This is a genomic window from Pseudomonas cremoricolorata DSM 17059 = NBRC 16634 (assembly GCF_000425745.1).
GTDB classification, from domain to species: domain Bacteria; phylum Pseudomonadota; class Gammaproteobacteria; order Pseudomonadales; family Pseudomonadaceae; genus Aquipseudomonas; species Aquipseudomonas cremoricolorata.
In genome coordinates, this window is the sequence record NZ_AUEA01000011.1 from 1 (window position 1) to 55,335 (window position 55,335).

Consider the following 55,335-nt stretch of genomic DNA (forward strand, 5'->3'; position numbering starts at 1 on the left):
GCAGTGAAACGATGCATCGCCGATGGTAGTGTGGGGTTTCCCCATGTGAGAGTAGGTCATCGTCAAGATTCATTTCGCAAAACCCCTATCTGCGCATGCAGGTAGGGGTTTTGTCTTTTCTGGGCTCGTCACCCTGCCGGTCGATACTGCAGGGCCTCGGCCAGATGCGACTTGGCAATAGCGCCTGCGCCGTCCAAATCAGCCAACGTGCGTGCGACCTTGAGCAGGCGATGGGCAGCGCGCAGCGACAGATTGAGACGTTCGCAGGCGTTTTCCAGCCAAGCCTGATCGGCGGTATCCAGCAGGCAGTGAGCATGCAGGCCCTGCATATCGAGAAAGGCGTTGGCACAGCCCTGACGGCGCTGCTGCAACTCCCGCGCTGCGGCAACTACCTCAGCGATGCGCGCGCTGGGTTCGCCACTGGGGGCATTGCTGAGGGTGGTGCTTTCGCGGGCGACGGTCAGGTGCAGGTCGATGCGGTCAAGCAAAGGTCCTGACAGCTTGTTGCGATAGCGCTGGACCTGCTCGCTGCTGCAACGGCACTGGGCGGATGGGTCGCCCAGGTAGCCACAGGGGCAGGGATTCATCGCCGCGACCAATTGGAAGCGAGCGGGGAAGCGGACCCTGTCTCGCGCCCGGGCGATGACGATCTCACCGGACTCCAGTGGCTCGCGCAATACCTCAAGCACGCGTCGTTCGAACTCCGGCAATTCATCCAGAAACAGCACGCCATGATGGGCCAGTGTAATTTCCCCCGGTTGCGGCCGGCTGCCACCGCCCACCAAGGCCGGCCCGGAAGCGGAATGGTGCGGGTGACGAAACGGGCGCTGTGGCCAACTGTTCAGTGGCCCATGGCCGCTAACCGAACGGATGGCCGCCACTTCCAGCGCCTCGTGTTCATCCAGGGCCGGCAGCAGACCGGGCAAGCGGCTGGCGAGCAGCGTCTTGCCGGTACCAGGAGGGCCGGTGAATAGCAGGTTGTGTGCGCCGGCGGCAGCGATCATCAACGCGCGCTTGGCGGCGATCTGACCCTGTACGTCGCTCAGGTCCGGATAGGGCTGGGGATTGAGGATCAGGCCGTTGGCTGCGTACGGGGCGAGTGGCGTCTGGCCGCTGAGATGGCCCACCAGCTCCAGCAGATGCCCTACCGCATACACTGCCAGGCCACTCGCCAGGCTGGCCTCTTCGGCGTTTTCCCGGGGTACCACCAGCGCCCGCCCTGCGTCACGCGCAGCCAGTGCTGCCGGCAGCACCCCTTGCACGGCACGCAATGCCCCCGACAGCGCTAGTTCGCCGAGGCACTCCAGCTCGCTGAGCGGCGCTGTTGGAACCTGACCGCTGGCAGCCAGAATACCCAAGGCGATCGCCAGGTCGTAGCGGCCGCCGTCCTTGGGCAGGTCGGCCGGTGCCAGGCTTTGGGTGATGCGGCGTGCCGGGTAGTCGAGTCCGGAGTTGACGATGGCGCTGCGTACGCGGTCTTTGCTTTCCTTGACGGTGGTTTCAGGCAAGCCGACCAAAGTGAGGGTGGGAAGGCCATTGGCCAGATGGGTTTCAACGCTGACCGCCGGCGCTTGCACGCCGACCTGGGCGCGACTGTGGACCAGAGCTAGGGCCATGAGCACTCCATTGTCTTGAACAGGACGCCGCTTCCTGCGGCAGGGCAAGCATAGTGGGCGGTGGTGATCGAGCTGGAGGAAAGTGCGACGAGGTTTTGCCGCTGGCAGGGCGCGGGATGTCGTAAGCCAGAATCGGTTGGTCCGTTCATGGCCCACGACGTTCATGTGTGGCGCAATGGGGCAATTCTGAAAGCGTTCGTTTGTAGAGGGCGTAGTCGTTGTGATGCCTGGGTGCTTCTATTTATCTTCAGTTACCTGCTTCCTAACCTTGTTAGCTGATGGCTTGTCGGATTTCAGGTTAAGCCACCGGATGGCTCTCCAATACAGCCAGGCTGTCAGCATCAGCAAGCAGGCACCACCCAGGGTGGGTATCAGCAGAAATGACCAGCTAGGCTGGATCATGAAAACAATCACGGGATTGCCCCCAGCGGGAGGATGAACAGTGCGAGTGACGACCATCAGAACGGTCGCCAAAGCACCCGCGAATGCCATGGGCAACAGGCCAGGCCCGAGGACCTTCAGGCAGACCAGCGCAACCAGCGATGTCAGTACGTGCCCGCCAACCACATTGCGTACTTGAGAAAATGGCCCTTCAGGGTATGCGAACAGCAAAACACCACTTGCTCCGAAGGAGCCAATCAACCACGGCTGCTTGGTACTGAGGGCGATAGCGCCTAAGCCTGAAAGCCCGATGAAGGCACCGAGCCCTATCCACAGCAGGGCTAAGGCCCTGCTGTGCTTGGTGGGGCCAGGTATCTGGCCCGCTTTTGTTGTCGAGGATGTCATTGCTTGAAGCGTTCTGCTTCTTCTGAGCCTTTGGTCGCGTTACCCGCGCTGTAGGAGTGCGCGCCGACCCCGGCCAGTTCGCCGCCCTGGACGATCAGATATTCGTCGCGGATTGGCCGGTTCTCGAAGTAGCACTCGAGAATTTCACGGGTGCCGGCGGCATATCGTGCTTGGGCTGACAGGCTTGTACCGGAGATGTGAGGGGTCATGCCATGGTGAGGCATGCCACGCCACGGATGGTCTGCAGGGGCTGGCTGTGGGAACCAGACGTCGCCGCCATACCCTGCCAGTTGTCCACTTTCCAGTGCAGCAGCGATGGCGTCGCGGTCGCAAAGCTTGCCCCGTGCGGTGTTGATCAGATAAGCGCCTCGCTTGAATTGCTTGAGCGATTCGCGGTTGATCATATGCTCCGTTTCCGGATGCAGCGGGCAGTTCAACGTCACCACATCGCAGACTTTGGCCAGGCTTTCCAGGCTGCTGTGATAGGTCAGGTTGAGTTCCTTCTCGACTGCTTCAGGCAGGCGATGGCGATCCATGTAGTGCAGATGCATATCGAAAGGCTTGAGCAAGCGCAGTACGCGCAGGCCGATACGGCCGGCAGCGACCGTGCCGACGTGCATGCCCTCGACATCATAGGAACGGGCAACGCAGTCGGCGATGTTCCAGCCGCCCTTGAGCACCCATTGATGGGATGGCAGGTAGTTGCGCACCAGCGCCAATGTGGTCATTACGACGTGCTCGGCAACGCTGTTGCTATTGCAGTAGGTGACTTCGGCAACCGTGATGTTGCGTTCCATCGCTGCTTGCAGATCCGTGTGGTCCGAGCCGATGCCGGCGGTGACGATCATCTTCAGCTTCGGCGCCTTGTCCATGCGCTCGGCGGTCATGTAGGCAGGCCAGAACGGCTGCGAGATGACAATTTCGGCGTCGTGCAGTTCGCGATCCAGGACGCTGTCGGCACCGTCCTTGCTGGACGTCACGACTAACTCGTGGCCGTTGGCTTCCAGGTATTTGCGCAGGCCGAGCTCACCGGAAACACTGCCCAGCAGAGTGCCTGGCTGGAAGTCGATGGCCTTCGGGGTAGGCAGGGTCTGGCCATCGGGGTATTGGTCCAGATGAGGCAGGTCATCGCGAGCGTAGCTCTGAGGTTGGCCGGTGACCGGGTCGTCGTACAGTACGCAAACAATCTTTGCCATTGAAGCCTCCTGATTATTGGAATGGGTGTTGAGTCGTTACTGACGCGCACCCTGGCAGGTCTTGCTGCCTGCCAAAAATACTCAGGGAGGATGGGGGGATGAGGCCAATCGCTTGTTCCGATCATGAGATCAGGCAAACCGATCAGCAGCGCAGAAAGCTGTCCACGCGATGTTGCAAGTCCAGAGAGGTGAATAACGTCAGCGCGGACCTCAGCAGCGGAGGCTGTGGATCACGATGCAGCGTCACCAGTCCGATTTCCCGCTGCAGTTCCGGGACGATTGGGATAGCGACGATCTCTCCTCGCATCTCTGCCAGCACCAGTGCACTGTGGGGTACCACGCTGTAGAGGCCGGAACAGCGGACATGGCCGTAGAGCACCATCATTGAATCGGTCTCCACCCGTGGCGTCGGCTGCACGCCGGCCCTGGTGAACGCCTCGTCTATGCCTTGGCGGCACTGCATGTTGCGCGTCAACAGGCATAGCGGAAGCCGAGCCACCTCCTCCCAACTCAGCGCCGACCGGCCTTGCAGACCAGTATCGTCGCGGGCAATCAGCACGTAGCGCTCGGTGAACAGCGGATAGGTATCAAAGGACTTCAAGCGCCCATCGGATAAATACGTCATGCCGATATCGAGCTGGAAATTGCTGATGCTTTGGAGGATTTGTGATGTGGCCAGTGTGTACACCTCAAGGTTCATGCGCGAAAAGTTGGCGAGGCACGTGTCGGTCATCAATGGCACCATCGATAGAACCGTTGGGATCGCCCCAAGGCGAAGTGTCCCCTCTGGTCCAGACTCGCGGTCACTCGCTTCCTGACGCAGGGCTGCGCAGTCGTCAAGGATGCGACGGGCCCACACCAGTACCTTCTGGCCATCGGCTGTGAACCCTTCGAAGCGCCGACTGCGCTGTACGACAGTCACGCCGAGGTCTTGCTCCAGCGAGCGGATAGCCTCGGAAAGTGCGGGCTGCGACACATTGCACTTCTCTGCAGCCCGGCCGAAGTGTTGCTCTCGAGAAAGCGTCACCAAGTAGGTAAGTTGGCGCAAAAGCATAGCTGGGCACTCCTGTTTTTATTCGAATATGGTCGATTGCGGGGACGGGCTGCAGGTGCTTGGGGCAAGAAAACTCACGTAGATTTCATCGACCGTTAAGTATTAAACGATACAGCGGTCAGCGCACCAAAGCCCTCGCCCTTGGCGCCACTCATGGACAGAAACGATCTCATCGAGCCAATCCACAAATTTCAGTGCGCCTGCTGTCTTGGGCCAGGTACGTAATCCTGAAACTTCCAGGCGCCGTCCTTTCACGCTGAGATCGTTTAGGGTGACCCGCGATCGACGCAGAGTAATTGCGCGACGGCGAGGCATAAGGGGGTTTTTGGACGAAGCTTGAATCGCGGTCGGCCTATGGTCACTGTTGGCTGCGCAGGGTTGAGTGTGACCAGGGCGGCGGACACCGCCCCGGTACGGCCTCTAGTGAAGGCTGGTCAGAACCACTGGCCGAAGCGGCGGATGTACAGGGTCTTCATGCCTTGAGCGACCATGCAGTAGCCGAGCAGCGTCGCCACCAGCCAAGGGAAGTATTCCCACGGCAGCGGCACCAGACCGACCATCGCACCCAGCGGCGAGAAGGGAATGTAGATGCCCAGGCACATCACCACGCCGGTGGCGAGGATCACTGGCCAGGCTGCAGTGCTCTGGAAGAACGGCACTTTGCGCGTGCGCAACATGTGCACCACCAGGGTTTGCGACAACAGACCCTCGATGAACCAGCCGGACTGGAACAGCGCCTGCATTTCCACACTGTTGGCCGCGAACACGAACCACATCAGGGCGAAGGTGGTGATGTCGAAGATCGACGAGGTTGGTCCAATCCACAGCATGAAGCGCCCGATGTTGCTCGAATCCCACTTGCGCGGCTGGCTGAGGAACTCTTTGTCCAGCTTGTCCCACGGCAGCGACAGCTGAGAGAAGTCGTACATCAGGTTTTGCAGCAGCAGGTGCAGCGCCAGCATTGGCATGAAGGGAATGAAGGCGCTCGCCACCAGCACCGAAAAGACGTTGCCGAAGTTGGAACTGGCGGTCATGCACAGGTACTTCATGATATTGCCGAAGGTTTCCCGGCCTTTCAGCACGCCCTGCTCGAGCACCAGCAAGTCTTTTTCGAGCAAGATGATGTCGGCCGATTCCTTGGCGATATCGGTGCCGCTGTCCACCGAAATGCCCACGTCGGCGTCGCGCAGCGCCGGCGCATCGTTGATGCCGTCGCCGAGAAAGCCCACGGTGTGGCCGTTGTTCTGCAGTGCCTTGACCACCCGGGATTTTTGCAACGGCGTGAGCTTGGCGAACAGCGTGCGTTGTTCGACCACCTGCTTGAGCTCGGCCTCACCCAGCGAGTCGATATCGTGGCCCAGGATCGGTTGGCCGGGCTCCAGGCCCACTTGCCTGCAGATGGTGCTGGCGACCTGTGGGTTGTCGCCGGTCAGCACCTTCACCGTCACGCCCTGCTCGCGCAGCGCGGCGATCGCCTGGCCGGCAGAGGCCTTGGGTGGATCGAGGAAGGTCAACAGACCGCGAATGACCAGCTCGCGCTCATCTTCGACCGTGTACTGGCGTTTGCATCGCGTGCCATTGACGATGCGCGTGGCAAGCAGCAGCACGCGCAGGCCTCGTTCGTTGTAGGCGCTCGCCTGCGCCAGCAGCGCCTGGCGACGGTCTTCATCCAGGGGTAAGGCGCCACCGGCGTACTCCACGTGCGTGGCGACTGCGAGCATTTCCTCCACCGCGCCCTTGCTCACCAGCAGGTGCTGGCCATTGCCGTTGTCGAGCACCACCGAGAGCCTGCGACGGACGAAGTCGAACGGCAGTTCATCGACCTTGGCGTAGGCATAGGGAGGTTGGAAGCCCGCGGTGTTGGTGGCGCAGGCAACGATCGCCTGGTCCATCAGGTTGCGCACGCCGCTTTGATGATGGCTGTTGAGCCAGGCCAGTTCGAGCAGGTGAGGGGCGCGCTGGCCATCGAGGTCGACATGGTCGGCGAGCACGATGCGGTCTTCGGTCAGGGTGCCGGTCTTGTCGGTGCACAGCACGTTCATCGAGCCGAGGTTCTGAATAGCATTCAGGCGCTTGACCACAACCTTCTGCCTGGCCATGGCCACTGCGCCCTTGGCCAGGTTGGCACTGACGATCATCGGCAGCATTTCCGGTGTCAGGCCGACGGCCACCGCGAGCGCGAAGAGGAAGGCGTCACCCCAGTCGCCCTTGACCAGCCCGTTGATCATGAACACCACCGGCACCATGACCAGCATGAAGCGAATCAGCAGGGCGCTGACGCTGTTCACGCCACGGTCGAAGGCGGTCTGGCTGCGGCTGCCGGATATCGACTTGGCCAGCGAGCCGAAATAGGTACGCGAGCCGGTCGCTACCACCACCGCGCGGGCCCTGCCGCTGACCACGTTGGTGCCCATGAAGCAGGTGTTGGGCAGGTCGAGCAGGTCCTGGGTGGGTTCAGCGCTGTCAGCCGCACATTTTTGCGCGACGTCGCCCAGGGTGTCGTACTTTTCCACCGGCAGCGCTTCACCGGTGAGCACTGCCTGGCTGATGAACAGATCACGCGACTCGATCAGGCGCACATCGGCAGGGATCATGTCTCCAGCCGAGAGCTGCACGATGTCGCCGGCGACCAGTTCGCTCATCGCCACTTCGCGCATGCGCGGCGCGTCACCACGCTTTTCCCGGCGTATCACGCTGGCGGTGCTGCGCACCATGGCCTTGAGTGCTTCGGCAGCCTTGTTCGAGCGGTATTCCTGCCAGAACCGCAACAGCCCGCTGAGGTTGACCATGGTCATGATGATGATGACCTTGGTCAGGTCGGCCTCTTCGAGGTCGCCGGCTCTGACTGGCAGCCAGTAGTCAGTGATGAAGCTGATGACGGCGAGGGTCAGCAGGATGTAGATGAAGGGATTGTTCAGTGCCTTGAGAAACTGCATGGGCGCAGAAGGCGGCTTGTCGTGGGCGACCTCATTGCGTCCGTCGCGCTCCAGCCGTTTGCCGGCCTCGCGTTCGGTCAGGCCGTGCTCAGCGGTATCGAGGTTGGCGAACGTGACTTGCAGTCCATTACGCGCCTCACGGGCGGCGCGCATGGACAGTGTTTGGGTGGTGTTGCGGTCTTTGATGGTCATGGCAAATGCTCCTGCCGCAGGAGGCGGCACCTCGCCGGACGGGGTCGATGGGACGAACCGAGCCGGGATGTCGCTGGGAGGTTCTGATGAGGTGAAGTTCGGCGTTGCTTGGATCGCTACCCAGAGCCGAGATCGAGCGGGCAACGAACTTTCTACTCGGAAGCTCCATGGATATGTTCCTTGCAGTAATGAATAAGTAATAGAAGTCTGCACCCGCCCTGATATAAGCGTGTGTGACAGTTGAAGACGTTTTGATAAATGAAAGTCTGGGCAGCGCGCAGGCGCCGCCGCGTCAACATCGACGGGAAAGGATCAGATCGTTTGCTTTGGCAGATTGCAGAGTGCAGGCATACAGCGCTGATGCACGGGCTGCATGACTGAGCGAATGAACGAGGGAATGCTGCATGGCTTGCCTCCAACCGGCCTGGAACCGGCAGGGGCAAGCCACGACGTGGCCTTAGGCGCGGACGTGGCTCGCCCGATTCGGGTATCGGGCAGGATGCTGTTCGGGTGCCTGACCATCGCGGTGGGCGCGGGCCAGGCAGCGTCTAATATAGGTGTCCATTAATGTCTGGAATGAACTCTTGAAATGATGAAAAGGTGCTCGGCTACGAGAGCGAACGAACTTTAGTTAACAGGAGTATGGGCGTCAATTGGCGCGAGGCACTTTAATTAAATTTAATGTGCATTTCACGTCTGAAAGATATGTAGGAATTTTTACCGAGTAGAACTTCAGGTGCAGTTCGACCTGGCGCACAGGGCATGCGCCAGGCTCGATGGATCAGCTCTCGGGCGTTGCCGGATTGATCCGCGCATCCAGTTCGGCGACCTGCTGCTCCAGTGCTTCGAGGCGGGCGCGGGTGCGTGCGAGCACCACCATCTGGCTGTCGAACTCTTCGCGGCTGACCAGATCGAGCTTGCTGAACGCACCCTGCATCAGCGTTCGGAACTGGCTTTCGATTTCGCCACGAGGCAGTGAGCTGTCGTTGCTGAACAGGCGCGACGCCTGATCGCTCAGGGCATCGAGGAAGGCTTTGGGCGCGAGCATGATGGGCTGTCCGTCCAGTGATTGAGGGTCGGCGAGTGTAGCACGGGGGGCACAGGCGCCAGCGCTGCACGTTTTTTGCGCACAGGAGCGATCGGCTGTGCACTGAAAGTGTGCGCAGGCACGGTGATGGCACCCAGCCAAGTATCCCCGTGCGCCGCCAGGGCCTCTGCCGCCTGGGCTCGCGGGAGTTGGCAAGGAATCTGCTAAGACTCTTGCAAGCCATGCACTGAGGCGGTCCGTTGCGGCCAGGCAGTGCGCAGGTCGCTAGGCACCGGGAGGGACGGCGCTGACGATGCGTTACAAAGCCAGGCGCTGCGCTTAGACTTGAGACGGGTTTGTTTTCCTGGGGCAAGTCCACAACATCGGGAGAAAGTTTCATGAAGCTAGTCACTGCCATCATCAAGCCGTTCAAGCTGGACGACGTGCGCGAGTCGCTGTCGGAAATCGGCGTGCAGGGCATCACGGTCACTGAAGTCAAAGGCTTTGGCCGGCAAAAGGGCCATACCGAGTTGTACCGCGGCGCGGAGTACGTGGTCGATTTCCTGCCCAAGGTCAAGATCGACGTCGCCATCGACGACAAAGACCTCGACCGGGTCATCGAGGCAATCACCAAGGCGGCCAACACCGGCAAGATCGGTGACGGCAAGATTTTCGTAGTCAATCTGGAGCAAGCGATTCGCATCCGTACCGGCGAAACCGATACCGATGCGATCTGACACCGCTTAAGCCTCACCAAACCCCAACGCCCCAGGAGAAAACAACATGACTCTGCGTCAGATCGCAGGGCTCGGCGCCCTATTGCCCCTCGTAATGCCAGGCCTGGCCCTGGCGGACGAAGCTGCCCCCGTGCTCAACTCCGGCGATACCGCCTGGATGCTGACGGCCACCGCCCTGGTGCTGTTCATGACCATCCCCGGCCTGGCCCTGTTCTACGGTGGCATGGTGCGTTCCAAGAACGTGCTGTCGGTGATGATGCAGTGCTTCGCCATCACCGGTCTGATGAGCATTCTGTGGATGGTCTACGGCTACAGCCTGGCGTTCGACACGACCGGCATGGAGCAAGGTGTAACCAACCTGCATTCCTTCGTTGGCGGCCTCTCCAAGGCGTTCCTCAGCGGCGTCACGCCGGCCAGCCTGACCTCGGCCACGGCGCTGTTCCCTGAGGCGGTGTTCATCACCTTCCAGATGACCTTCGCCATCATCACCCCGGCGCTGATCGTCGGTGCCTTCGCCGAGCGCATGAAGTTCTCTGCCATGCTGATCTTCATGGCGATCTGGTTCACCCTGGTGTACGCGCCAATCGCGCACATGGTGTGGAGCGGTGACGGTGCGCTGATGTGGGACTGGGGCGTGCTGGACTTCGCCGGTGGCACCGTGGTGCACATCAACGCCGGTATCGCCGGGTTGGTCTGCTGCCTGGTGCTGGGCAAGCGCAAAGGGTATCCAACCACGCCAATGGCACCGCACAACCTGGGCTACACGCTGATCGGTGCAGCGATGCTGTGGATCGGCTGGTTCGGCTTCAACGCAGGTTCCGCTGCCGCTGCCAATGGCACCGCAGGCATGGCCATGCTGGTCACGCAGATCGCTACCGCTGCTGCGGCCCTGGGCTGGATGTTCGCCGAGTGGATCGGCCACGGTAAGCCAAGCGCTCTGGGTATCGCCTCGGGTGTGGTCGCCGGCCTGGTGGCGATCACACCGGCAGCCGGCACTGTGGGCCCGATGGGCGCACTGGTGATCGGCCTGGCCTCTGGTGTGATCTGCTACTTCTGCGCCACCAGCCTCAAGCGCAAGCTTGGCTATGACGACTCGCTCGATGCCTTCGGCGTGCACGGTATCGGCGGTATCGTCGGCGCCATGCTCACGGGTGTGTTCGCCGCACCGGCAATGGGCGGTTTCGGCGAAGTCACCGACATCGGCATGCAGGTCTGGGTGCAGGCCAAGGGCGTGATCTTCACCGTGGTCTACACCGCCATCGTCACTTACGTGATTCTCAAGGTGCTGGACATGATCATGGGCCTGCGGGTCAACGAAGAAGAAGAGGCGGTCGGTCTCGACCTGGCTCAACACAACGAGCGCGGCTACAACCTGTAACTGCGCCACACTAAAAAATCTGCCCGGCTTGCCGGGCATTTTTTTGTCCGAAGCACGCTGTTTCATGACTCTCGAAAGCTTTACTCGACACGTTCGCGCGCAGGTGCAAAAACTTACAGGTTGTCGGGCAACAAGGGTGCTTTGCTTTTTCCACGGGCGCGCTAGAATGCGCGCCGAAGCGCGTTTCGCCTCACCCGTGCAGTGGCTGGTCCTGTGCATGGCTTGGCGCTGCAGTAACAGGTCAGCGCCGCGAGCGGCAGTTGTCCGTGGCCCGACTTGTGGTCATCCACCACGCCATACGCCTTGGAATTTTTTCTGTTGAACGCCTGTCTACGGCGTCAACGGGCTACAAAACTAACTAAATCTGCTTTACGCAAGTCATGAGGTAGAACATGAGCGACGACGATCTGGAAAATGACGAACTCGAAGTAGGCGACGACGAAGAGGGTGACGAGGCCCTTGAAACCGCCGCTGATGACGGTGCCGAAGACGCGGGCGAAGATGAAAGCCCGGCACCTGCTGCAAAGGGCAAGGCCAAGGCCGTTTCCGTAGAGGAAATGCCTAGCATGGAAGCCAAGCAGAAAGAGCGCGATGCCCTCGCCAGGGCCATGGAAGAGTTCCTCTCCCGTGGCGGCAAGGTTCAGGAAGTCGAGGCCAATGTGGTCGCTGACCCGCCCAAGAAGCCTGACAACAAGTACGGCAGCCGTCCTATCTGAACGGCTCGCTGCAAAAAGAGCCCGCCGTCGCTGCGGGCTTTTTTGTGTCTGTCAGCCCCAGCGCGCCAGCACCTGCGGCAATTGTGCCAGGCGCTGGATCTGCGCATCCGGGCAGCCCTCACCGGTCCAGGGTTTTTCCTGGGGGTTGAACCACACCGCCTTGAGCCCCGCGCGCTGGGCGCCGGCAATATCGTCGCCAGGGTGGTCGCCCACGTGCACCGCCAGATCAGCCGTGACTTGCCCGCGACGCAGCGCTTCGAGGAACGGTGCCGGGTCTGGCTTGCCGATGCCCAGGTCTTCGGCGCACAGCGCGAAGTGGAAATAGTCTGCAAGGCCCAGGCGGCTGACATCGGCATTGCCGTTGGTGACCACGCCCAGGGTGTAGCGCTGGCGCAGGGCTTCGAGCGTCGGTTGCACTTCAGGGAAGATGTCGATCTGGTGGCGCGCATGGAGGAATACTTCAAAGCCCTCATCGGCCAACTCGCGAGCCGCCTGTTCGCTGTAGCCCACCTCTTGCAAGGCATGGAACAGCACCTGCCGGCGCAACGCGCTGATGCGATGCTTGAGGCCGGGCTCGGCCTGCACCAGCCGGGCGCGCACGCCCTGCAGGTGCTCGAGCGGCAGTTCGGCGAGTTTGGGCGTGTTGGCCTGCAACCAGTCGCGCAGGACGACCTCGGCGGTGGCGATCACCGGCGCGGTGTCCCACAAGGTGTCATCGAGGTCGAAAGTGATCAGCTGAATGCTCATGAGTCTGTGCCTTTGCTGCGTTTGGCCCGGGGATGGGCGCTGTCGTACACCGAAGCCAGGTGCTGGAAATCCAGGTGGGTGTAGATCTGCGTGGTGCCGATGTCGGCATGGCCGAGCATTTCCTGCACGGCGCGCAGGTCCTGGGACGATTCGAGTACATGGCTGGCGAAGGAGTGTCGCAACATGTGCGGGTGCAGATGCTGGCCCAGTTCACGTTGACCGGCCAGTTTCAGCCGCTGCTGGATGGCCCGGGGGCCGAGGCGGATGCCCTGACGACTGATGAACAGCGCATCATCGCTCGGTGCGCCCAGTCCGCGCTGCTGCAGCCAGGCCTGCAGCGCCTCGCGCGCCTTGCGCCCGACCGGCAGGATGCGCGTTTTGTTGCCTTTGCCGAGCACCTGCACCAAACCTGCGCCGAGGTCGAGATGGGCGCGGTCGAGGTTGACCAGCTCAGACAAGCGCAGCCCCGAGGAATAGAACAGCTCGAGGATGGCGTGATCGCGGCGGGCGATGAAGGTGTCGTCGACACCGCCATCGAGCAGTTGCAGCGCGCGGTCGGTGTCGAGGGTCTTCGGCAGGCGCCGTTCGCCCTTGGGCGGGGCCAGTCCGGCGGCCGGGTCGTGCTGGCACAGACCTTCGCGGTTGAGATAGCGGTACAGGCCGCGCACCGCCGACAGCAGTCGCGCCAGGCTGGTGGAAGACTGGCCGTCGTGGTGCAGGCGGGCGACCATCTGGCGCAGGTGCTGGATGTGCAGGTCGGCCCAGGAGTTCAGGCCCTGCCGGGCGCAGAAGTCGACGACCTTGTTCAGATCGCGGCGATAGGCCTGCTGCGTATGAATCGACACCTGGCGCTCATTGCGCAAGTGCGCGCAATAAGCTTCCAGCTGTGGGTTCATCAGCGCACCGAACGCAAGGTTTGGGTGAAGCGCGGGATCATCCGGCCCAGCACTTGCGCGATGTGGCTGAGAAACAGCGAACCGACGTTGCTCTTGTAGTGCTGCGGGTCATGGCTGCCGACCGCAAGCACGCCATGCAGGCCTTGATATTCGAGGGTGGCGACGGCGCTGGAGGCGACATCCTTGCGCTGCGCTTCGCCGAACAGGAAGGCCAGCTCATGTTCGCGCAGACTGCCGCTGACCACCTTGCCGCTGCCAATCAGCGCGCCGATGGCCACCTGGGCCTCGCTGCTGGACACCCAGCGCCCGACCGGCGTGGCGTTGTCGCTGAACAGAATCAAGCTGACGAAGGGCACCTGGAAGTCCTGGCGCAGGCTGTCTTCCACGGCCATTACCACTTCTTCCAGGCTGCTGGCGTCGAGCAGGTCGAGGATCAACCTGCGCGACTTCTCGAACAGCCGGTCGTTGTCACGGGCGACGTCCATCAATTGCGAGAGGCGATGGCGCATTTCGATGTTGCGGTCGCGCAACAGCTTGAGCTGGCGCTCGACCAGCGACACGCTGTCGCCACGCTGGTGAGGGATCTGCTGTTCGAGCAGCAGCTCGTCGTGTTCTGCGAAGAACGTTGGGTGCTGGCGCAGGTAGGCGATCACCGCTTCTGCGTCGAGGTCCGTGGTCTTCTGCTGATCGGTCATGGGCACTCACTCGATTAAAGGCGAACTTGCCCTTCGTAGACACGCACGGCTGGGCCGGTCATGCGCACGGGCATGCCCGGGCCAGACCACTCGATATGCAGGCGTCCACCGGGCAGGTCGAGGTGCACGGGGGAATCCATCCAGCCCTGGCTGATGGCCGCGACCGCCGCCGCGCAGGCACCAGTGCCGCAGGCCTGGGTTTCCCCGGCGCCGCGCTCCCACACCCGCAGGCGCGCGTGATGGCGGTCGAGCACCTGGATGAAGCCGGCGTTGACCCGCTGTGGGAAGCGCGGATGGTGTTCGATCTTCGGCCCGAGGTCGTGGACCGGGGCGCTGGTGACGTCCTCCACGCGCAGCACGGCGTGGGGATTACCCATCGACACGGCGGCAATCGGGTACGCCTGACCGTCGACCTCAAGGGCATAGCTCAACGCCTGGGCGTCGGCGACGAAGGGAATGTCGGCCGGAACCAGGCGCGGCGGCCCCATGTCGACGCATACCTGACCGTCGCTCTGCACGTCCAGCTCGATGATGCCGCCCTTGGTTTCCACGCGAATCAGCTTCTTCGCGGTCAGGCGTTTGTCGAGCACGAAGCGGGCGAAGCAGCGCGCGCCATTGCCGCACTGCTCGACTTCGGAGCCGTCGGCGTTGAAGATCCGGTAGCGAAAATCCACATCCGGGTTGCTCGGCGCCTCGACGATCAGCAGTTGGTCGAAGCCCACGCCGGTGTTGCGGTCACCCCATTGCCGAGCATGCTTGGGCTGGATGTGGGCGTGCTGGCTGACCAGGTCGAGAACCATGAAGTCGTTGCCCAAGCCATGCATTTTGGTGAAGCGCAGCAGCATGGGTCACTCCGGCAGCAGGCTTTCGCCAGCGAACAGTTCTGGGATGGTTTCCCGGCGGCGCACTTCGAATGCCTGGTCGCCATCGACCAGCACCTCGGCGCAGCGGCCGCGGGTGTTGTAGTTCGAACTCATGACGAAACCATAGGCCCCTGCCGACTCCACGGCGAGCAGGTCGCCTTCGTGCAGATCGAGCACGCGGTCCTTGGCGAGGAAGTCACCGGTTTCGCAGATCGGCCCGACCAGGTCGTAGGCCCGGCCTTCGCCGCCGCGCGGGGTGACCGCACGCACACCCATCCAGGCCTGGTACAGCGCCGGGCGGATCAGGTCGTTCATGGCGGCGTCGATGATGGCGAAGTCTTTGTGCTCGGTGTGCTTGAGGTACTCGACGCGGGTCAGCAGTACACCGGCGTTGGCGACGATGTAGCGGCCTGGCTCGAACACCAGGGTCAGGTCACGCTGGCCAATGCGCTCGCGCACGGCGCGGATGTAGTCGGCCACCTGCGGCGGCTGCTCGTCGCGGTAGCGCACGCCGACGCCACCACCCAAGTCGATGTGGCGCAGATGGATGCCGCACTCGGCCAGACGGTCGATCAGCATCAGCAGGCGATCGAGGGCATCGAGGAACGGCTCCAGCGTGGTCAACTGCGAGCCGATGTGGCAGTCGACACCGACCACGTCCAGGTTCGGCAGTTGCGCCGCGCGCACGTACAGCGCTTCGGCATCGGCAATGGCGATGCCGAACTTGTTCTCTTTCAGACCCGTGGAAATGTACGGGTGGGTGCCAGCGTCGACATCCGGGTTGACCCGCAGCGACACCGGGGCCTGCTTGCCCAGTTCGGCTGCCACGTCCTGCAGGCGTTCCAGCTCGTCGGCCGACTCGACGTTGAAGCAATGCACGCCAACCTGCAGCGCGCGGCGCATGTCTTCGCGGGTCTTGCCTACGCCGGAGAAGACCACACGATCGGCACGCCCGCCGGCTGCCAGCACACGCTCCAGCTCACCACCGGAAACGATATCGAAGCCTGCGCCCAGTCGCGCCAGTACATTCAGCACGCCCAGGTTGGAGTTGGCCTTGACGGCAAAGCAGACCAGGTGCGAAGCGCCTTGCAGGGCATCGGTATAGCTGCGGTACTGCGCCTCGATATGGGCGCGCGAATACACGTAGGTGGGGGTGCCGAAGCGTTCGGCGATCGCCGACAGGGCCACGCCCTCCGCGAACAGTTGGCCGTCGCGGTCGTTGAAAGCGTCCATGGGAATCCTTTACTGGTGGTGCTGGTGCGACGGTTGGTTGTCCTGGCCGTCTTTGCTGTCGTCTGGCAGATACAGCGGGCCTTTCTGACCGCAGGCCGAAACGAGGCAGGCAACCGCGACCAGCGCCGCGAGGGAGGAAATCAGGCGCTTCATGAGCGAAATCCTTTGAAATATGCAGTATTGCGCCCGAGTATACCGAGCGACCGGCTGATTGCCTATGTAAGCGCCAGCCGGTCTGACGGCTCGCCGCCGGTGAATCGACGCTATCCTTTGCATTCGCGGTAAAGCGCCCGTATCTTGCCCGGCTTGCCTGTACGCCGCCATTTTCGAGGTTCCCGCAATGAGTTTGAGCGAAGCACGTTTCCATGATCTGGTGGACGCCACCCAGCAGGCCCTCGAAGACCTGTTCGACGAAAGCGACATGGACCTCGACATGGAAAACTCTGCCGGGGTGCTGACCGTCAAGTTCGACAATGGCAGCCAGCTGATCTTCAGCCGTCAGGAGCCTCTGCGCCAACTGTGGCTGGCCGACCGTTCGGGCGGTTTCCACTTCGACTACGACGAAGAAAGTGGCCAGTGGACCTGCGAGAAGAGCGACGAACTGCTGGGCGAGATGCTTGAGCGCATCGTCTGGGAGCGTGGCGGCGAGAAGCTGGACTTTTCCGAGATCTGAACCATGAGCAGCCCCGTTCGAGCGCCCAAGCCGCTGTACAGCAACGTCAGCCCTGCGGTGAAGTCGCCTTGCATCAATGTCTGCCGGCTGGATGAGCACAAGGTCTGCACCGGCTGCCATCGCCCGGTAGAGCACATCCGCGAATGGCGCGCCGCCGACGACCAGCGGCGGCGGGAAATCTGCCGCGAGGCCGAGGCGCGCCGCAGCCATTGAGCGCCGGGCTTGAGTATTTGCCCCGCTGTGATAGTGTCGGTCGCAACCTCGCCGTCAATTGGCGAACTGACAAACCCCGCCCTTGGGCGGGGTTTTGCTTTATCTGCGCATCGATATTTCCCCTGTTCAAAGGAGCCTGACTGGATCATGAGCACCAAGCCTTCACTCATCCTCACCCGACTGGACGTGCAACGTCTTGAGCAACTCATCGACGGCCTCGATGAATCCGTGCCGGGCGTACTGGCGCTGCAGGATGAGCTGGACCGCGCCGAGCAGGTAGTCGGTCATGAAGAGGTGCCTGCCGGGGTGGTGACGATGAACTCGCGCGTGCATTGCCGGGAAGAGGCCAGCGGCAAGGATTACCACCTGACCCTGGCGTACCCCAAAGATGCCGGCAAGGAACACCATGTGTCGATCCTCGCGCCGATCGGCAGCGCGCTGCTCGGGCTGTCGGTGGGCGACCAGATCGACTGGCCAGCGCCCGGCGGCAAGACCCTCAAGCTGACCTTGCTGGCCGTCGAGTACCAGCCAGAGGCGGCGGGCGACTTCGATCTCTGAAGCCGCCCAGGCATCAGCCCGCTGAGCGCGCGCGCTGATGCCCTGCGCTTCAACCTTGCTGCTGGGCTTGTCCGCGCATGCGGCAGGCATGAATGCAGTTTTCGACGATACGGCTGCGCAGCGACCAGTCGGTATTGATGATGGTGAACTGCTGGATGTAGCTGTCCAGGTCCTGCGAGTCGAACCACAGGTCGATCTTGTCGCTGAAGTCGTCTGGGGTGTACAGCACCTTGTTGTATTTGGCGCACTGAATCGAACGCAGGCCGCTGGCGTAGCGCATTCGCCCGCAGGCCTGATCCATGAACGCCTTTAGCTCGTCGGTGGACGGCGTGTCCTCGCCGATCCATTCCTGCCGCACCCCTGGCCAGTGTGGGCCGCGGCGGTGATGGTTGTAGGCAATCACCACGGTCTGCCCCGGATAGTCGTGCCACAGCTGCTCGACCGTCAGGTGGCTCAACGCATGGGGAATGAACCACTGCCCCAGGGTTTTCTCCAGCAGATCGAGCAGCCACTGGTGCTCGCTGTCGCTGAAATTATCCAGCTGGTGGAAGTCGAGAATGATGATTTCCCGCGCGTTGTCGGGGTTGGCATAGAACTGTTGCAGCTCAAGGATCACATCCCCGAGCAGGGTGCGTCCCGAGGTGTTGAGGTGGAAAAGCTTGTAGCGGTTGGGTGAGTCGGGAGTGTATTCGCGGTTGGCGCGCACGCGCAGGTCGAGCACGCGAATGCCACCGCGGATCTGTTCGATGCAGGGCACGTCCTGGGTGGTTTCCTGGGGCAAGGTCAGGCTGTCCGCCAGTTTGTCCATTCCTGAGTCGTGGCTGCCGGGCAGAATCAGCTGATCGATGCGCAGGCTGCCGATTTCAGGTGAGTTGCCCATCCACTGTTGTTTGTTCATGTCGCACTCCGAGATAGCAAAGGTGCGCCATGGTCGAGCGGGCCTGTGTGCGAAGGCAGCAGGAAGCTTGTTCGGGGGGCTGTTCCGGTCAGGCCTTGGGCTTGGCCTGCAAATGACTCAGGCCGGCATTGAGCGCGTGCTCGAGTGCCTGTCTGTGGCGCAGGTACGCCAGTAGCGAACCGCGCTCCTGATCGAGCGAGCCTGACAGGTCGAGGTCGGTGATGTAGCAGCGGTAGGCGCCGGCGCTGCGGCGCTGTTCGAGGATCTGTCGGGCGACCACGGCATACAGGTGTTCGCCGTGGTCCAGCTCAGAGTACTCCTGCTGATCGCAATACAGCGTCACGTGCGGGTGCCCATGGTCGCTGGCCTGCACGATGGCCTGCACCTCGTAGCCTGGCTGGCCGTTTTTTGCTGCTGGAGTGGGGCGTGGCTGGCACTGGCGGGCGTTGCCGGCGCCCTCGGACTGCAACTGGTAATAGCGGATGTCCAGTGTGCCCTGAGGCTGGTTGTCGAGCGCCAGATGGGCGCTGCGCCGGGCGGCGATCGAGCAGAGGAAGCGATGCAGTGGCAGTAACAGATGCTCTTCGTCCTGATAGGGCAGACCTTCCTGCCACAGCGCGTTGTGCTCATCCAGCACGTAGACATCGGCCCATCCGGCCGTCGGCCGATAGAACACCTGCACACAGTTGGCTTGGCCTTCACGCAGCAGCAGGCCCAGATCGTCCTCCTGCAAGGCGTTGGCATCGAGGTGCAGCGGGCTGTAGTCGCGGCGCTCCTGGGCCATGTAGTCGAGCAGCGCGGCACGGTCATCCAGTGTCACCAGGCGCACCCGGCGGTAGCGCAGTTCGAACACGTGAAGGGTCTGCGCCACTTGCAGCAGGTAGCGCTGCTCGAGGGTGTGCTCGAGCAATTGCGCGAGGGTCTCGAACAAGGCTTCGACGCGTTGCCTGATGGCCTGGGCGCGATTGTGGCAAAAGCAGCGCACCCGCAAGCGTGGTCGCGGGCGGCGCGGGTCGAGTTCATTCAGGTAGTCGTGCAGGCAGCGCAGCAGGGCCTGTGCGCCGTCATAGCGCCGCACCAGCACCTCGTTCCAGCTATTGAGCGTGACTTGGTCGAGGGTCAGTACCAGGTTTTCCCGTACACCGGCATAGCACAGCGAATCGGTGCGTTCGCTGGTCATCAGGATGTTCAGGTCGCGGTGAAGGCGCAGCGGATCGACGGCGACGTTGACCAGCAGCAGCACTTCGTTGGCCACGCTGGGCTGCAGCAGTTGCACATCGCTGACGGGCGCCAGCGGTAGCGCGATGCCTTGCTGCAGGCAGCCGAGCAGTTGAAACAGCTCCAGCTCGCTCAGATCGCTGATCCCGGGGTGTACGGCCAGCCGTGAAGCGGGGTCGACGACACCGTTGCGGTGGGCCCAGGTGAGCAGCTCGATCAGCTCGCGGCAGCGCTTGATCGGTGTGGCAGCGGGCCAGTCGTGGCTGCCCAGGCTGCCGGCATACAGGCTCCAGTGATGGCTGTCCGGAGCCTTGCGGTTGAGCGCATGAACCAATGTCAGGGTGTCTTCGGCAAGGTCCGGGGCAATGCCGGGGTTGATCACTTCGATCTTGCCGGCGCGGCGCTCGAACGCCGCGTACAGGCGCCGGCCCAGAACGTTCAGATCTCGCTGGTCGGCGCGGGTATTGACCGCACTGGCCTGGGCGAATGCAGTGAGGAAGCGGTAGCTGTGGCGAAGCTCGGCGACCAGTTCGCGACGCTCTTCGGCCACCTGGCCTACTTTCCAGTGAGCGCGACGGTCGAGCAGCCGCAGCCGCTGCTCATCCCAGCCCCATTGCTCGGTGAGCCGTCGCATCAGCGCCCGCTGCCAACTGCCGGCGCGGTTGCCGTCGGCCTCGCTGAGCCTGAGGTTGACCTTCAGGTAAAGGCTTCGGCGTACTCGCTCCAGACGCTTGGATTCGTTGCGTTGCAGCAGGTAGCGTTCGATACGCCGGTACACCATCACATAGGGGTCGAGCTCGTCGAGGTCGAGTTGGTTGGCGAACACTGCCTGCTTGAAGTCCAGACCCAGGCAGCACAAGCGCGGGTAGTCGCTGGCATAGGTTTCGATCAGCAGCAGTTTGAGCAGCGACTTGTAGGGGGAATCGATGCCTTTGTAGAGCTGCCAGAGCCCGGCGCCGAGAAACTCGCCGGGCGGAATCTGCGCCAGGTGGCCAAGGTCGAGGTGCTCGTCCGTGCGGATGAACCGTTTGCCGAGCAAAGTTTGCGCATAGCCGTGGTAGTTGCCTTCTTCGTACACCGGCACCATCCACCACAGCGGGGTGCGCCCAGCCAGCCAGATCGCCGTGCGATAGAACTCGTCGAGCAGAAGAAAATGCTGAGTGCTGCCGCAATCGTCAGAGCCCAGCTCACCGGCCCGTTCGCCGCGGGCGAAGGCGGCGCAGTCGATCAGAAACAGATGCGCCTCGGCCCCCAGGCTCGCGGCCCACTGCTCGAGCAGGGTGCATTTGCGCTGCAACTCGTCCAGCTCGGCCGCGCTCAGGCCGGGCAGGTGGCACACCCACAGATCCATGTCGCTCTGCTCGGCCTGGGCCAAGGTGCCCATGCTGCCGATCAGGTACAGGCCGGTGAGCGGACACGTGCGATCACGCTGGTAGGGTTTGTAGCTGAACGTGCGGGTCAGCCGTTGGGCTTCGGCGAGCACATGGATGCTGGGCTGAAAGCCGGCGATGCCCGCGGGCGTGGTGCTGGAGATGTACCCGGGCAGCAGCGGATGGTTGATATGCAGCAGTAGCGGCAGCAGGGTCAGGACCTGCTGCTGGCGCGTCGACAACCCCTCCCTGGCGCGCGTCAGGCGCCCGCGGCTGAGCAGCAGGAAGCGCTCGCGCAGTGCGGCCAGCACCTTGCGGTCGATGCCCTGCTCAAGGTCTGGGCGAATCTCGTGGGGATGATTCATTGCGCACTCGGCGGCGGGGGCTGGGCGAGTGTAGCCCGAGTGTGGCCGAGGAAATAAGTAACAAAAAAAGGATTGACGCCATTTGTACCAATAACGCCACCGGGCATGGGGGGAGGGTACGCCCGGTGGCGAACCCTCAGGCCGGCTGCGCGGCGCCCAGGATGGTCAGCAATTGCTGGGCGCTCTGCGCGGCATCCAGACCCAGGCTGGTGAGATAGCCACCGTCGGGCTGGGTGGTCAGCTGTTTGTCATGCAGGCGCTGGGCGGCCTGGATCAGTTCGGCAGAGGCGTTGCTGTGGACCTTGATGCCTTCTTGGGTGCTGTCGAGATTGAACAGGGCGAGGATTTCGAGTTCGGCAATGAGTTCGGGGGTGAAGGACATGGCGACTCCAGACTTCCAGGGAAGGAGGGCGGCGCCCTGCGCGAATGGCGGACGCCTGAGCGGGGAGTGTAGTCAATCTTGCTCGGGGTCGCCTTGCTCATCGTCAATGGCCAGTTCCGGCGGCAGATCCGGCAGCCCGCGCAGGGTCTGCTCGTACCACTGGTTATCGAAGGGGCGGTCTTCGCTGAGCATGGCGTCGATTTCGTAGGCCAGCACCACCGCCATCAACATGAGAATGTCCTCACGCGGATAACCCACCAGGCTCAGCTTGTTGTAGGTCGCCTTGGCCGCAGGCGGCTCGCCGCTTTCGATCTGGGTTTCGATGGCCTGGGTCAGGGTCGCCTCGGCGAAGGCTTCGTCATCGTCGAGGTCGAAATCGGTCGGTTCGCTCATGGCGTAACTCCTGTGGTGGCGCGTGTGATGGCGCGCGAGTGTGAAGGCCCCCAGTGTGCCACGGCCCATGGCAATGTGCGCCTATCGATAGCGTGCATGACGCTGGTCAGGCACAGGATGGCGGGCTATAACAGCCGCTCCAACCCCACACGGCCCGGAGGCTCTACCCAATGCTCAAGTTGCACGGTTTTCCAGTCAGCAACTACTACAACATGGTCAAGCTGGCGTTGCTGGAGAAAGGGGTGCCTTTCGAAGAAGTGCAGTTCTTCTCTGGTCAGACCTCGCAGACGCTGGCAGTCAGCCCGCGCGGCAAAGTGCCGGTGCTGGAGACCGAACACGGTTTCCTCAGCGAGACCAGCGTGATTCTCGAATACATCGAACAGACTCAGAGCGGCAAGGCGCTGCTGCCGGCCGATCCGTTCGCCCGGGCCAAGGTCCGTGAGTTGATGAAAGAGATCGAGCTGTACATCGAATTGCCGGCACGTAGCTGCTACGGCGAAGCGTTCTTCGGCATGCCGACCGAACCGCTGATCAAGGAAAAGGCCCGTACCGAGCTGCTGGCCGGGTTCGCGACCCTAAAGCGCAATGGCCGATTCGCACCGTACCTGGCGGGTTCGGAACTGACCCTGGCAGACGTGATGTTCGTCTTCTCGGTGGACCTGGCTGTAGCCGTGGGCAAGAAAGTGCTCAACCTCGACCTGCTGGCCGAGTGTTCCGAAGCTGGAACGTTGCTCGCCAAGCTGGGCGAAAACGGGCACATGGCGAAGATTCAGGCCGACAAGGACGCGGCCATGCCGGCTTTCCTGGAGATGATGCGCGCCAGGAAGTAACCGGCAGAAAGGTCGAGACGCCCAGGCGCCTCGACCTGTCGCTTAGCGCGCGGCCAGCAGCTCGTGGCCGCGGGCAACGGCTGCACGCACCTGCGCTGGTGCGGTGCCGCCAATGTGGTCACGGGCATTCACCGACCCTTCCAGGGTCAGCACCGTGAACACGTCCTGCTCGATCTTGTCGCTGAACTGGCGCAGTTCGTCCAGGCTCATCTCGGCCAGGTCCTTGCCGCTGTCCACGCCGTATTTCACCGCATGGCCGACGATTTCGTGGCAGTCGCGGAAAGGCAGACCGCGGCGTACCAGGTAGTCGGCGAGGTCGGTGGCGGTGGAGAAACCGCGCAGCGCCGCTTCACGCATGATCGCGTGACGAGGCTTGATCGCCGGGATCATGTCGGCGAAGGCGCGCAGCGAGTCACGCAAGGTGTCGGCGGCGTCGAACAGAGGCTCCTTGTCTTCCTGGTTGTCCTTGTTGTAGGCCAGCGGCTGGCCTTTCATCAGGGTCAGCAGGCCGGTGAGGGCGCCGAACACACGGCCGCTCTTGCCACGTACCAGTTCAGGCACGTCGGGGTTTTTCTTCTGCGGCATGATCGAGCTGCCGGTGCAGAAGCGATCAGGCAGTTCGATGAACTGGAACTGCGCGCTGGTCCACAGCACCAGCTCTTCCGAGAACCGCGACAGGTGCATCATCGCAACGCTGGCGGCGGCGCAGAATTCGATGGCGAAGTCACGGTCGGAAACGCCATCCAGCGAGTTGCCGGAAACCGCCTCGAAGCCCAGCAGCGAGCAGGTCAGCTGACGGTCGATGGGGTAGGTGGTGCCGGCCAGTGCCGCGCTGCCCAGGGGCATGCGGTTGGTGCGCTTGCGGCAATCGACCAGGCGCTCGTAGTCGCGGCTGAGCATTTCGAACCACGCCAGCAGGTGGTGCCCGAAGGTCACCGGCTGGGCAGTTTGCAAGTGGGTGAAACCGGGCATGATGGTGTCGGCTTCACGCTCGGCCTGCTCCAGCAGGCCTTGCTGCAAGCGGGTGATTTCGGCCAGGATCAGGTCGATCTCGTCACGCAGCCACAGGCGGATGTCGGTGGCGACCTGATCGTTGCGGCTGCGTCCGGTGTGCAGCTTCTTGCCGACGATGCCGATGCGGTCGGTCAGGCGTGCTTCGATGTTCATGTGCACATCTTCGAGGTCGACGCGCCAGTCGAACTGACCGGCTTCGATTTCACCCTGAATGGTCTTCAGGCCTTCGACGATGGTGTCGCGTTCGGCGTCGCTGAGCACGCCAACTTGCGCCAGCATGCTGGCGTGGGCGATCGAACCCATGATGTCATGGCGATACAGGCGCTTGTCGAAGTCGACCGAGGCGGTGAAACGGGCGACGAAGGCGTCGACCGGCTCGCTGAAGCGGCCGCCCCACGACTGATTGGTCTTGTCGGTGCTCATGGATTCACTCATTGCAGGCGTGACGAAAAGTGGCGCCGATCATATCAGGGAACAGCGTCCTTTCGCAGGACACCCGCTGCCACCCGGATGAGCGAGGCTGCAAGGAAAGTTTGCCGGGGAGATATTTACCGATTGAACGGCAGCGTTCCATGGACCGTCTACAGTTGCACAAAGGCTTGGCAGAAACTGCCAGGGCACTGAATCTTTGGCTATTGCATCGGTCTAGAGCGTGACTGCGGTGCCGGTCGTTCCACGCCCTTCTGCGCTCAACCCGTGCAAGACTCACTCAGGAATCCAGCGTAACTATGAATGTCCTGATCGTTGATGACGAACCCCAATCCCGTGACCGTCTTAGCCGGTTGCTCGGTGAATTAGAGGGTTACTCCGTACTGGAACCCAGTGCCACGAATGGCGAAGAAGCCCTGGCCCTGATCGAAAGCCTGAAACCTGATGTAGTACTGCTGGATATCGGCATGGCCGGCCTCGATGGTCTGCAGGTCGCGGCCCGGCTGTGCGAGCGTGAGGCGCCGCCTGCGGTGGTGTTTTGCACCGGTGATGATGAATACGGCAGCCAGGCGTTTTCCGACAGCGCGCTCAGCCATGTCAGCAAGCCGGTCGAGTCGGCGGCGCTGCGCGATGCGCTGCGCAAGGCAGAGAAGCCCAACCGCGCGCAACTGGCCGCGCTCACCCGCCCGGCCAACGAAGCCGGAGGCGGCCCGCGCAGTCATATCAGCGCGCGGACCCGCAAGGGCATCGAGCTGATCCCCTTGCCGCAGGTGATCTATTTCATCGCCGATCACAAGTACGTCACCCTGCGCCACGCAGGCGGCGAGGTGCTGCTCGACGAGCCGCTCAAGGCGCTGGAAGATGAGTTCGGCGACCGTTTCGTACGCATTCACCGCAATGCCCTGGTGGCACGCGAGCGCATCGAGCGCTTGCAGCGCACGCCGCTGGGGCACTTCCAGTTGTACCTGCGCGGCCTGGATGGCGACGCGCTGACCGTAAGCCGGCGCCACGTCGCCGGCGTGCGCAAGATGATGCAGACCCTCTGATCACGCACTGGCCGCCTGTATCGCGGCGATCATCCCCGGCGCCAGGGACGGCGCGGCATGACCTGGGTCTGCAGGCAGCGCAGGCAGGTTTGCTATCATCGGCGGCATTTCCCTTGTTTCGGTATGCCCATGTCCCCTCGCCAAATCCGCATTGCTACCCGTAAAAGCGCGCTTGCCCTGTGGCAGGCCGAATATGTCAAGGCGCGTCTCGAGCAGGCACATCCGGGCCTGGCGGTGAGCCTGGTGCCCATGGTCAGCCGTGGCGACAAACTGCTCGATGCGCCGCTGGCGAAAATCGGCGGCAAGGGCCTGTTCGTCAAGGAACTGGAAACCGCGCTGCTGGACAATCACGCCGACATCGCCGTGCACTCGATGAAAGACGTGCCGATGGATTTCCCCGAAGGCCTTGGCCTGTACTGCATCTGCGAGCGTGAAGACCCGCGCGATGCGTTCGTCTCCAACCGTTTCGACAGCCTCGACGCCTTGCCTGCCGGCAGCATCGTCGGCACCTCCAGCCTGCGTCGCCAGGCGCAACTGCTGGCACGCCGGCCCGACCTGACCATCCATTTCCTGCGCGGCAACGTCAACACGCGGCTGGCCAAGCTCGATGCCGGTGAGTACGACGCGATCATCCTCGCGGCCGCCGGCCTGATTCGCTTGGGCTTCGAAACCCGCATCACCTCCACCATCAGCGTCGACGACAGCCTGCCTGCGGGCGGTCAAGGTGCGGTCGGTATCGAATGCCGCAGTGCCGACTCCGAGATCCACGCCCTGCTGGCCCCGCTCAACCACGCCGACACCGCCGACCGGGTCGCGGCCGAGCGGGCGATGAACAAGCACCTCAACGGCGGTTGCCAGGTGCCGATCGCCTGTTATGCCGTGCTCGAAGGCGATCAACTGTGGTTGCGCGGCCTGGTCGGCCAGCCCAACGGCCAGACCCTGCTCACCGCCCAGGGGCGTGCACCGCGCGGCGCCGCCGAAGCGCTGGGGGTAGAAGTGGCACAGGCGCTGCTGGGCCAGGGCGCCGAGGCGATTCTCAAAGACATCTACGGCGAGGCCGGACACCCGTGAGCGGCTGGCGCCTGTTGCTGACGCGCTCGGGCGAGGACTGCGCAGCACTGGCCCAGTCTCTGGCGCACGCCGACATCGCCGCCAGCTGCCTGCCGCTGATCGACATCGAGCCGCTGCCGCTGGACGCCCCGTTGCGTGGCCGTCTCAGCGACCTTGGGCGCTATCAGGCATTCATCGTGGTCAGCAAGCCGGCAGCGCGCCTGCTGCTCGATCATCTGGCCGCATTCGGCCAGGTGCCGCCTGCGGCGAACTGGTTCAGCGTCGGTGAGGCCACTGCCCGCGTGCTGCAAGCGCAGTCGTTGCAGGTGCATTGGCCGGTGCAGGGCGATGACAGCGAGGCGTTGCTCGCACTGCCGGCGCTGCAACGCGTGCTTGCCACCCGGCCACGGGTTCTGATCGTGCGTGGGGTCGGAGGTCGCGAACTGCTGGCCGAGCGTCTTGCAGAGCAAGGTGCTAGTGTCGATTATCTGGAACTGTACCGCCGGTGCCTGCCAGACCACGCGCTGGGCACTCTGCTCGGCCTGATCGACGGGGAACGCCTCAACGGGCTGGTGGTCAGCAGTGGGCAAGGTCTTGAACATTTGCATCGTCTGGCGGCGGCCCACTGGCCCCGCCTGGCGACGATGCCGTTATTCGTGCCCAGCCCCCGCGTCGCCGAACAGGCGCGGGCGCTAGGCGCGCAACAGGTTGTGGAATGCCGCGGCGCTAATGCTGCGGCCTTGCTGGCAGCTGTACAGCGAACGGCTGTACCTGCCTTGTCAGGGTGCTGAGCCGAGCGCTGCGCCTCAATGCAAAGGATGGATACGTGAGCGAAACTGTCTTGTCCAACAACGAACAACCGGCGCCGCCGCAGACGCCGAAAGCCCCCGCGGGCAAGCCTGCCAAACGCTCCGGCAATGGTATTGCGGTACTCGCCCTGTTGCTCGGCGCAGCCGGTGTGGCCGTCGGTGGCTGGGGTGCCTGGCAAGTCCACCAACTGCAAGGTGACGAGCAGGGGCAGGGCCAGAGCCTGCAAGCGCTGAACGAGCGCGCCAATGCCTTGCAGCAGCGCGAGCAACAGATCAGCGCCCAGCTGTCGAGCCTGCCTGCGGCCAGTGAGCTGGAAGATCGCCGGCGCCTGGTGGCGCAGCTGCAAGGTGATCAACAACGCCTCAGCCAGCGCATGGACACCGTGCTCGGCGAGAGCCGCAAGGAATGGCGCCTGGCCGAGGCCGAACATTTGCTGCGTCTGGCGACCCTGCGCCTGTCTGCGTTGCAGGACATCACCAGCGCCCGGGCGCTGGTCGAGGGAGCCGACCAGATTCTGCGCGAGCACAGCGACCCAGGCTCGTTCGCCGCGCGCGAGCAACTGGCGCGCAGCAAGGCGATTCTCGACAGCACCGAGCAACCCGACCGCACCGGCCTGTTCCTCAAGCTGGCGGCCCAGCGTGACCTGGTGCAGCAGCTCAGCGCGCAGTCGCCCGATTTCGACGCCAACGCCGATGCCATGGGTGCGCTGACTGGCGAGGGCGATATGTCGAGCCGCCTGTCGCAGTGGTGGGGGCAGATGTCCAAGTACTTCCAGGTTGACTTCGACGCCGATCAGAACGTGCGTCCGCTGCTGGCCGGGCAGTCGCTGAACCAGCTGCGTCTGGCCCTGAGCCTGACCATCGAGCAGGCGCAATGGGCGGCGCTCAACGGCGAGGCGAAGGTCTACAGCCAGGCGCTGGATGATGCCCGCAGTGTGCTGTTGGCCAACTTCAACCCCGACAACCCGCAAAGCAAGGCCATGCTGGAAAGCCTCAACCAATTGGCCGACCAGCCGGTTTCGGTGCAAGTGCCCGACCTGAGCGAGAGCCTGGCCGCGGTTCAGGCCTACATTCAGCGCCGTCACGTGCCGGCCGAAGCTGAAGGGGCCAAGCCATGAAGCGGGTGTACCTGCTGGCAGTCATTGCCATCGCCGTAGCGGCAGCGCTGGGCATTGCCATCGCCAAGCACAGCGGTTACGTGCTGATCGCCTATGGCGGCTTCCGTTATCAGTCCAGCCTGTGGGCGGCGCTGGGTGGCTTGCTGCTGCTGGTGCTGGTGATCTGGCTGCTGCGTCATCTGATCGGCTTCGTGCTGACCTCCACGGGTGTGGTCAATCCCTGGTCGCGGCGCAACCGCAGCCGGCGCACGCGGATTTCCATCGAGCAGGGCCAGCTCGATCTGGCCGAAGGGCGCTGGGCGAGCGCGCACAAACACCTGCGTCGAGCGGCTGAAGCCGAGCGTCAGCCGTTGCTCTTCTACCTTGGCGCGGCGCGCGCGGCCAACGAGCTGGGCCGCACGCAAGACAGCGACAACCTGCTAGAGCGTGCGCTCGAGCGTCAGCCCGAGGCAGAGCTGGCGATCGCCCTGGCCCATGCCCAACTGCAGCTCGACCGCGGCGACAGCGAAGGTGCGCTCGATACCCTGCAGGCCATGCATGCGCGCTACCCGGACAACGCCCAGGTGCTACGCCTGCTGCACCGCCTGCATCTTGAGCGCGGCGACTGGTCGGCGCTGGTGCGCCTGCTGCCTGAATTGCGCAAGCAAAAAGCCTTGCCTGCGACCGAGCTCGCCACCCTCGAACAACGTGCCTGGGGCCAGAACCTGGGCCTGGCCGCGACCACCGGCGAAGATGCGCAGGCGGCCCGGCAGGCACTCGAGCGGGCCTGGCAGCAACTGAGCAACGCCCAGCGCCAGGAGCCTCAGCTGGTTCTGGCGTATGCCGAACAGATGCGTCAGTTGGGTGCGCAGGGCGAATCCGAGCAGGTGCTGCGTGCCGCGATCAAGCGCCAGTACGAAAGCCACCTGGCGCGGTCGTACGGATTGGTTCGTGGGGAAGACCCTGCCAAACAACTGAACACCGCTGAAGGCTGGCTCAAGGAGCATCCACAAGACCCGAGCCTGTTGCTGACCTTGGGCCGCCTGAGCTTGCAGAACCGTTTGTGGGGCAAGGCGCGCGATTACCTGGAAAGCAGCCTGCGCCTCGAGCGTAACCCGGAAACCTGTGCGGAGCTGGCGCGGCTGCTCGCTGCGATGGGCGATACCGAACGCAGTAACCAGTTGTTCCAGGAGGGTCTGAATCTGCTCGACAGCCGCCTGCTGGCCCTGCCACTGCCCAAGGCAATCAACGCCTGAACCGTCCTCGGCTCTTTGGTCATTCCACAGAGCCGAGGCGTTTTTCCCGGTCCGTTGTAGGGCGATTGGTCTTAAGGTTTGGGTCCTCAGAAACCTCCCACTTGTTCTTGCACCCTTTCCCGCCAATTCTGGGACATATCTGGTCTGTAGCGCCTTGAAACAGGGGAGATCTTTCCTTACCGTCTCAGGCCACCATTATCCTCCGGGAATGTCCTCGTCCATGTCGCTGGCTCGTTTGCGCACGCTGTTCTTTCCCGCCTCGCTGGCCTCGCTGATCGTGCTGATCGGCTCGATCAAGCTCGAGTCGATGGCGGGTCTGGCGCCCTGCGCGCTGTGCTACAGCCAACGCGCGTTACTGGGTGTGTATCTGTTGCTGGGCTTGTGCGCGATCATCTACTCCCCCAGCCGGCGCAGTGACCGCAACTATGCGCGCACGCTGCTGCTCAGCGCCGGGCTGGGTGCGTGGCTGGCCGGGCGCCAGGTGTGGTTGCAGAGCGAAAGCTGGTCGACGGTCAGTTGTCCATCGCCAGTGCCGATGCTGTCCGACCTGCCGCTGGGCCAGGCTCTGTACCGGCTGCTGCTGGGCAGCCCGGAATGCGCGCCGATCAGCTGGAGCTTTCTCGATCTGACCCTGCCCGAGTGGAGTCTGCTGGCGTTTCTTGGGCTGGCGTGCCTGCCGTTGAGCTTTTTGCTCGCGCAGCGTCTGCGCACCCTGATGACGGATTGATCTGGCGCACGGCATCGGCTGTTTGCTCGACCAGCGGTGGTTGGGGCGAGGATTAAACGCTTGTATGAAGTTAGTGTGCTGCGTACCTTGATGGGCAGGACCTGCGGGAATAATCTCCCACAGCGCATACCGAAAAATACACCTGCTCGATGCCCGTTTGCTGATATCACCCCAGGGGCAATTTCAGATTGCCAGGGTAGAAGGGCATCAACCCAGAAGGGATGAGATCGCCATGCTTGATAGTTGTCAGAATGCTCAGGAACGCTGGGGCGGGGTTCACAAGCTGATCGACCGTTGGCTGGAAGAACGCCACGAGCTGGTCAAGGCATTTCGTCAAATGCGCGACGCCAAGCCTGCGTTTGCTGATAAACAGCACAACACCGGATTCTGCGAAATTCTCGTCGATTATGTGTCGGGCTGGCACTTCGGCATTTGCGAACAGTTGATCAGCGAGGCCAAGGCCTTTGGCGATGACCGTGCCCTGCGTCTGGCCAATGAAATCAACCCGCGCATCGACGAAATTACCCAGATCGCCCTGGCCTTCAACGACCATTGTGAAAAAGCCGAATGCACTGACGCCGAACGCTTCGCCAAGAAGCTTGGCGAATTGGGGAGCCTATTGCGTGAGCGTTTCGAGCTCGAAGACTGCCTGATCGAAGTGCTGCACAACGCCCACAACACCGAAGACACCGCGCGCGCCTGAGCCCTGCTCAGTTGCCTACAGCCAGCAGTTCGATTTCGAACACCAGCGGCGTGTAGGGCGCGATCACGTCACCAGCGCCTTGTGCGCCGTAGGCCAACGCCGACGGTATCACCAGCCGCCACTTGGCGCCCGCCCGCATCTGCGGCAACGCCAGCCGCCAGCCTTCGATCACCGAGTCCAGCCTGAACCACTGCGCGGTCTGGCTCTGGTCGAATACCGTGCCGTCCGGCAACCAGCCGGTGTAGCGCACCTGGACCCTGCCCGCTGTTGCTGGCTGCGGCCCGGCTCCGCTGGCCAGCTCGCTGTACAGCACACCTTGGGTCAACTCATGCGTACCGCTGCGCGCCCGCTGTTGGGCGATGAAACGCGCTTCTGCGGCCATCAGTTCCGCCGTGTGGGCCTGTTCGGCAGCGGCATTGGCCTGCTCCTCGTGCTGCTGCAACAGCGTTTGCATGCGCTGCGCGTCGAGCTTTAGCGGTTGCTGTCGATACGCGGCATTCAGACCCTCGAGCAATGCTTCGATCGGCAGATCGGGCACTTCCTTGCGCAGCCGCTCACCCAGGCTTGCACCGACGCTATAGGCCACGTCATCAGGCGCGTCGGCAGGTGCCGCAGCGAAGGTCAGTGGGGTCGACAGGCACAGGCCAAGAACAAGATAGCGGCGCACGGTGAACTCCTACGATCGGGGCGGCAAGTATGCCAGTGTTGCAGGGCGGACGTTGCTTGAACGCGGGCGGGCGAAGTAAGGTTCCCAGGTTGGATGAATAAACAATCGTGAGCGAAGTCAAACTACCCGTTGCGTGCCCCTGACAGGCTCTAGCGGTGTCAGCGGCAGAAGCATAGTATGAGTCGCACTCTCCTCAGCCAGGATGTAGACCATGTCGGCAAAGAAGAAGCCAGTCAGTACTCCGTTGCACCTGCTCCAACAACTTTCCAATAGCCTGCTCGAACATCTGGAAGATGCCTGCAGCCAAGCCTTGGCCGATGCCGAGAAACTGCTCGCCAAGCTTGAGAAACAACGCGGCAAGGCGCAGGACAAACTGCATAACGCCCGCCTGAAGTTGCAGGATTCGGCAAAAGCCGGAAAAGCCAAGGCCCAGGGCAAGGCGCAAAAAGTGGCGGGTGAGTTGGAAGAACTGCTCGACTCGCTCAAAGAGCGCCAGACTGAAACCCGCACGTATATTCAGCAACTCAAGCGCGATGCACAGGAAAGCCTGAAGTTGGCCCAAGGGGTTGGCAAAGTGCGCGAAGCCGCTGCCAAGGCGCTGGACCAGCGCGCCGCCAAACCTGCGCCAGCGCCGGCCAAGCCCGCCGCGCGCAAGCCGGCAGCGGCCAAGCCTGCTGCGGCAAGTGAGGCGCCCAAGGCCCCGGGCAAACCTGCAGCGCGGCGTGCGCCGGCCAGCCGCGCGGCGGCAGCCAAAGCGGTAGCCGAGCCTGCCGACAAAGCCACTGCCGCCGCCAAGCCCGCTCCGCGCAAGGCACCGGCCAAGCCCGCAGGCACTGCGCCTGCGCCACGCAAGGCAGCGGCCAAGCCTGCCGCCCGCAAGCCCGCTGCCAGCAAACCTGCAGCACCTGCAGGCGCTGCTGCGAGCACCCCGGCTTCGTCAGCCGCACCTGCCGACGCCGCTCAGAAACCCGTTTCTTCCTGAAGCCGGCAAGCCGCGACGCGCACCGTCTGGAGCGCGTCGTGGTGCTGCGCAGAAATCGGTAGCAGCAACCGCAGCCAGTCCTGCCCTTGCCGTCCAGGCGTTGGCGACCAGTGCGTCGCAGCCTCCTCCAGCCGCTCCAGCAGTGTGCGTTCCGCCTTCAGCTCCAAGCCTTTCAATTGCTCGCGCAGCATGCCCAGTTGCGGGTCGCTCTGTGCCTGCGCTTTCCAGTGCTGGCGCAGCAGGCGCAATGGCCCGATGACTTCGTTCTGCCAGGCGCTTGCCAGTGCGCACAACGTGTCTGCGCGCTGGGCATCGGCACCCACCTGGCGGCTGTGCAACCAGCAGCCGCACAGTAGCAGGCACACGTCCGCACCCGCTTCCTGCAAGGCCAGAGCGGCCGTTTCCACACCGCCACGGCCATACAGCGCCAGTGCGTAACTCCACAGATCGTTCGACATCATTGGCCCCACACTACTGGGTCGAGGAAGCTGGTAGACTCCGCGACCATCATGATCAGACTATCCAACCTCACTTTACAGCGTGGTCCTCAGCGCCTGCTAGAAGGCGCCGAAATGACCCTGCACACCGGCCATAAAGCCGGCCTGATCGGTGCCAACGGCGCCGGTAAATCCAGCCTGTTCGCCTTGCTGCGCGGCGAGTTGTCGCCTGACGGTGGCGACTGCCAGGTGCCGGCCGACTGGCGCATCGCGCACATGCGTCAAGAGGTCGATACGCTCGACCGCGTCGCGGTCGATTACGTGCTCGACGGCGACCTGCGCCTGCGCCAGGTGCAGCGCGAGCTGGCAGCCGCCGAGCAAGCGCAGGATGGTACCGCTCAGGCGCGCCTGCACAGTGAGCTGGACAGCGCCAATGGCTACACCGCCGATGCGCGGGCGCGCAAGTTGCTCGCCGGGCTGGGCTTTACCAACGAGCAGATGGACCGCCGCGTCGGCGACTTCTCCGGCGGCTGGCGCATGCGCCTGAACCTCGCCCAGGCCCTGATGTGCCCGTCCGACCTGCTGCTGCTCGACGAGCCAACCAACCACCTGGACCTCGACGCCATTCTCTGGCTCGAAGACTGGCTCAAGGGTTATCCGGGCACGTTGCTGCTGATTTCCCACGACCGCGATTTCCTCGACGCCGTGGTCGATCATGTGCTGCATGTCGAGCAGCGCAAGCTCAACCTCTACAAAGGCGGCTACAGCGCCTTCGAGCGCACTCGCGCCGAGCGTCTGGCGCAGCAGCAACAGGCCTACGAGAAGCAGCAGGCCCAGCGTGCGCACATGGAAAAGTACATCGCGCGCTTCAAGGCCCAGGCCACCAAGGCGCGTCAGGCACAGAGCCGCATCAAGGCGCTGGAGCGCATGGAAGAATTGTCGGCGGCGCACGTCGATTCGCCGTTCGACTTCGTTTTCCGCGAATCGCACAAACTCTCCAACCCGCTGCTCGACCTCTCCGAAGGGCGTCTGGGCTACGGCGAGCGGGCCGTGCTGGAGAAGGTCAAGCTGCAACTGGTGCCCGGTGCACGGATCGGCCTGCTGGGCCCCAACGGCGCAGGCAAGTCGACCCTGATCAAGAACCTCGCCGGCGAGCTGCAACCGCTGGGCGGGCGTCTGGTCCGCGGCGAGAACCTGGCGGTGGGCTACTTCGCCCAGCACCAGCTCGATTCGCTCGATGACAAGGCCAGCCCGTTGTTGCACCTGCAGCGCCTTGCGCCGAGCGAGCGCGAGCAGACCCTGCGCGACTTCCTCGGTGGCTTCGATTTCCACGGTGATCGGGTCGACGAGCCGGTGGTGAATTTCTCGGGCGGTGAAAAGGCGCGTCTGGCCCTGGCGTTGATCGCCTGGGAGCGGCCCAACCTGCTGCTGCTCGACGAGCCGACTAACCACCTGGACCTGGAAATGCGTCTGGCCCTGACCATGGCGCTGCAAGAATTCAGCGGCGCTGTGGTGGTGGTGTCTCACGACCGTCACCTGCTCAAGAGCACTACCGATGATTTCCTGCTGGTGGCCGACGGCAAGGTTGAGGCGTTCGATGGCGACCTCGATGACTACAGCCGCTGGCTGCTGGAATTCCGTCAGCGCAGCGCGGCATCGACTGCGGCGCCGGGCAATCCGGATAAAACCGACAAGAAAGCCCAGCGCCAGGCCGCAGCCGCCCTTCGCCAGCAGTTGGCGCCGCACAAGCGGGCGGCCGACAAGCTGGAAAGCGAACTGGGCCAAGTGCACACGCAATTGGCCGAGATCGAAACCGCGCTGGGTGACAGTGGCCTTTATGACGCTGCCCGCAAGGAGCAACTGCGCGAGCTGCTGGCTCGACAGAGCACGCTCAAGCAGCGCGAAGGCGAGCTGGAAGAAGCCTGGATAGAAGCGCTGGAAACCCTCGAGAGCATGCAGGCCGAACTCGAAGCGCTGTCCTGACGCTGCTGGCGGATGCGCTGTTCACAGCCATCGGCCAGCGTTTGCCCAGCTACCGGCAAATTTTTCTGGTGATTTTCCCCTTCGCCGCTTAGCGTTACGTTTTGCAAACATTTGTCGAGCGAGGTGTGCGATGTCCCTGGAAACCTGGTTGGCGTTCTTCGCTGCATGCTGGGTCATCAGCCTGTCGCCAGGCGCCGGTGCCATCGCCTCGATGTCCAGCGGCCTGCAGTACGGTTTCTGGCGCGGCTACTGGAATGCCCTGGGCCTGCAACTGGGTCTGATCGCCCAGATCGCCGTCATCGCCGCCGGGGTGGGCGCGATTCTCGCGGCTTCGGCCACTGCGTTTCAGGTGATCAAGTGGTTTGGCGTGTGTTACCTGATCTATCTGGCGTATCGGCAGTGGCGTGCGCTGCCCATGGACATGAACGAGGGCGCCAGCCTGCGTCCGGTGGGCAAGCCCTCGACCCTGGTGCTGCGCGGCTTTCTGGTCAATGTCAGCAACCCCAAGGCGCTGGTGTTCATGCTGGCGGTGCTGCCGCAGTTCATCGATCCGCACGCCCCACTGCTCGGCCAGTACCTGTACATCACCGCCACCATGATCGCCGTCGACATGCTGGTGATGGCCGGTTATACCGGCCTGGCTTCGCGGGTCTTGCGCCTGCTGCGCACGCCGCGCCAGCAGAAACGTCTGAACCGCACCTTCGCCGGCCTGTTCCTCGGTGCCGCAACCTTCCTCGCCACCCTGCGCCGCGCGCCGCTTTGAGCTGGGCGCGCAGTGAATCGGTGATTCGTTGGAACCCTCGGCAGGCGTCACGCTGTCTCATCTTCAGACGGGTGATCACTCACCCTCTCAACCCACTTCGTTAGTGCGAGCTGAAGGCTGCGACTGACACCGAGGAGGCACTATGGACACTTCCACTCCGACCTACCCCGAGCTGTTCATGCAACTGGGGGTGGGTGATGACCCAGTCGAAATCGACAAGTTCATCACCACCCATGGTCCGCTCGACGACGACGTCAAACTGGTCGATGCGCCGTTCTGGAATGAAGGCCAACGCGCGTTTCTCAAGGAAAACTACATCGCGGATTCGGACTGGATCATGGTGATCGACCAGCTCAACGAAGCGCTGCACGAACCGAAGAAATAAGCGCCCAACGGCGCCTGGCCGCTTCCCGGAGCATTGCTATGCTTTCGGGAAGAACAAGGGGAGGGCGCCATGAAAGACCCCTATGCACCTGCCTTCTGGTGCACCGTCGTGGTTCTGGCCACCCTCAGCGCCGGCTACTACTACGGTATTCGCTCAGTCCAGCACATGCACCTGGCGGTGCAGTACCTCTACGCCGCAGCAGCCTTCACAGGCGCTGCGGCGCTGGCAGCCCTTGTCTGGGTGGCGTGGCGTTTCCTGCAGCTCAATCGCCGCGTCGTGCGCCAGGGTCACACCTTGCTGATCATCTGGAACACCAAAGTGGCGCTGCGCCGGGTCGAAACGGTGTTCGACCGCTATTTCTGGGGCAGCTACTGGCATTCGGGTCGCACGTTCGAAGAGGTCATGGGCGAACTCAAGGGCACGCCGCTGGAGCATAGCCTGGAGGTGCTCAAGCAGCAGTGCCGGGAGCTGGACCGTGAGATCCACGACCCTCACCAGCACTGGTCAGCCAACGCCCGCGACCTCAGCAGCGTCGCCACGGCAATGGCCCGTGATCGCTACCGGCTCGATCTGAACGATCCCTCGGCGGCCCGTCAAGGCGCCACCGCCGTGCTCAATCGCGAGCTGGAAGTGCTGGTGTACACCTGGTCGGCACGCCTACGCAGCTTCGATCACCAACTCGACGAGCTGGAGCAGGCATACCACTGACTCAGGCCGTTTCACCGCGAATGTACTGTTCCAGCTGCAGAATCAACCCGGCCTGTTCGGCAATGGTTTCCTTGACCAGGTCTCCGATCGACAACAACCCCAGCAACTTGCCGTTGTGCACCACCGGCAAGTGGCGCAGGTGGCGGTTGGTCATCAGGTTCATGCAGTACTCGAGGTTGTGCTTGGGCTCGACCGTGACCACCGGCGCGCTCATGATTTCGCGCACCGGCGTGGCGGCCGAAGAGCGCCCCTTGAGCACCAGTTTGCGCGCGTAGTCGCGCTCACTGACGATACCCACCACCTGGCCGTCTTCCAGCACCGGCAGGGCACCGATGTTCTTCTCTGCCAGCAGCTTGAGGGCATCGAGCACCGAGTCATCAGGGCCGATGGAATACACGGTCTGGTGCTCAGCCTTGCTCTTGAGGATTTGTTCGACGTTTTTCATACAGACCTCTGCGGGTGGAGTCAGCCCTGGGGGCGCCAGTGCCTCAAGCATCCTGCACGGCGGGCTGGCCGGCAACGCAGAAAACGGCATCGACCCGATTGAAAAACGCCATGAGCGGTTCAAGGCGACGATCTGCACAACGCAAGACCCGCTGCGTCGCAGCCAGAACGCCTCCAGCCCTGTATACACAGGTGCTTGCGCGCCCCGATCAGACATCTCCCAGGCAAGCCGCGCCCGGTCTGATGGTTTATGGCCGCTCTCAGTCGTTTCCTGGGTATACCGATAATCAAGGAGTCGTGATGAAACTCGCCGAATGGGCCGACCTGCAAGACCTGTACAAGCAAAGCCGCCGCCGGCCGAACAAGCTGCTGTTCACCTGGAGCGCGGTCAGAGCGCTATGGCCGATGTGGGCGGCCGCTGCTGCAACCCTGCCATTGGTGCTTTTTGCAGCCCTGGGCATGGCCTACCCGGTGCTGATTCCCTTCTGCTACATGCTGTTGCTGCCCTGGGCTATGGCCCTGTACTTGACCCGCATGGCAGCGCTGCGCACCGTGTACCCGGCAGAGTTCGCCGAGCACGCCATTGACCGGCAATCTGCCTTGGGCAAGGAAAACATTCTTTGTTATGCGTTTTTCCTCGAAGCGGTGCGCGCTGCCGGTTATACCGCTGAACGCCTGCGCGGGCTGTCGAGCTATGCGGATCTGGCCTGCAAGCCGGCAAGGCCCGGGCTGGCAGCGAACCTCGGCTTTGCCTCGATGATCGGTCTGATCATCGCCTTGAGTGCAGAAGCCATGAAAGCCAGCGCGTTGTTCGCCCTGGGAAAGGGCTGGGTCGTGGTCATGCTGGCCATGGCGGCAGGGTTTCTGTACTGGCTGATTCTCGACGGTATCCACAGCATTGCGTATGAGCGGGCGTGGATTAAGCGATACCTGGAGATGGCAGCGTGTGATCTTGAAGCGCAGGGAGTCAATGCGTCCTGGGACGCATCGGATGCGTTCGCGGAACCTGCGCTGCTCCGGGGCTAACGCCGCTTCTAATAGGATGTGCGGTCTCTATAGGAGTGGCTTTAGCCGCGATGGACTGCGAAGCAGTCCCAATCAACGTGCTATCACGCTTGACTGAATAGCATCATGGCAGTGCAGGGCCTATGCCCGCACTGCCTCAGGCGCCGATGCAACCTGTTCGACAATCCCGCGTGTCCGCGTTGACGACCGCTCAGGCAACCCTGCCTTTACGCCTGATGTAGACCACACCCCAGAGCACCCCCAACACTGCTGCCATGGTCGACGCACCCAGCACGCTCAGCTTCGCGGCAGCCAGCTGCTGCGCGTCGTTGAAGGCCAGTCCGGCAATGAAAATGGACATGGTGAAGCCGATACCCGCCAGCAGACCCACCAGCGCCACACCGCCCCATGTCACGTGGTCGGGCAGCTTGCACAGGCCCAGCCGAACCAGAATGAAAGTGGCCAGCATCACACCCACCGGTTTACCCAGTACCAGCGCCGTCACCACCCCGGAGACGATATGCACGACCTCCGAGTTGTCGAACCGGGTTCCGCCGAGGTCGACCCCTGCGTTGGCCAACGCGAACAGCGGCATGATCAGGAACGCCACCCAGGGATGCAGGCTTTGTTGCACGCGCAGCACTGGCGGCATGACCTCGCGTTCAGCCACGCGGATCTGCTTGAGGGGGCTGGCAATTGCCTTTTGATCCCGGTCCAGACGGTGCAGCAGTTCGTTGAATGCCTTGGACATGATTTCAACGGGACGTTCGTGGGAAGGCATCGATTTCACCGGAGTGATGAGGCCGAGCACCACGCCCGCCAGGGTCGGGTGAACGCCCAGCTTCAACAGGCCACTCCAGACGATGACGCCAGGCACCAGGTAGGCCCAGGCCAGACCAATGCCCATGCGCTGCAAGGCGAATACCATACCCAGGCCGGCACCGGCGATCAGCAGGCCCGAGTAGTCCAGGGTCGAGGTATAGAACACAGCGATGATCACGATGGCGGCAATGTCATCGATGATGGCCAGGGCCAGCAGGAAGATCCGCAGATTCGCCGGGATCGATTTGCCCAGCAACGCCAGCACACCGACGGCGAAGGCGATGTCGGTAGCCGTTGGAACCGCCCAGCCGTGGGAGGTGGCGGATGTGTTGAAGGCCAGATAGATGGCTGCAGGCACCAGTACGCCGCCCAGTGCCGCACCGACAGGCAGCGTCGCCATGCGCAGGTTCGACAGCGAGCCATCCTGGATTTCCTGTTTGATCTCCATGCCCACGACCAGGAAGAAGATGGTCATCAGCCCATCGTTGACCAGAAAGTGCAGTGATTGAGCGAGGGTGATCGAACCGATGCTCAGGGCGACTTCGGTGTGCCAGAACGCCTCGTAGGTGGCATTGGCCGGGCTGTTCGCCCAGACCAGCGCGGTGATTGCAGCCAGCATCAGAACGATACCGCTGACCGCTTCGATATGACTGAAACGCTCGAACGCGGCCATGGCGCGCGTCGTCAGAATCTGGGGGCGTGGAATGGATCGTGTGGCCGGGGTGTTGGGCGCAGGCATGGCGACTCCGCGCTAGCGGCCCGACCAGCGTTGGATTTTTAACCTGCGATTCAAGCCACATGCCTGACGCACCCTGGGCGCCATAGTAATTGTCGACGAGGGCGGGAGCAATCATGCTTGCCGTGTCGTTGCTTGAATGGCCAAGCCCCGCAGCGTTGCAGGATCATCCCGACTACACAGGCTGAGGTGTCATGAGGTACATCGTATTCATCAGTGAACAACCCTGCCCCGACGGTCTCTACACCGGTCCGGTCGCGCCGCAGGATGCCGACTATTTCACCCGAGGCGTGATGCCTCATCTGCGACCGTTGAGCGATGAGGAGTATCTCCACGGCCCCGCCGCTTTGCTCCACACCGGTGCGCGTTACAGCTACATCGTCAGCGGCGCAGACATTTACTGGTGCGTGGAATGGGAGCCAGGGCTCGTCGTGGTGAAGTGCTCGCCGGATGGCCGCATGGCCTGGACAGCGCTGCGCTCGCCCGTGCCCAACTTCGGAGGTCGTCCGGCCTCCGAAGTCGAGATGGCCCAGTTCGACGAAGACGAGGAGAACCCTCAATACAATCTGGTTTTCACGAGCTGGGATGCCCAGTTCGACGAAGACCACAGAACCTGGGGCGCCTTCGAACCCGCGTCACCCGGCGAAGAAGCCGCCTTCAACGCAGCCATGAGTCACGCCAACAGGTTGTCGACACAGTATGAGCGCGACGACCAGCAGCATGGTGAGTGCCTGGCACGTTTCACCGCCCATTGCGCAGAAGGTATTCGGGTCAACGCATCGTGAACGGGTCGAGGCTGGCGCCAGGCAACGAAAAAGGCCCCGTATAGAGCGAGCTATACGGGGCCTTTTCTTGTGCTGCTGCTTCCCCCTTGTACCCACGCTGCCAAGGCAGCATCTGGGGTGATGGGGTGAGTGCTGATGTGTATGGCGCACTCGGCGGGATTCGAACCCACGACCACTGCCTTCGGAGGGCAATACTCTATCCAGCTGAGCTACGAGTGCAACGGGGCGCAATGATACCCATCTCGTTGCATCGCGTCCATCGCCTTGATCCTGGGTGTTTTTTCCTTACTGGCCGGGTGCGTTCTGCGCCAGGATGGCGTTGGCCAGATCCATGTCGCTGGCTTTGACCTCTGGGTTGTCCTGACGCACTTGCCGCATGGCGGCTTCCAGGAACGGGCCGCGAATGGCGCCGTCACTGGCGACGAAGCTGCCGGCATCTTCCTGTGCGGCGGCGACGAGCTTGTGGTCCTTGAAGGTCAGGTAGGTCGAGCCGGTGGTGGCACCGGATGACAGGACATCGCGCCAGAACCCGCTGGCCATGGCAGAACCGACAGGTAGTGCGAGCAGGGCGGCAGTAGCGATGACGATTGGCAGGCGCATGATGGACGAACCTCGGTGGTGACCCGGCTGAAAGTGCTATATCGATCTAAATTCAGGTAGCAAGTTCCCGGTTCGCGGGGGTGACATCGGTGCTCAACCGCAGACGCGCATGACCTCCTGCAAGCTCGTCAGGCCTTGTGCCACTTTCTCTTCGCCACACTGGCGCAGTTCGCGCAGGCCTTCGCTGGCCGCCTGTTGCCGCAGCCGCTGCACATCGGCGCCGGCATCGATCTGCTGGCGCAGGCCATCGCTCATCAGCAACAGTTCGAACAGGCCGGTGCGGCCGTGGTAGCCAGTATTGCGGCAGGTCGGGCAGGTACGTACGTCGGCGCCTGCCGGAGCACGGCAGTGGGTGCACAGCGTGCGCACCAGACGCTGCGCCATGACGCCTGCCAGCGTGGCCTTGATCAGGTAATCGGCCACGCCCAGCTCTTGCAGGCGAGTGATGGCGCTGCAGGCGTCGTTGGTGTGCAGGGTCGAGAGCACCAGATGGCCGGTCAGCGCCGCCTGGATCGCCACCTGGGCGGTTTGCTGATCACGGATCTCGCCGATCATGATCACGTCGGGGTCCTGGCGCAGCAGTGCGCGAACGCCACCGGCGAAATCGAGCTCCAGTGCGGGGTTGACCTGAAGCTGGCTGAAGCTCGGTTGCAGGCGTTCGATAGGGTCTTCGATGGTGCACAGGTTGATCTGCGGGCAGGCCAGATGGTCGAGGCTGGCATAGAGGGTCTGGGTCTTGCCCGACCCGGTCGGGCCGGTCACCAGAATGATGCCCTGGCGCCGTTGCAACAGGCTCAGCCAGCGCTCCAGCAGCGCACCCTGCAGGCCAAGTGGGGCGAAACCCTGCTGCAATTGCTGGGCATCGAACAGACGTAGCACCAGTTTTTCCCCGAACGGCGTGGGCAGGCTGGAGGCGCGCAATTCCAGTTCGCGGCCATCGGCCAGACGCTGCTGCAGCCGCCCATCCTGCGCTCGACGTCGTTCGGCGACGTTCATCCGCGCCAGGTGCTTGAGGCGACTGCTCAGTGCCAGCATGACGTTGCCCGGGAAGTGGTACACCGGGTGCAACAGACCATCGATGCGGTAGCGCAACTGGCCCTGCTCGCGCTGCGGTTCCAGGTGGATATCGCTGGCGCGCTGCTCGACGGCGTACTGCAGGATCCAGTCGACCAGGCCGATGATGTGCGCGTCCTCGGCGCTGGACTCCTGCTGGCGGCGGCTGGGCTCGAGCAGCTGGCGCAGGTGCTCGATGCTGCTGCCGTGCTGCTGGCTGGCGCCCGCCACGCGCTCGGCCAGTTGCAAGGATGCCTGGCTGAGCTTGCGGATCAGCACCGGGCTGGCCAATACGCGATCGATGCTCAGCCCGAGGCTGCTGCCAAGGTCAGCCTCCCAGTCGTGCTGGTAGGGTTGCGCGCTGGCGATGGTGATGGCATTGGCCGAGACCCTGATCGGCAGGATGGCATGGCGCTCGGCGAAGGCCGGCGAAATCAACGCACTGGTGCGGCTGAGGTCCAGTTGTAGCGGGTCGAGGTGCAGGTACGGTTGGCCGACCTTCTTCGCCAGCCAGCGGCACAACCAGTCCATGTCCAGGCGTTGGCCAGGGGCCTGAAGGTCTTCCAGGGCCAGGCTGGCGATGGTTTCCAGCGGGTGGCTGCGCGGGTGCGCCTCGGCGCTGTCCAGCGCGGCCAGTACCGCACTGGCGGGCAGGTGCTGTTCAGCGAGCAGTGTGTCGAGCAGGCGGTTGAGGTCGAGCGAGCGGTCGTGGGCGCAGTACATGGCGGGCATCCTTGCCGGGCGGGTGTCGGCAGTCAGGTTAGCCAGCCACCTGGCCCGGCGCGCTGCGCCGCGGTTACAGAATCTTGCCGCAACCGTGCAGTGACACGTCGGCCACGCAGATCAGGTTGCGCAGCTTGTGCGCGATCAGTTCGGCGCGGTGCCAGGTGAGGCCACCTACGGCGATGTGTACGGAAAATAGCTCATCGGTCTGGCTCGCCTGCACGTGGTGCGGGGTCAGCGATTGCAGGGCGAACAGGTTGAGGATTCGGCACAGGCTGTCGGGTTCGGCTTCCACGCGAATGTCGTAGTTCACCTGCACCTGCGCGGCTGGGGTTGCCCAGGCGTCCGGGCGAGAAAGGGTATCGAGATTGACCAGTGCGTTCATGCATGCCTCCACAGGGATGCGAGCATTCTGACAGGAGGCTTGTGGGTTTTTTTCGCTAACATGACCCTGTTTGGCGTTACCGGCCAATTGTTCTATTCGGTTTTGCCCTTGAGGAGAATTGATTATGCGCACCGAGCTGGACGCCTACGACCGCCGCATCCTCGCCCTGTTGCAGGACGACGCATCACTGTCCAGCGCGCAGATCGCCGAACAGGTCGGGCTGTCGCAGTCGCCGTGCTGGCGGCGCATTCAGCGGCTCAAGGAGGAGGGGGTGATTCGCGCTCAGGTGACGTTGCTCGATCGCAAGAAAGTCGGCCTGGATACGCAGATTTTCGCCGAGGTCAAACTCAACGCCCACGGCCGCTCCAACTTCGCCGAATTCACCGAGGCGATTCGCGGTTTTCCGGAGGTGCTGGAGTGCTATGTGCTGATGGGCTCGGTGGATTTTTTGCTGCGCATCGTGACTGCCGACATCGAGGCCTACGAGCGCTTCTTCTTTGAAAAACTGTCGAACGTGCCCGGCATTCAGGAGGTGAACTCGATCGTCGCGCTGTCGGAGATCAAGTCCACCACCAGCCTGCCATTAACGCGCTGAGGGCGACTTGAGCAGGTGTTTCCAGGCACGGCTCTGGTCGATGGCACGCACTTGCTCGACTCGCGCATCGAGCAACTGCTGACGCGCGTCGGCTTGCTCGTCTTCGTCGGTGAGCGGCTGCTCGGCCAACAGTTGCAGGCGGTTCAGATCACCGTACAGGCGGTCGAGCTGCGGTGCCTCGAGCACCTGCCGGGCATGGTGCAGCCAGCTCTGCACACGCTCCAGGCGCGGCAGCTGTTCAGCCAGATCTTCAGGACGTTGCGCGTACAGCGGCAGTTGCAAGGCGCGGCCTTCCTCGCCCAGCAGGTGCATCAGCCAGCTGGCCAATTGCGCCTTGCCCTGGCGCTCGCCGCGGTTGGGGCGTTCGCTGGTCCAGGCGCGGGCCGACAGCCAGCGTGAGGTCTCCAGCGAGAATTGGCCCCAGCGCGGGTCTTGCAGTTCTTCGGCGAACTGTTCGGGCGCGGCGCGGCGAATGTCTTCGTCATCGTTGCCGGCCTGCACCAGCGGGCGCCAGTCTTCGAGCAGGGCATCGAGGCTGGCGCGCAAGCTGCGGGTGGTGGCGCGTGGTGCGGCCTGACCCAGGCTGGTGACCAGTGCGCGCAGCTCGGCCAGGCACTTGACCCAGTCCTGCAGCAGGCTCCAGTGACCGTTGTGGCGGTATTGCTCGGCCAGGCGCTGGCTGCTGCCGAGCAGCTCCCAGGCCAGCGCGGCGAAGGCATCGTCCAGCGCCATGCCGGCGTCCAGCTCGCTGGTCGGCAGGCTCAGGCTGTAGCTGTTGGGGTCGAGCAGGCGATAGCCGCGCTCGGCCTTGCTGATGTCGCACGGCATCAGGGCGTGACCGGCGGCCAGTTCCGCGGCCAGTTCGAGCAGCGCTTCGGCACTGCCTTCACGCAGTTCCAGCTCGACCTCGCAGATCTCTTCCTTGAGCTTGCCGGCGACCACGCTGCCCTGATCGAGGGCCACTTCGATGACCACCTTGGCCTTGCCGCGACCCCAGGCGATCTCGGCGTACTGGCGGGTGAAATCGGTGGTGAACAGCGGCTTGATGGTCTTCTTGTCGAGCGCGTTCAGTTGCTCGGGCCAGCAACTGGCGTCGAGTTTTTTCAGGTCAAGCTTGGGTTTGTCGAGCTGCCACTCGAACTCCTGACGCTCGGACAGCCCGGCCACGCTCTTGCCGCGGCACTTGAGGGTCTGGATCACCACATCGCCATCGCGGCGCAGACGCAGCGCCACGTGGGCGGCAGACAAATCGCGCTCGGCGGTGTCGAAATACTGATTGGTCAGCTCACGGGTTTGCCAGCCGGCCTTGTTGCGCTTCTTCAGCAGAGGGTGCTCGCGCAGTGCGGCGAGGGTCTCGCGGCTGGCGCGGAGTTTGAGTTCGGTTTCTGTGTGCATCGCGGGCTCGATAAAGACGGGCTTGAATGCCCGGCAGTCTACAGCAGTCGGCCGTCTACCGCTGCGTCGGGCGGCAGGTCAAGCCGGGCAGGCTTGCCCTCTGGTCGGAATGCGTTGCTATGATGGGGACCGTTTGAAAGGAGAGCGCGCATGCCGTTGCCAACGCTGAAAGACCAGTTCGCCGCGCTGATCGCCGCGCCTTCCGTCAGCTGCACGCAGCCCGCCCTGGACCAGTCCAACCGCCAGGTCATCGACCTGCTGGCCGGGTGGCTGGGCGACCTGGGTTTCCACTGCGAAATCCAGCAGGTCAGTGCCGGCAAGTTCAACCTGCTCGCCAGCCGCGGCACTGGCCCGGGCGGCCTGGTGCTGGCCGGTCACAGCGACACCGTGCCGTTCGACGAGCAGCTGTGGCACAGCGACCCGCTCAAGCTCACCGAGCAGGATGGCCGCTGGATCGGCCTGGGCAGCTGCGACATGAAGGGCTTCTTCGCGTTGGTGATCGAGGCGGTGCAACCGCTGCTCGAGCACGACTTCAAGCAACCGCTGCTGATTCTTGCCACCTGTGACGAAGAAAGCTCGATGTCCGGCGCCCGTGCCCTGGCCGAGGCCGGTCGTCCATTGGGGCGTGCCGCAGTGATTGGCGAGCCGACCGGGCTGCGCCCGATCCGCATGCACAAGGGCATTCTCATGGACCGCATCGACATTCTCGGTCGTAGCGGTCACTCCTCCGACCCCAGCCTGGGGCGCAGCGCCATGGAAGCCATGCACGCGGTGATGGGCGAGCTGATGGGCCTGCGCCAGCAGTGGCAGCAGACCTACAACAACCCGCAGTTCACCATTCCCACACCGACCATGAACTTCGGCTGCATCCACGGCGGCGACAACCCCAACCGCATCTGTGGCCAGTGCGCCCTGGAGTTCGACTTGCGGCCACTGCCGGGCATGGATGTCGAGCAGCTGCGCGCGGCCATCCAGGCGAAACTGCAACCGCTGGCCCAACGCCACGAGGTGCAGATCGACTACGCTCCGCTGTTCCCCGAAGTGCCGCCGTTCGAGCAGGCCGCCGATGCCGAGCTGGTGCAACTGGCCGAGCGTCTGACCGGGCACCGCGCCGAGGCCGTGGCCTTCGGTACCGAAGCGCCTTACCTGCAACAGCTGGGTTGCGAAACCATCGTGCTCGGCCCTGGCGATATCCGCTGCGCCCACCAGCCGGGCGAGTACCTTGAAATGTCACGTCTGGAGCCTACCGTGCGTCTATTGCGTGATCTGATTCGGCACTATTGCCTCAACTAAACGTCCGACCGAATGTTTCGTCCTGCCAGAGGAGAATGCGCGTGACCGCAAGCCTGTTCCGACGATGATCCAGAGCGCCATTCCACACGCCGACCCCGTCCACCCAACCACAGGCTCTGTCATGCCCGATTACGTCAACTGGCTGCGTCATTCGTCCCCATACATCAACGCCCACCGCGACTGCACCTTCGTGGTCATGCTGCCCGGCGAGGCCATCGATCACCCCAACTTCGGCAACATCGTCCACGACCTGGTGCTGCTGCACAGCCTCGGTGTGCGCCTGGTGCTGGTGCACGGTTCACGGCCGCAGATCGAAAGCCGCCTCGCTGCCCGCGGCATCGCGCCCCGCTACCATCACGGCCTGCGCATCACCGACGCTGACACCCTGGAGTGCGTGATCGATGCGGTCGGGGCGTTGCGCCTGGCCATCGAAGCGCGCCTGTCGATGGACATTTCTTCCTCGCCGATGCAGGGCTCGCGGCTGCGGGTGGCCGGCGGCAATCTGGTCACCGCGCGGCCGATTGGCGTGATGGACGGCGTCGATTACCACCACACCGGCGAAGTGCGGCGCATCGACCGCAAAGGCATCGGTCGCCTGCTCGATGAGCGCTCCATCGTGCTGCTGTCGTCGCTGGGCTACTCGCCCACTGGCGAGATGTTCAACCTCGCTTGCGAGGACGTCGCCACCCGCGCCGCCATCGAGCTGGGCGCCGACAAACTGCTGCTGTTCGGCGCCGAGCCTGGCCTGTTGGACGAGCACGGCAAACTGGTGCGCGAGCTGCGTCCGCAGCAGGTGGCGGCGCACCTCACCCGGCTGGCTGGCGACTATCAGGGCGAGCTGCTCGACGCCGCCGCGCAGGCCTGCAAAGGCGGTGTGGCGCGTAGCCATATCGTCAGTTATGCCGAGAACGGCGCGCTGCTCACCGAGCTGTTCACCCGAGACGGTGGCGGTACGCTGGTGGCCCAGGAGCAGTTCGAGGTGGTCCGTGAAGCGAGCATCGAGGATGTCGGCGGCCTGCTGGAGCTGATCAGTCCGCTGGAAGAGCAGGGCATTCTGGTGCGCCGTTCGCGCGAGGTGCTGGAGCGTGAGATCGAGCAGTTCAGCGTGGTCGAGCGCGATGGCACGATCATCGCGTGCGCCGCGCTGTATCCGATTGCCGACTCCCAGGCCGGCGAGCTGGCCTGCCTTGCGGTGAACCCGGAGTATCGCCACGGTGGCCGCGGTGACGACTTGCTCGAACGCATCGAAAGCCGCGCCCGCACCTTGGGGTTGAACACCTTGTTCGTGCTCACCACCCGCACCGCGCACTGGTTCCGTGAACGTGGCTTCGAGCCCAGCGGCGTCGAGCGCCTGCCGGCGGCGCGCGCATCGCTGTACAACTACCAGCGCAATTCGAAGATTTTCGAGAAGTCGTTATAGGGCGGCTGCTTGAGCCGACCCGGCGATTGACGCAGCACAGATGAAAACGCCGCCCCGAAGGGCGGCGTTTTCGTTTACACCGTGTGCAGGTACCAGTTGTACTCAAGGTCGGAGATGGAGTGTTCGAACTCCTCCAGCTCGCTTTCCTTGCAGGCGACGAAGATGTCGATGTACTTCGGGTCGATGTACTTGTTGAGGATCTCACTGTCGTCCAGCTCGCGCAGGGCATCGCGCAGGTTGTTCGGCAGGCTTTGTTCCAGCTGCTCGTACGAGTTGCCTTCGATCGGCTCGCCCGGCTCGACCTTGTTGGTCAGGCCATGGTGAACACCGGCCAGCACCGCGGCCATCATCAGGTACGGGTTGGCATCGGCACCGGCTACGCGGTGCTCGATGCGCACGGCATCCGGCGAGCCGGTGGGCACGCGCAGGGCGACGGTACGGTTGTCCAGACCCCAGCTCGGCGCGTTGGGCACGTAGAACTGAGCGCCGAAGCGGCGGTACGAGTTGACGTTGGGGCAGAGGAACGCCATGGAGGCGGGCAGGGTCTCGAGCACACCGCCGACTGCATGACGCAATGCGGCGTTCTGCTCGGGATCCTCGCTGGTAAAGATGTTGTTGCCATCTTTGTCCAGAATCGAAATGTGCACGTGCAGTCCATTGCCCGCCTGGCCCGGGTAGGGCTTGGCCATGAAGGTGGTGTCCATTTCATGGTCGTAGGCGATGTTCTTGATCAGCCGCTTGAGCAGTACCGCATAGTCGCAGGCCTTGAGCGGGTCCGGCACGTGGTGCAGGTTGACTTCGAACTGTGCCGGTGCACTTTCCTTGACGATGGCGTCGGCTGGAATGCCTTGTTCCTTCGCACCCTCGAGGATGTCCTGGAGGCAATCGGCGTATTCGTCGAGGTCGTCGATCAGGTAGACCTGGGTCGACTGCGGACGCTTGCCGGAAATCGGCGAGCGCGGCGGCTGCGGACGGCCGTTCACGTTTTCCTGGTCGATCAGGTAGAACTCGAGTTCGAACGCCGCGCAGATGGTCAGGCCCATATCGGTGAACTTGCTCACCACCTGGCGCAGCACTTCGCGTGGATCGGCGAAGAACGGCTCGCCTTCGATTTCATGCATGGTCATCAGCAACTGCGCGGTGGGGCGCTTCTGCCAAGGCTCATTGGAGAGGGTGTCGGGAATCGGATAGCAGATACGGTCGGCATCGCCGATGTCCAGACCGAGCCCGGTACTTTCAACGGTAGAGCCGTTGATATCCAGGGCGAAGAGCGAGGCCGGCAGGTTGATGCCTTTCTCGTAAACCTTGTGGAGGCTGGTGCGCTCGATGCGCTTGCCACGCACCACACCATTCATATCTGCAATCAGAAGGTCAACGTAGAGAACCTCAGGATGTTCCTTAAGGAACGCGTTCGCTTCGTTAAGCTGAACGGCACGCGGGGGTACCGACATGATGCAACACCTTTGTTGTTAAAAATATCAATCAAGGGGGGCTTGCCGAACCAGTCAATCGGAAAGCGCCATTCAAGTCAAGCCAGCCCCAGGATGCCCTGAAATGGCTCGTCTACGGCAGATTTGCTGCAAATCGGGGCGCCGCATTATCCGCTATTTTCGTTCCAAGCCGATAGCGCGGCAGCGCTCAGTGATATTTGTAACGGCCCAGTTGTATAAAAAAATGGACGGGTCTAAGCTCGATTGCAACCCAGAACACAATAAAACGAGGGTCCCATGGTCTGCCGGCGTCGACTGCAACCTGCTGTTCATCCAGCACGGCCTATGGTTAGTCGCGCCTGGCATTGCGCAGATGTTGCGAAACCCTCGATGTTCGCCATGACCACAATTGTTGACGGTTCAGCCGCTGCCATCTTCAAGCGTAGTCGACCTGCCTCGGCGCAGCATTCACCTCGCGCCATCCTGCAAAACTGTCATACGCCTGCCGTATTCACGTGTTTCGCGCCCCGTTTTGCTTTAGACCTGTCCTGCAGCCAGAATCGATTCGCCGACACCGATCGGCGCCCGTCTGGCTGGCGTAACTGTCACGACGTCGCCGGGCCCTATCACCTTCTGAGGTATTTATGAGTAACAACCTCGACCAGCTCACCGATTGGTTGAAAGAACACAAGATCACCGAAGTCGAATGTCTGATCAGCGACCTCACCGGTATCACCCGGGGCAAGATCTCGCCGACCAACAAGTTCATTGCCGAAAAAGGCATGCGCCTGCCGGAAAGCGTGCTGTTGCAGACGGTGACCGGTGACTACGTCGACGACGACATCTATTACCAGCTGCTCGACCCCGCCGACATCGACATGATCTGCCGTCCAGACGAGAACGCGGTGTTTCTCGTGCCCTGGGCGATAGAGCCCACCGCCCAGGTGATCCACGACACGTACGACAAGAAAGGCCGGCCGATCGAACTGTCGCCGCGCAACGTGCTGAAGAAAGTGCTCAAGCTCTACGCCGACAAAGGCTGGCAACCCATCGTCGCGCCGGAGATGGAGTTCTACCTGACCAAGCGCGCCGAAGACCCGGACTTCCCCTTGCAACCGCCCGTGGGTCGCTCGGGCCGTCCGGAAACCGGGCGCCAATCGTTCTCTATCGAGGCGGCCAACGAATTCGACCCGTTGTTCGAAGACGTCTATGACTGGTGCGAACTGCAAGAGCTCGACCTCGACACGCTGATCCACGAAGACGGCACCGCGCAGATGGAAATCAACTTCCGTCACGGTGACGCGCTGCACCTGGCCGACCAGATTCTGGTGTTCAAACGCACCATGCGTGAGGCCGCACTCAAGCACAACGTCGCCGCCACCTTCATGGCCAAGCCCATGACCGGCGAGCCGGGCAGCGCCATGCACCTGCACCAGAGCGTGATCGATGTCGCCACCGGCAAGAACATCTTCGCCAACGACGACGGCAGCATGAGCCCGCTGTTCCTCAATCACATCGGCGGCCTGCAGAAGTTCATCCCCGAAGCGCTGCCGCTGTTCGCCCCCAACGTCAACTCGTTCCGCCGCTTCCTGCCCGACACCTCGGCGCCGGTCAATGTCGAGTGGGGCGAAGAAAACCGTACCGTCGGCCTGCGCGTGCCGGATGCCAGCCCGCAGAACCGCCGCGTCGAGAACCGCCTGCCGGGCGCCGACGCCAACCCCTACCTGGCGATCGCCGCCAGCCTGCTGTGCGGCTACATCGGCATGGTCGAGGGCATCGAGGCCAGCGCGCCGGTGGTGGGTCGCGGCTACGAGCGTCGCAACCTGCGCCTGCCGCTGACCATCGAAGACGCCCTGGAGCGCATGGAGAACAGCCGCGCGCTCGAGCAGTACCTGGGCAAGAAATTCATCGCCGGCTACGTCGCCACCAAGCGCGCCGAGCATGAAAACTTCAAACGTGTCATCAGCTCGTGGGAGCGTGAGTTCCTGCTGTTCGCTGTCTGATCAACCCTGGAGCCGCTGCGGCGGCTGTTGGCCAATGGAGAAGCACATGAGTGTCGTCAACCCACAAACCCGCGAATGGCAGGCCCTGAGCGAGCGCCATCACCTTGCCCCGTTCAGCGATTACAACCAGCTGAAAAGCAAGGGCCCGCGGATCATCACCAAGGCCCAGGGCGTGCATTTGTGGGACAGCGAGGGTCGGCAGATTCTCGACGGCATGGCCGGGCTGTGGTGCGTGGCGGTCGGCTACGGCCGTGAAGAACTGGTGCAGGCGGCGCAGCAGCAGATGCGCGAGCTGCCGTATTACAACCTGTTCTTCCAGACTGCCCACCCACCGGCGCTGGAGCTGGCCAAGGCCATCACCGACGTGGCGCCGGCCGGCATGAGCCATGTGTTCTTCACCAGCTCCGGCTCCGAAGGCAACGACACCGTGCTGCGCATGGTCCGCCATTACTGGGCGCTCAAGGGCAAGCCGCACAAGCAGACGCTGATCAGCCGGGTCAACGGCTACCACGGCTCGACCGTAGCCGGTGCCAGCCTGGGCGGCATGAGCGCCATGCACGAGCAGGGTGGATTGCCGATTCCAGGCATCGTGCACATTCCCCAGCCGTACTGGTTCGGTGAAGGCGGCGACATGAGCCCTGAGGCCTTCGGCGTGTGGGCGGCCGAGCAACTCGAGCAGAAGATTCTCGAGGTCGGCGAAGACAACGTCGCCGCGTTCATCGCAGAGCCGGTACAAGGCGCCGGCGGCGTGATCATCCCGCCGCAAACCTACTGGCCCAAGATCAAGGAAATCCTTGCCCGCTACGACATCCTGTTCGTCGCCGATGAAGTGATCTGCGGCTTCGGCCGTACCGGTGAGTGGTTCGGCTCGGACTACTACGACCTCAAGCCCGACCTGATGACCATCGCCAAGGGCCTGACCTCCGGCTACATCCCCATGGGTGGCGTGATCGTCCGTGATCACGTGGCGCAGGTGCTCAGCGAGGGCGGCGACTTCAATCACGGCTTCACCTATTCCGGGCATCCGGTGGCGGCGGCGGTAGGTTTGGAAAACCTGCGCATCCTGCGTGACGAACACATCATCGACACCGTGCGTAGCGACACGGCACCGTATTTGCAGAAACGTCTGCGTGAACTGCAGGACCATCCGCTGGTAGGGGAAGTGCGTGGGCTTGGCTTGCTCGGCGCGATCGAGCTGGTCAAAGACAAGGCCAGCCGTAGCCGTTACGAGGGGCAGGGGGTGGGCATGGTCTGCCGCAACTTCTGCTTCGAAAACGGCCTGATCATGCGCGCCGTGGGCGACACCATGATCATTGCGCCGCCTCTGGTGATCAGTCATGCCGAGATCGACGAGCTGATCGAAAAAGCCCGCAAATGCCTGGACCTGACGCTGGCGACGCTGGTCTGAGTCTGTGCGGTGCCGGCAACCCGACATTGATCGCTTACCGAGCCCCGCTTTGGTTGAAACAGCGCGCAGTAACTTGCCAGACTAAGCTTTGTAGGAAAAATCGCGTGGTAACACGCTCAAACGCTTTTCTACAGGGCCTCGCGCCGTGGACCTGCCGCTTAACCGATGGACACGATAAAAATTCTGGAGCATTACGCATGAAGAAAATGGGCAAGACGCTGCTCGCCGCTTCGCTGATGGGGGCCATGGCAACTTCCGCCATGGCCGATGACAAAGTGCTGAACGTCTACAACTGGTCGGACTACATCGCCCCTGACACCATCGCCAAGTTCGAGAAGCAGACCGGTATCAAGGTCAAGTACGACGTCTTCGACAGTAACGAAACCCTGGAAGCCAAGTTGCTGGCCGGCAAGTCGGGCTACGACGTGGTCGTACCGTCCAACAACTTCCTGGCCAAGCAGATCAAGGCCGGTGTCTACCAGGAACTGGACCGCTCCAAGTTGCCGAACTGGAAGAACCTCGACGAAGACTTGCTCAAGGCCGTGGGCGATGCCAGCGACCCGGGCAACAAGTACGCCTTCCCCTACATGTGGGGCTCCATCGGCATCGGCTATAACCCCGAGAAGGTCAAGGCCGCGCTGGGCATCGACAAGATCGACTCCTGGGATGTGGTGTTCAAGCCCGAGAACATCGAGAAGCTCAAGAGCTGTGGCGTCAGTTTCCTCGATGCACCGACCGAAATGCTGCCCGCGGCGCTGCATTACCTGAAGCTGCCCACCAACAGCGTGAAGAAAGAAGACCTCAAGGCAGCGGAAGACCTGTTCCTGAGCATTCGCCCTTCGGTGACCTACTTCCACTCCTCCAAGTACATCGGTGACCTGGCCAACGGCAACATCTGTGTCGCCGTGGGTTACTCCGGTGACCTGGAACAGTCCAAGTCGCGTGCCCACGAAGCGGGCGACAAGGTGAAACTCGACTACGTCATTCCGAAAGAAGGCGCCGGTACCTTCTACGACATGGTCGCCATGCCCAAGGATGCCGAACACCAGGAAGCCGCCTACAAGTTCATGGACTTCCTGATGCAGCCGGAAATCATGGCCGAAATCACCAACGCCGTGCGTTTCCCCAACGGCAACAAGGCTGCGACGCCACTGGTCGACAAAGACATCACCAGCGACCCGAGCATCTATCCGCCGGCCGACGTGAAGAAACAGCTGTACGCGATTGCCGCGCCTGAAGCGGCCGTTCAGCGTGTGATCACGCGCAGCTGGACCAAGATCAAGTCGGGCAAGTAAGCCCCTCGTGACAGCGTCTGGGCCGGGACTTTTCGGCTCAGGCGTCAAGCAAGGCAAATGAACATTGCGGCATCGAGCCTGCGAAGGTAAGTTGCGCGCCGGATTGGCCTGCGCACTGACGTTCGCCGTGACCCTGGCACACTGAGTGAGGACTATCCACTTGTCTATTTCTGTATTGCGCAGCGCCATGATGGCTGCAGCGGGACTGACGCTGGCATGCAGTGTCCAGGCGGCAGGCACGGTGCATCTGTACAACTGGTCGGACTACATCGGCCCGACCACCCTGGCGGACTTCGAGAAGGAAACCGGGATCAAGCCCGTGCAGGACGTCTTCGACTCCAATGAAACTCTCGAAGGCAAGCTGCTCGCCGGACGCACCGGCTACGACGTGGTCGTGCCGTCCAACCATTTCCTCGGCAAGCAGATCAAGGCCGGCGCTTTCCAGAAGCTCGACCGCAACCTGCTGCCCAACTACGCCAACCTCGATCCGGTCCTGATGAAACGGCTCGAGAAGAACGACCCGGGCAACCAGTACGCCGTCCCGTACCTATGGGGCACCAACGGCATCGGCTACAACGTCGACAAGGTCAAGGAGGTGCTGGGCACCGACAAGATCGACTCGTGGGCCGTGCTGTTCGAACCCGAGAACATGAAGAAGCTGTCCAAGTGCGGCGTCGCCTTCCTCGACTCGGCCGATGAAATGCTCCCGGCAGTGCTCAACTACATGGGGCTGGACCCCAACAGCAGCAATCCCAAGGACTACGCCAAGGCCGAGGAAAAGCTGCTGGCGGTGCGTCCCTACGTGACCTACTTCCATTCCTCGAAATACATCACCGACCTGGCCAACGGCGACATCTGCGTCGCTGCCGGTTTCTCTGGCGATGTGTTCCAGGCCAAGGCCCGCGCCGAAGAGGC

At 62.9% G+C, this 55,335-nt stretch carries 53 protein-coding genes, 1 tRNA gene and 1 pseudogene (1 of these 55 only partly in view); 28 read left to right on the forward strand and 27 right to left on the reverse strand.

The annotated features are described in order from the left end of the window. Window positions 1-128: 128 nt before the first annotated feature. The 6 genes from H618_RS0113665 to H618_RS0113695 form a co-directional block, all read right to left on the reverse strand. Window positions 129-1,616 (reverse strand): YifB family Mg chelatase-like AAA ATPase, encoded by a 1,488-nt coding sequence (locus tag H618_RS0113665; protein WP_028695595.1) that lies wholly within the window; start codon window positions 1,614-1,616, stop codon window positions 129-131. 237 nt (window positions 1,617-1,853) lie between these two features. Next, window positions 1,854-2,402: an HPP family protein gene (locus H618_RS21695; RefSeq protein WP_081673774.1), complete on the reverse strand. Its 549-nt coding sequence runs from the start codon at window positions 2,400-2,402 to the stop codon at window positions 1,854-1,856. Beyond that, complete coding sequence (locus tag H618_RS0113675; RefSeq protein WP_028695596.1) at window positions 2,399-3,598, reverse strand: NAD-dependent formate dehydrogenase; 1,200 nt, start codon at window positions 3,596-3,598, stop codon at window positions 2,399-2,401. The genes H618_RS21695 and H618_RS0113675 overlap by 4 nt, the downstream gene beginning before the upstream one ends. 142 nt (window positions 3,599-3,740) lie before the next feature. Then, the gene (locus H618_RS0113680) at window positions 3,741-4,652 is read right to left on the reverse strand and encodes a LysR family transcriptional regulator (RefSeq protein ID WP_028695597.1); all 912 of its coding nucleotides are present in this window, start codon (window positions 4,650-4,652) and stop codon (window positions 3,741-3,743) included. Between the two features lie 434 nt (window positions 4,653-5,086). After that, window positions 5,087-7,780 (reverse strand): magnesium-translocating P-type ATPase, encoded by a 2,694-nt coding sequence (mgtA, locus tag H618_RS0113685; protein WP_028695598.1) that lies wholly within the window; start codon window positions 7,778-7,780, stop codon window positions 5,087-5,089. Window positions 7,781-8,561: 781 nt separating this feature from the next. Then, entirely contained in the window at window positions 8,562-8,828 is a 267-nt protein-coding gene (locus H618_RS0113695; RefSeq protein ID WP_028695599.1) for an accessory factor UbiK family protein, read from the reverse strand. A 377-nt stretch (window positions 8,829-9,205) separates the two neighbouring features. Here H618_RS0113695 and glnK point away from each other — a divergent pair, with 377 nt between their 5' ends. The 3 genes from glnK (at window position 9,206) to sutA (ending at window position 11,638) form a co-directional block, all read left to right on the forward strand. Next, window positions 9,206-9,544, forward strand: a complete 339-nt coding sequence (gene glnK / locus H618_RS0113700) for a P-II family nitrogen regulator (protein WP_002555808.1) — start codon at window positions 9,206-9,208, stop codon at window positions 9,542-9,544. 46 nt (window positions 9,545-9,590) lie between these two features. Next, window positions 9,591-10,922, forward strand: a complete 1,332-nt coding sequence (locus H618_RS0113705; protein WP_028695600.1) for an ammonium transporter — start codon at window positions 9,591-9,593, stop codon at window positions 10,920-10,922. A gap of 392 nt (window positions 10,923-11,314) precedes the next feature. Further along, a complete protein-coding gene (gene sutA, locus H618_RS0113710; protein WP_028695601.1) occupies window positions 11,315-11,638 on the forward strand; it encodes a transcriptional regulator SutA in 324 nt (107 codons plus the stop codon). 51 nt (window positions 11,639-11,689) lie between these two features. Here the strand turns inward: sutA and H618_RS0113715 are convergent, their stop codons facing one another. Genes H618_RS0113715 through lptM form a run of 6 tightly spaced genes read right to left on the reverse strand, consistent with a single transcriptional unit; the run spans window position 11,690 to window position 16,225 of the window. Further along, complete coding sequence (locus H618_RS0113715; RefSeq protein WP_028695602.1) at window positions 11,690-12,385, reverse strand: HAD family hydrolase; 696 nt, start codon at window positions 12,383-12,385, stop codon at window positions 11,690-11,692. Next, window positions 12,382-13,281: a tyrosine recombinase XerC gene (xerC, locus tag H618_RS0113720; RefSeq protein ID WP_028695603.1), complete on the reverse strand. Its 900-nt coding sequence runs from the start codon at window positions 13,279-13,281 to the stop codon at window positions 12,382-12,384. The genes H618_RS0113715 and xerC overlap by 4 nt, the downstream gene beginning before the upstream one ends. After that, window positions 13,281-13,976: a DUF484 family protein gene (locus tag H618_RS0113725; RefSeq protein ID WP_028695604.1), complete on the reverse strand. Its 696-nt coding sequence runs from the start codon at window positions 13,974-13,976 to the stop codon at window positions 13,281-13,283. Before H618_RS0113725 ends, xerC begins: the two co-directional genes overlap by 1 nt. A 14-nt stretch (window positions 13,977-13,990) precedes the next feature. Further along, the gene (gene dapF, locus H618_RS0113730; RefSeq protein WP_028695605.1) at window positions 13,991-14,821 is read right to left on the reverse strand and encodes a diaminopimelate epimerase; all 831 of its coding nucleotides are present in this window, start codon (window positions 14,819-14,821) and stop codon (window positions 13,991-13,993) included. 3 nt (window positions 14,822-14,824) lie between these two features. After that, on the reverse strand, window positions 14,825-16,072 hold the full coding sequence (gene lysA / locus H618_RS0113735; protein ID WP_028695606.1) for a diaminopimelate decarboxylase: 1,248 nt from the start codon (window positions 16,070-16,072) through the stop codon (window positions 14,825-14,827). Window positions 16,073-16,081: 9 nt separating this feature from the next. Next, the gene (gene lptM / locus H618_RS22495; protein ID WP_033727688.1) at window positions 16,082-16,225 is read right to left on the reverse strand and encodes an LPS translocon maturation chaperone LptM; all 144 of its coding nucleotides are present in this window, start codon (window positions 16,223-16,225) and stop codon (window positions 16,082-16,084) included. Window positions 16,226-16,412: 187 nt separating this feature from the next. On the opposite strand from lptM, the gene cyaY reads away from it, so the two are divergent. The 3 genes from cyaY to rnk all read left to right on the forward strand — a co-directional run bounded on the left by cyaY (window position 16,413) and on the right by rnk (window position 17,516). Further along, a complete protein-coding gene (gene cyaY / locus H618_RS0113745) occupies window positions 16,413-16,745 on the forward strand; it encodes an iron donor protein CyaY (RefSeq protein ID WP_028695607.1) in 333 nt (110 codons plus the stop codon). Between the two features lie 3 nt (window positions 16,746-16,748). Beyond that, window positions 16,749-16,958, forward strand: coding sequence for a DUF1289 domain-containing protein (locus H618_RS0113750; protein ID WP_028695608.1), 210 nt, complete (start codon window positions 16,749-16,751; stop codon window positions 16,956-16,958). 147 nt (window positions 16,959-17,105) lie between these two features. Beyond that, a complete protein-coding gene (gene rnk / locus H618_RS0113755; RefSeq protein ID WP_028695609.1) occupies window positions 17,106-17,516 on the forward strand; it encodes a nucleoside diphosphate kinase regulator in 411 nt (136 codons plus the stop codon). A 49-nt stretch (window positions 17,517-17,565) separates the two neighbouring features. Here the strand turns inward: rnk and H618_RS0113760 are convergent, their stop codons facing one another. From H618_RS0113760 to H618_RS0113775, 4 genes are all read right to left on the reverse strand, one after another. Beyond that, window positions 17,566-18,414 carry a PI-PLC domain-containing protein gene (locus tag H618_RS0113760; RefSeq protein WP_028695610.1) on the reverse strand — a complete coding sequence of 283 codons (849 nt, stop codon included), beginning with the start codon at window positions 18,412-18,414 and terminating at the stop codon, window positions 17,566-17,568. Between the two features lie 88 nt (window positions 18,415-18,502). After that, window positions 18,503-21,367 carry a class I adenylate cyclase gene (locus H618_RS0113765; protein WP_028695611.1) on the reverse strand — a complete coding sequence of 955 codons (2,865 nt, stop codon included), beginning with the start codon at window positions 21,365-21,367 and terminating at the stop codon, window positions 18,503-18,505. Between the two features lie 136 nt (window positions 21,368-21,503). Beyond that, complete coding sequence (locus H618_RS0113770) at window positions 21,504-21,749, reverse strand: TIGR02647 family protein (protein ID WP_028695612.1); 246 nt, start codon at window positions 21,747-21,749, stop codon at window positions 21,504-21,506. Between the two features lie 72 nt (window positions 21,750-21,821). Then, a complete protein-coding gene (locus tag H618_RS0113775; RefSeq protein WP_028695613.1) occupies window positions 21,822-22,142 on the reverse strand; it encodes a hypothetical protein in 321 nt (106 codons plus the stop codon). 170 nt (window positions 22,143-22,312) lie between these two features. Between H618_RS0113775 and H618_RS0113780 the strand changes: the two genes are divergently transcribed. Further along, on the forward strand, window positions 22,313-22,972 hold the full coding sequence (locus tag H618_RS0113780) for a glutathione S-transferase family protein (RefSeq protein WP_028695614.1): 660 nt from the start codon (window positions 22,313-22,315) through the stop codon (window positions 22,970-22,972). 42 nt (window positions 22,973-23,014) lie between these two features. Here H618_RS0113780 and argH read toward each other — a convergent pair whose 3' ends face one another. Continuing rightward, window positions 23,015-24,409 (reverse strand): argininosuccinate lyase, encoded by a 1,395-nt coding sequence (argH, locus tag H618_RS0113785; RefSeq protein WP_028695615.1) that lies wholly within the window; start codon window positions 24,407-24,409, stop codon window positions 23,015-23,017. A gap of 305 nt (window positions 24,410-24,714) precedes the next feature. On the opposite strand from argH, the gene H618_RS0113790 reads away from it, so the two are divergent. From H618_RS0113790 to H618_RS0113820, 7 genes are all read left to right on the forward strand, one after another. Continuing rightward, window positions 24,715-25,461, forward strand: a complete 747-nt coding sequence (locus H618_RS0113790) for a LytR/AlgR family response regulator transcription factor (protein WP_028695616.1) — start codon at window positions 24,715-24,717, stop codon at window positions 25,459-25,461. Between the two features lie 129 nt (window positions 25,462-25,590). Then, window positions 25,591-26,532: a hydroxymethylbilane synthase gene (hemC, locus tag H618_RS0113795; protein WP_028695617.1), complete on the forward strand. Its 942-nt coding sequence runs from the start codon at window positions 25,591-25,593 to the stop codon at window positions 26,530-26,532. Continuing rightward, window positions 26,529-27,302: a uroporphyrinogen-III synthase gene (locus tag H618_RS0113800; protein WP_028695618.1), complete on the forward strand. Its 774-nt coding sequence runs from the start codon at window positions 26,529-26,531 to the stop codon at window positions 27,300-27,302. Before hemC ends, H618_RS0113800 begins: the two co-directional genes overlap by 4 nt. 35 nt (window positions 27,303-27,337) lie before the next feature. Continuing rightward, a complete protein-coding gene (locus tag H618_RS0113805; protein ID WP_028695619.1) occupies window positions 27,338-28,438 on the forward strand; it encodes a uroporphyrinogen-III C-methyltransferase in 1,101 nt (366 codons plus the stop codon). After that, a complete protein-coding gene (locus H618_RS0113810) occupies window positions 28,435-29,673 on the forward strand; it encodes a heme biosynthesis HemY N-terminal domain-containing protein (RefSeq protein ID WP_028695620.1) in 1,239 nt (412 codons plus the stop codon). Before H618_RS0113805 ends, H618_RS0113810 begins: the two co-directional genes overlap by 4 nt. Before the next feature lie 220 nt (window positions 29,674-29,893). Then, entirely contained in the window at window positions 29,894-30,400 is a 507-nt protein-coding gene (locus H618_RS0113815; RefSeq protein ID WP_028695621.1) for a disulfide bond formation protein B, read from the forward strand. Window positions 30,401-30,632: 232 nt separating this feature from the next. Further along, window positions 30,633-31,103 (forward strand): Rsd/AlgQ family anti-sigma factor, encoded by a 471-nt coding sequence (locus H618_RS0113820; protein WP_028695622.1) that lies wholly within the window; start codon window positions 30,633-30,635, stop codon window positions 31,101-31,103. Between the two features lie 7 nt (window positions 31,104-31,110). Here H618_RS0113820 and H618_RS0113825 read toward each other — a convergent pair whose 3' ends face one another. Then, entirely contained in the window at window positions 31,111-31,770 is a 660-nt protein-coding gene (locus H618_RS0113825; protein ID WP_028695623.1) for an FKBP-type peptidyl-prolyl cis-trans isomerase, read from the reverse strand. A gap of 211 nt (window positions 31,771-31,981) precedes the next feature. On the opposite strand from H618_RS0113825, the pseudogene H618_RS22780 reads away from it, so the two are divergent. After that, window positions 31,982-32,746: pseudogene (locus H618_RS22780) on the forward strand (AlgP family protein); the annotation flags it as partial. On the opposite strand, the gene H618_RS0113835 reads toward H618_RS22780, so the two are convergent. Then, window positions 32,731-33,210 (reverse strand): TIGR02444 family protein, encoded by a 480-nt coding sequence (locus H618_RS0113835; RefSeq protein ID WP_028695624.1) that lies wholly within the window; start codon window positions 33,208-33,210, stop codon window positions 32,731-32,733. The pseudogene H618_RS22780 and the gene H618_RS0113835 sit on opposite strands and share 16 nt — an antisense overlap. Before the next feature lie 51 nt (window positions 33,211-33,261). On the opposite strand from H618_RS0113835, the gene H618_RS0113840 reads away from it, so the two are divergent. The 4 genes from H618_RS0113840 to H618_RS0113855 all read left to right on the forward strand — a co-directional run bounded on the left by H618_RS0113840 (window position 33,262) and on the right by H618_RS0113855 (window position 37,028). Beyond that, window positions 33,262-35,172 carry an ATP-binding cassette domain-containing protein gene (locus tag H618_RS0113840; RefSeq protein WP_028695625.1) on the forward strand — a complete coding sequence of 637 codons (1,911 nt, stop codon included), beginning with the start codon at window positions 33,262-33,264 and terminating at the stop codon, window positions 35,170-35,172. A 130-nt stretch (window positions 35,173-35,302) separates the two neighbouring features. Next, window positions 35,303-35,935, forward strand: a complete 633-nt coding sequence (locus H618_RS0113845) for a LysE family transporter (RefSeq protein ID WP_028695626.1) — start codon at window positions 35,303-35,305, stop codon at window positions 35,933-35,935. 142 nt (window positions 35,936-36,077) lie between these two features. Further along, on the forward strand, window positions 36,078-36,320 hold the full coding sequence (locus H618_RS0113850) for a DUF2789 domain-containing protein (RefSeq protein ID WP_028695627.1): 243 nt from the start codon (window positions 36,078-36,080) through the stop codon (window positions 36,318-36,320). Window positions 36,321-36,389: 69 nt separating this feature from the next. Beyond that, window positions 36,390-37,028: a hypothetical protein gene (locus H618_RS0113855; protein WP_028695628.1), complete on the forward strand. Its 639-nt coding sequence runs from the start codon at window positions 36,390-36,392 to the stop codon at window positions 37,026-37,028. 1 nt (window position 37,029) lies between these two features. Here the strand turns inward: H618_RS0113855 and H618_RS0113860 are convergent, their stop codons facing one another. Further along, entirely contained in the window at window positions 37,030-37,473 is a 444-nt protein-coding gene (locus H618_RS0113860) for a CBS domain-containing protein (protein WP_028695629.1), read from the reverse strand. A 38-nt stretch (window positions 37,474-37,511) separates the two neighbouring features. Here H618_RS0113860 and H618_RS21715 point away from each other — a divergent pair, with 38 nt between their 5' ends. Next, window positions 37,512-38,498, forward strand: coding sequence for a hypothetical protein (locus tag H618_RS21715; protein WP_211232361.1), 987 nt, complete (start codon window positions 37,512-37,514; stop codon window positions 38,496-38,498). A 190-nt stretch (window positions 38,499-38,688) separates the two neighbouring features. On the opposite strand, the gene nhaA is transcribed toward H618_RS21715, so the two are convergent. Next, entirely contained in the window at window positions 38,689-40,038 is a 1,350-nt protein-coding gene (gene nhaA / locus H618_RS0113870) for a Na+/H+ antiporter NhaA (protein ID WP_028695630.1), read from the reverse strand. 191 nt (window positions 40,039-40,229) lie between these two features. On the opposite strand from nhaA, the gene H618_RS0113875 reads away from it, so the two are divergent. Beyond that, entirely contained in the window at window positions 40,230-40,820 is a 591-nt protein-coding gene (locus H618_RS0113875) for a hypothetical protein (protein WP_028695631.1), read from the forward strand. A gap of 142 nt (window positions 40,821-40,962) precedes the next feature. Here the strand turns inward: H618_RS0113875 and H618_RS0113880 are convergent. The 4 genes from H618_RS0113880 to H618_RS0113895 all read right to left on the reverse strand — a co-directional run bounded on the left by H618_RS0113880 (window position 40,963) and on the right by H618_RS0113895 (window position 43,581). Then, window positions 40,963-41,039, reverse strand: a tRNA-Arg gene (locus H618_RS0113880). 66 nt (window positions 41,040-41,105) lie between these two features. Then, window positions 41,106-41,420, reverse strand: a complete 315-nt coding sequence (locus tag H618_RS0113885) for a DUF2388 domain-containing protein (RefSeq protein WP_028695632.1) — start codon at window positions 41,418-41,420, stop codon at window positions 41,106-41,108. 93 nt (window positions 41,421-41,513) lie between these two features. Beyond that, window positions 41,514-43,196 (reverse strand): GspE/PulE family protein, encoded by a 1,683-nt coding sequence (locus H618_RS0113890; RefSeq protein WP_028695633.1) that lies wholly within the window; start codon window positions 43,194-43,196, stop codon window positions 41,514-41,516. A 73-nt stretch (window positions 43,197-43,269) separates the two neighbouring features. After that, window positions 43,270-43,581, reverse strand: coding sequence for a hypothetical protein (locus H618_RS0113895; RefSeq protein ID WP_028695634.1), 312 nt, complete (start codon window positions 43,579-43,581; stop codon window positions 43,270-43,272). A gap of 124 nt (window positions 43,582-43,705) precedes the next feature. Here H618_RS0113895 and H618_RS0113900 point away from each other — a divergent pair, with 124 nt between their 5' ends. Next, complete coding sequence (locus H618_RS0113900; protein ID WP_028695635.1) at window positions 43,706-44,176, forward strand: Lrp/AsnC family transcriptional regulator; 471 nt, start codon at window positions 43,706-43,708, stop codon at window positions 44,174-44,176. Here the strand turns inward: H618_RS0113900 and H618_RS0113905 are convergent. Then, window positions 44,165-45,571, reverse strand: a complete 1,407-nt coding sequence (locus H618_RS0113905; protein ID WP_028695636.1) for a CYTH domain-containing protein — start codon at window positions 45,569-45,571, stop codon at window positions 44,165-44,167. The genes H618_RS0113900 and H618_RS0113905 overlap by 12 nt on opposite strands. A 150-nt stretch (window positions 45,572-45,721) precedes the next feature. Here H618_RS0113905 and argE point away from each other — a divergent pair, with 150 nt between their 5' ends. Both argE and argA read left to right on the forward strand, forming a co-directional pair. Further along, on the forward strand, window positions 45,722-46,864 hold the full coding sequence (gene argE / locus H618_RS0113910) for an acetylornithine deacetylase (RefSeq protein ID WP_028695637.1): 1,143 nt from the start codon (window positions 45,722-45,724) through the stop codon (window positions 46,862-46,864). Window positions 46,865-46,985: 121 nt separating this feature from the next. Beyond that, window positions 46,986-48,284 carry an amino-acid N-acetyltransferase gene (gene argA / locus H618_RS0113915; protein ID WP_028695638.1) on the forward strand — a complete coding sequence of 433 codons (1,299 nt, stop codon included), beginning with the start codon at window positions 46,986-46,988 and terminating at the stop codon, window positions 48,282-48,284. 74 nt (window positions 48,285-48,358) lie between these two features. Here the strand turns inward: argA and H618_RS0113920 are convergent, their stop codons facing one another. Beyond that, on the reverse strand, window positions 48,359-49,735 hold the full coding sequence (locus H618_RS0113920) for a glutamine synthetase family protein (RefSeq protein WP_028695639.1): 1,377 nt from the start codon (window positions 49,733-49,735) through the stop codon (window positions 48,359-48,361). 623 nt (window positions 49,736-50,358) lie between these two features. Between H618_RS0113920 and H618_RS0113925 the strand changes: the two genes are divergently transcribed. From H618_RS0113925 to H618_RS0113940, 4 genes are all read left to right on the forward strand, one after another. Further along, window positions 50,359-51,717 (forward strand): glutamine synthetase family protein, encoded by a 1,359-nt coding sequence (locus tag H618_RS0113925; RefSeq protein ID WP_028695640.1) that lies wholly within the window; start codon window positions 50,359-50,361, stop codon window positions 51,715-51,717. Between the two features lie 46 nt (window positions 51,718-51,763). After that, on the forward strand, window positions 51,764-53,125 hold the full coding sequence (locus H618_RS0113930; RefSeq protein WP_028695641.1) for an aspartate aminotransferase family protein: 1,362 nt from the start codon (window positions 51,764-51,766) through the stop codon (window positions 53,123-53,125). Between the two features lie 197 nt (window positions 53,126-53,322). Continuing rightward, window positions 53,323-54,420 carry a polyamine ABC transporter substrate-binding protein gene (locus tag H618_RS0113935; protein ID WP_028695642.1) on the forward strand — a complete coding sequence of 366 codons (1,098 nt, stop codon included), beginning with the start codon at window positions 53,323-53,325 and terminating at the stop codon, window positions 54,418-54,420. 160 nt (window positions 54,421-54,580) lie between these two features. After that, a protein-coding gene (locus H618_RS0113940) for a polyamine ABC transporter substrate-binding protein (RefSeq protein ID WP_028695643.1) crosses the window boundary here: on the forward strand, window positions 54,581-55,335 show its 5' portion. It continues 340 nt past the right edge of the window; the window shows 755 of its 1,095 coding nt (coding positions 1-755); the start codon lies at window positions 54,581-54,583; the stop codon falls past the right edge of the window.

What these genes read in the sequence shown, in the direction of transcription:
- H618_RS0113665 (WP_028695595.1), bottom strand. Translation starts at nt 1,616, where the DNA reads ATGGCCCTAGCTCTGGTCCACAGTCGCGCCCAGGTCGGCGTGCAAGCG.
- H618_RS21695 (WP_081673774.1), bottom strand. Translation starts at nt 2,402, where the DNA reads ATGACATCCTCGACAACAAAAGCGGGCCAGATACCTGGCCCCACCAAG.
- H618_RS0113675 (WP_028695596.1), bottom strand. Translation starts at nt 3,598, where the DNA reads ATGGCAAAGATTGTTTGCGTACTGTACGACGACCCGGTCACCGGCCAA.
- H618_RS0113680 (WP_028695597.1), bottom strand. Translation starts at nt 4,652, where the DNA reads ATGCTTTTGCGCCAACTTACCTACTTGGTGACGCTTTCTCGAGAGCAA.
- mgtA (WP_028695598.1), bottom strand. Translation starts at nt 7,780, where the DNA reads ATGACCATCAAAGACCGCAACACCACCCAAACACTGTCCATGCGCGCC.
- H618_RS0113695 (WP_028695599.1), bottom strand. Translation starts at nt 8,828, where the DNA reads ATGCTCGCGCCCAAAGCCTTCCTCGATGCCCTGAGCGATCAGGCGTCG.
- glnK (WP_002555808.1), top strand. Translation starts at nt 9,206, where the DNA reads ATGAAGCTAGTCACTGCCATCATCAAGCCGTTCAAGCTGGACGACGTG.
- H618_RS0113705 (WP_028695600.1), top strand. Translation starts at nt 9,591, where the DNA reads ATGACTCTGCGTCAGATCGCAGGGCTCGGCGCCCTATTGCCCCTCGTA.
- sutA (WP_028695601.1), top strand. Translation starts at nt 11,315, where the DNA reads ATGAGCGACGACGATCTGGAAAATGACGAACTCGAAGTAGGCGACGAC.
- H618_RS0113715 (WP_028695602.1), bottom strand. Translation starts at nt 12,385, where the DNA reads ATGAGCATTCAGCTGATCACTTTCGACCTCGATGACACCTTGTGGGAC.
- xerC (WP_028695603.1), bottom strand. Translation starts at nt 13,281, where the DNA reads ATGAACCCACAGCTGGAAGCTTATTGCGCGCACTTGCGCAATGAGCGC.
- H618_RS0113725 (WP_028695604.1), bottom strand. Translation starts at nt 13,976, where the DNA reads ATGACCGATCAGCAGAAGACCACGGACCTCGACGCAGAAGCGGTGATC.
- dapF (WP_028695605.1), bottom strand. Translation starts at nt 14,821, where the DNA reads ATGCTGCTGCGCTTCACCAAAATGCATGGCTTGGGCAACGACTTCATG.
- lysA (WP_028695606.1), bottom strand. Translation starts at nt 16,072, where the DNA reads ATGGACGCTTTCAACGACCGCGACGGCCAACTGTTCGCGGAGGGCGTG.
- lptM (WP_033727688.1), bottom strand. Translation starts at nt 16,225, where the DNA reads ATGAAGCGCCTGATTTCCTCCCTCGCGGCGCTGGTCGCGGTTGCCTGC.
- cyaY (WP_028695607.1), top strand. Translation starts at nt 16,413, where the DNA reads ATGAGTTTGAGCGAAGCACGTTTCCATGATCTGGTGGACGCCACCCAG.
- H618_RS0113750 (WP_028695608.1), top strand. Translation starts at nt 16,749, where the DNA reads ATGAGCAGCCCCGTTCGAGCGCCCAAGCCGCTGTACAGCAACGTCAGC.
- rnk (WP_028695609.1), top strand. Translation starts at nt 17,106, where the DNA reads ATGAGCACCAAGCCTTCACTCATCCTCACCCGACTGGACGTGCAACGT.
- H618_RS0113760 (WP_028695610.1), bottom strand. Translation starts at nt 18,414, where the DNA reads ATGAACAAACAACAGTGGATGGGCAACTCACCTGAAATCGGCAGCCTG.
- H618_RS0113765 (WP_028695611.1), bottom strand. Translation starts at nt 21,367, where the DNA reads ATGAATCATCCCCACGAGATTCGCCCAGACCTTGAGCAGGGCATCGAC.
- H618_RS0113770 (WP_028695612.1), bottom strand. Translation starts at nt 21,749, where the DNA reads ATGTCCTTCACCCCCGAACTCATTGCCGAACTCGAAATCCTCGCCCTG.
- H618_RS0113775 (WP_028695613.1), bottom strand. Translation starts at nt 22,142, where the DNA reads ATGAGCGAACCGACCGATTTCGACCTCGACGATGACGAAGCCTTCGCC.
- H618_RS0113780 (WP_028695614.1), top strand. Translation starts at nt 22,313, where the DNA reads ATGCTCAAGTTGCACGGTTTTCCAGTCAGCAACTACTACAACATGGTC.
- argH (WP_028695615.1), bottom strand. Translation starts at nt 24,409, where the DNA reads ATGAGCACCGACAAGACCAATCAGTCGTGGGGCGGCCGCTTCAGCGAG.
- H618_RS0113790 (WP_028695616.1), top strand. Translation starts at nt 24,715, where the DNA reads ATGAATGTCCTGATCGTTGATGACGAACCCCAATCCCGTGACCGTCTT.
- hemC (WP_028695617.1), top strand. Translation starts at nt 25,591, where the DNA reads ATGTCCCCTCGCCAAATCCGCATTGCTACCCGTAAAAGCGCGCTTGCC.
- H618_RS0113810 (WP_028695620.1), top strand. Translation starts at nt 28,435, where the DNA reads ATGAAGCGGGTGTACCTGCTGGCAGTCATTGCCATCGCCGTAGCGGCA.
- H618_RS0113815 (WP_028695621.1), top strand. Translation starts at nt 29,894, where the DNA reads ATGTCGCTGGCTCGTTTGCGCACGCTGTTCTTTCCCGCCTCGCTGGCC.
- H618_RS0113820 (WP_028695622.1), top strand. Translation starts at nt 30,633, where the DNA reads ATGCTTGATAGTTGTCAGAATGCTCAGGAACGCTGGGGCGGGGTTCAC.
- H618_RS0113835 (WP_028695624.1), bottom strand. Translation starts at nt 33,210, where the DNA reads ATGTCGAACGATCTGTGGAGTTACGCACTGGCGCTGTATGGCCGTGGC.
- H618_RS0113840 (WP_028695625.1), top strand. Translation starts at nt 33,262, where the DNA reads ATGATCAGACTATCCAACCTCACTTTACAGCGTGGTCCTCAGCGCCTG.
- H618_RS0113845 (WP_028695626.1), top strand. Translation starts at nt 35,303, where the DNA reads ATGTCCCTGGAAACCTGGTTGGCGTTCTTCGCTGCATGCTGGGTCATC.
- H618_RS0113850 (WP_028695627.1), top strand. Translation starts at nt 36,078, where the DNA reads ATGGACACTTCCACTCCGACCTACCCCGAGCTGTTCATGCAACTGGGG.
- H618_RS0113855 (WP_028695628.1), top strand. Translation starts at nt 36,390, where the DNA reads ATGAAAGACCCCTATGCACCTGCCTTCTGGTGCACCGTCGTGGTTCTG.
- H618_RS0113860 (WP_028695629.1), bottom strand. Translation starts at nt 37,473, where the DNA reads ATGAAAAACGTCGAACAAATCCTCAAGAGCAAGGCTGAGCACCAGACC.
- nhaA (WP_028695630.1), bottom strand. Translation starts at nt 40,038, where the DNA reads ATGCCTGCGCCCAACACCCCGGCCACACGATCCATTCCACGCCCCCAG.
- H618_RS0113875 (WP_028695631.1), top strand. Translation starts at nt 40,230, where the DNA reads ATGAGGTACATCGTATTCATCAGTGAACAACCCTGCCCCGACGGTCTC.
- H618_RS0113885 (WP_028695632.1), bottom strand. Translation starts at nt 41,420, where the DNA reads ATGCGCCTGCCAATCGTCATCGCTACTGCCGCCCTGCTCGCACTACCT.
- H618_RS0113890 (WP_028695633.1), bottom strand. Translation starts at nt 43,196, where the DNA reads ATGTACTGCGCCCACGACCGCTCGCTCGACCTCAACCGCCTGCTCGAC.
- H618_RS0113895 (WP_028695634.1), bottom strand. Translation starts at nt 43,581, where the DNA reads ATGAACGCACTGGTCAATCTCGATACCCTTTCTCGCCCGGACGCCTGG.
- H618_RS0113900 (WP_028695635.1), top strand. Translation starts at nt 43,706, where the DNA reads ATGCGCACCGAGCTGGACGCCTACGACCGCCGCATCCTCGCCCTGTTG.
- H618_RS0113905 (WP_028695636.1), bottom strand. Translation starts at nt 45,571, where the DNA reads ATGCACACAGAAACCGAACTCAAACTCCGCGCCAGCCGCGAGACCCTC.
- argE (WP_028695637.1), top strand. Translation starts at nt 45,722, where the DNA reads ATGCCGTTGCCAACGCTGAAAGACCAGTTCGCCGCGCTGATCGCCGCG.
- argA (WP_028695638.1), top strand. Translation starts at nt 46,986, where the DNA reads ATGCCCGATTACGTCAACTGGCTGCGTCATTCGTCCCCATACATCAAC.
- H618_RS0113920 (WP_028695639.1), bottom strand. Translation starts at nt 49,735, where the DNA reads ATGTCGGTACCCCCGCGTGCCGTTCAGCTTAACGAAGCGAACGCGTTC.
- H618_RS0113925 (WP_028695640.1), top strand. Translation starts at nt 50,359, where the DNA reads ATGAGTAACAACCTCGACCAGCTCACCGATTGGTTGAAAGAACACAAG.
- H618_RS0113930 (WP_028695641.1), top strand. Translation starts at nt 51,764, where the DNA reads ATGAGTGTCGTCAACCCACAAACCCGCGAATGGCAGGCCCTGAGCGAG.
- H618_RS0113935 (WP_028695642.1), top strand. Translation starts at nt 53,323, where the DNA reads ATGAAGAAAATGGGCAAGACGCTGCTCGCCGCTTCGCTGATGGGGGCC.